This window comes from Psychrobacter sp. P2G3 (genome assembly GCF_001593285.1).
GTDB lineage: Bacteria > Pseudomonadota > Gammaproteobacteria > Pseudomonadales > Moraxellaceae > Psychrobacter.
The window spans coordinates 57,672-115,342 of the sequence record NZ_CP012529.1; the positions used below are offsets into that span (position 1 = coordinate 57,672).

Here is a 57,671-nt window from a genome sequence, read left to right on the forward strand (position 1 = left end):
TCACATCACCGTTATCAAAGTTGGCATCGTCTTCATTTAAGTCATTGGCAAAGTTAAAACCATAAGAGAAACCTGAACAGCCGCCACCAGTTACATAGACACGTAACATAAGGTCGCTATCACCTTCTTCTTCACGTAGGCGACGTACTTTTTGTGCTGCGCTATCAGTTAAACTTAATATGGTTGGGTCTACTGGTTGGCTTGAGCTTGGGCTAAATTGGTTGGCTGATTCGTTCATATCTACCTCAGTTGCTAGGATCAAATGCTGTCGTCGTCCTGTTTGGGTTTGCAGTTAAATAGTTGCAAATAAAGATACGCACGGCGTTTGATTCGATTGGGTGCTGTGATTATAGCGATGCTATCGGTGTGACTAATGGAGCATTATAAATATAGTATTTGTGCCATCATAACTATTTAGTTAAAGGCCGGTACTTATCTTATAGCAGTATATCATAATGGGGGTAACGATTAGTTTGTCAAGAGTGACTCTATATAGTCAATCCACTATAAAAGAGTGACGGTGTTAACCTCGTTTGCAGTATCACCTATACATCTGCATTCGGTTGCCTTGACCCTCTTTTAAATTGAATCAACTATAATGACATTTAACTAGTCAAAGCTAAGCATTTATTATGCCTATAATTGCTAATCAAACCTCAAGTTCCTTCTTATAATAAATGCTTGGTTTTAAAATAGTTATTTAATCGTTTGCCTATGGGGCAAGCGTTTGAAATAATAGCCGCCAGTTAACATACCAGATGTGTGTTTATTATTGCCTTATATTTTATATTACTGTTGAGATGAAGAAATTATATGATCGAATTTAAAGACGTTGGTGTTCGCCGTGATGGTCGTGAATTGTTTGCAGGGGCAAGCTTTCAGCTACATCCGGGCCACAAAGTTGGCTTGACGGGCAACAACGGCACTGGTAAATCGACCTTGTTTGCCTTATTACTGACGCGGATGGGCACTGGCGATACCGAGGTTACCCTTGATAGGGGCGAAGTGAACATTCCTGATAGCTGGCATGTGGCGCATATGGCGCAGGAAGTGGGCGCGAGTGCACAAACGGCGATTGATTATGTATTAAGTGGTGACGAGCAGTGGTATGAGATTAACGCTGCTTTAAACGATTTGAGCAGTGTCAGTGATGAGCAGATTGGAGTGTTGCATCAGCAGTTTGATGAAATTGATGGCTATCGTACGCCGACCAAAGCGGCGCAAATCATGGCGGGTCTGGGCTTTAATACGAGCCAACACGAGCTACCCGTAGAAGGGTTTTCGGGTGGTTGGCGTATGCGTTTAAACCTCGCCAAAACCTTGATGAGCCGTGCAGACTTAATGCTACTCGATGAGCCAACCAACCATTTGGACTTGGATGCCATTCTGTGGCTTGAGACTTGGATTAATGCCTTTACCGGTCTGGTCATCGTTATCTCACATGATCAAACCTTCTTGGACAATACTGTCGGTCATATCTTGCACGTTGAGCAGCAAAAAATCACCCTTTATACGGGTAACTATCAGCAGTTTATCCGTACCCGTCATGAGCGTATGGCGCAGCAGCAACAAGCGTTTGAGAAGCAAGAAGCAACCAAAGCACATTTGGATGACTTTATTCGTCGCTTCCGTGCTAAGGCCAGTAAAGCCAAGCAAGCACAGAGCCGTATCAAGCAGCTTGAGCGTATGGCAGAACTATCACCGATGATGGCGGATAATCCATTTTCGTTCCGCTTTTACGAGCCAGCGAATATGAGCTCGCCATTGATTGAGCTAACCGATGCCGATATTGGTTATAGCGATACGCCACTACTTTATAATGCCAATGTGCAAGTGACCCCTGATACGCGTATCGGACTATTAGGCATGAATGGCGCGGGTAAATCGACTTTGGTTAAAGCCTTGGTCGGTGAGCTGGGTGTATTAAAAGGCAGTTATAACGTTTCAGATACGCTGAAACTTGGCTACTTTAATCAGCATCAAATGGATATCCTTGACCCTAAGGCAACCCCAATCGAGATGTTACGTCGTTTAGCAGGTAAAACGTCCGATGCGATGCTGCGCTCGTTTTTAGGTAGCTTTGATTTCCGTGGCGACCGTATCGATACCATCAGTGAGCTATTTTCAGGTGGCGAGCGCGCCCGTCTGACACTGGCTTTGATTGTCTGGCAACGTCCGAACGTCCTGGTACTTGATGAGCCAACCAACCATTTAGACTTACAAATGCGCCAAGCATTGACCATTGCCTTGCAAGGCTTTGAAGGGGCAGTGGTACTGGTCTCGCATGATCGCGAGTTGATTGCTAACGTCTGTGATGAGTTATATCTGGTCCATGATGGTCAAATCGATGAATTCGATGGTGATATTAGTGATTATGGTAAGTGGTTAGCAGAAAAACGCAAACAAGAAAATTCGTCAGATAAAGGCAGTAGTAAGAAAAAGAACAAAAAAGCCAATAAGAAGTTTGTTTCACGTGAAACGAACGACAGTCGAGCAACGAGCCAAGTAAACAATAAAACATCTACTGCGCCAGCAAACACTAAAGCGGTTCAGCCTGCGCTTAGTAAAGATGCGCAGCGCAAGATGGCAGCTGAGCAACGCAAGCTAACGGCACCGATTCGCCGTGAGATTGAAAATACAGAAAAAGCATTAGCTAAGATTGATGGACAGCTAGTTATGCTCGAAGAAAAGCTTGCTGACACCACCCTTTATGAAGAAAGTCGCAAGTCTGATTTGCTTGTTTTACTGAATGAGCAGACTGCGCTACAGCAGCAGCATAGCGATAATGAAGAAAAGTTATTGCTGTCGATGACGACGCTAGAAGAGATGGAAGCCAGTTTTGACTAGACAGCTCTAATAAGTGCGATGCGGTTGTGCACTTAAAGCTATTATTTACTTAAAATAGCAGACATAAAAAAAGGGAGAGCATTAGCTCTCCCTTTTTATTACATTATTGTCTACGGTATTTGCCATCACCATAAGATAGTATCTTCATAGTGGTCGTACAAAGTTGACAGTTTATTTTACCAGCAGCGCCTTTAGACAAATCAAGGATTCGTCCTTTCGTAAAAGGTCCTCTATCCGTGATTTTTACTATTACGCTCTGCTTTGTCTTTTTGTTGGTCACTTCTACCTTCGTACCAAAAGGCAGCGTTTTATGCGCGGCAGTCATAGCATTCATATTAAAGATGCTTCCACTAGCGGTACGTTTACCATGAAACTTATTACCATAATAACTGGTGTTGCCAGCAAAGACTGTGGTAGTAAGTAATAGTGATAATGTGACAACTAAAGACTTGATTAAATAAGACATTTAATACCTTTATGCAGTTTATAAGATAGACAGATATTTTTGCCTACGTTATTTATACTCCCTATGAGTATGAATAATAGGGAGATTTTACAAGAGTGAGCTTGTCATATTATTACTGCTGTGTAAAAAACTCATGAGGTCAAATACCTGTTTTTTAAGAAGAAAAAGATATTTTTCAGTTAAAAAAATGATGATATAAGTATTGAAAGTAGCCTTATAAAGATTGATTCTCATAAAGAAGTCAACAAAATACTGGAAAGATAATAATACAATGTAAATAGGTAATATATAAAGACCAGAACTATCGATATAGCATAATTAACGTCATAAAAACCTAATTAGAAATAGCTAACATAATGTAAAAAAACCTTGCTATATTCTTACTTATTATTACAAACAAAGTGCTGAGTTGTCTTATATCGCTTCTAAACGAGAGGGACGTGCATCCATTGCCCTCACCAAACTGACACTACGCCAACAGTTGTCAAAGAACAATGATGCCAGAATCATAGTGACGCACGCTAATATAGTGACACACGCTAATAATGATGTTTTAAGTGATTCAGATAATACAAATGCTAGTGTCGCTTGGTATCATTACTGGTAAGACTTTGTTAGCTATGGCCGCAGGCGAAAAAATGAAATACTGACTCAGTATCCCCATATTATCTATTAACTGGATTGTTAGCAAAAAATACGATAAGGAAAAACAACATGGCAGAGAAAAACTACTATGACATTTTAGGGGTCAAAAAAGACGCCTCAGACGCTGATATCAAGAAAAAGTATCGTAAGCTCGTTCGACAATTTCATCCAGATGTCAGTGACGATCCAGATGCTGACAATAAGATTGCTGAGATTAACAATGCTTACGAGACGCTTAGGGACAAGGACAAGCGTAGCGAGTATGACGCGATGCTAAATAATCCATTCGCTGGACGAGGTAGTGCTGGCGGCTTCGGTGGTCAATCAGCTGGCGGTGGGCAGGGTGGTTTCCGCTGGGAAGATATGAAAGATCAGTTCGGAGAGGGCGAAGCCTTCGGTGGTGGCGGTTTTCGCTTCGATGATATATTTTCGGCATTTGGACGTGGGGCACGTGGCTCAGCTGGTGGACAGACAGGTAGCCGCTCTCAAAGTAGTGGCTTTGATCAATTTGGTGGTGGTTTTGGGTCGCAAGATAGCAAGGGTCAAGACCAACATGCAGAGATTACTGTGGATTTAACCTCGGTCTATAGCGGAGACGATTATAGTATTAAGTTAAATGTCCCTGTCCGTCAGCCCAATGGCAGTGTAGATTATGAGAATAAAACCCTTAAGATTAAGATTCCTAAAGGCATCACTGATGGCAAGCAAATTCGCTTAGCAGGGCAAGGTGCTGCTGGTGGCGGTAATGGCAAAAATGGTGATTTATTCTTGAAGGTCAAAATCAATCACGCAGCTAACATTCGTATCGAAGGCGCGGACGTTTATCAAACAGTCAATATAGCGCCATGGGAAGCGGCATTGGGAGACAAAATCAACGTCAGTACGCCAGCAGGTACACTTGGCGTGACGGTTCCTAAAAACAGCAAATCTGGTAGCAGTTTACGTCTAAAGGGTAAAGGAATTCCTGCTAAGCAAGCGGGTGATTTATATTTAACCTTAAATATCGTCAACCCTGATATCAGTAGCGAGGCTGCAACCCAAGCTTATGAGCAATTAAAGCAAGCGTTTGCCGGCACCTCAATCAGCCGTTGATAGAGAGATAGGATGCTCAATTGAAGACGATGAAAATAAAGAGATAACGAGGATGATAATTATGAAAAACTCGCCCGAATTAAACGATATTGTATTGAGCTTAGATGAGCTAGTGTCTGCCTGTGGTCAAGACCATCAATGGGTACTGGCGTTGATTGAAGAAAATATCATTGAATATGATGTACCAGAGCGCCAGCAATTCACAGGTTACCAGCTCACGACCGTGCGCCGCGCCTCACGTCTGAGTCGTGACTTTGAAGCCAGTGTGCCGGCGATTGGTTTGATACTTGAGCTGCTAGATGAAGTCGAACAATTACGTCAATTAAAACGTCAGTTAGAAGGGCAAGCACCAATCATTGAAGTAGATATTGAACATTTAAAATAGTTAGTTTGATAGTAAAAAGTAGACATACAAAAAGGGCCTCAATGATGAATTGGGCCCTTTTCTGTTTGTGAAGCTTAATTTATAAATCTGAATATCTATCAATTAACGTGAATATTTAGGATCAGCTGCTGCGGTAAATAGTACGTCAGTTGAAGAGTTTAGTGCTGTTTCTGCAGAGTCTTGAATGACACCAATGATAAAGCCAATCGCAACCACTTGCATTGCAATGTCATTTGGAATACTAAATAGGCTCGCAGCCAATGGAATCAATAATAAAGAACCACCAGCGACACCAGATGCACCGCAAGCACTAACGGTTGCAACTAGGCTTAGTAGCAGCGCTGACGCAAACGTTACTTCGATACCTAAAGTATGCGCAGCAGCAAGCGTTAAAACGTTAATTGTAATCGCCGCGCCTGCCATATTAATAGTCGCACCCAGTGGAATAGTTACTGAATAAGTATCTTCGTGCAGACCTAGTTTACGGGCAAGGTTCATGTTGACGGGAATGTTGGCCGCCGAACTACGCGTAAAGAATGCCGTAATCCCTGACTCGCGCAGGCAAGTAAACACTAGTGGATAAGGATTTTTGCCAGTCTTAATGAGGACGATGATAGGGTTGGCCACTAGAGCGATAAACAGCATACAACCGACCAGCACCATCAAAATACGCGCATAACCTGCTAAAGAAGCAAAACCTGTCTCGGCGACGGTATTGGCAACCAAGCCTAAGATACCAAAAGGCGCTAGGGCAATAACCCACTTCACGACTTGAGAGATGGCATCAGCAAAATCGCCGACAACGGTACGAGCAGTATCGCTGGCTTGACGCAGGGCAAAGCCAATGATAATTGCCCATGCTAAGATACCGATATAGTTGGCTTCCGCAATAGCATTAACAGGGTTTGCGACTAGATTCATAAGAAGATTGGTTAATACTTCTTTGAGGTTAGCAGGTGGGACTTGCTCGATGGTAGCATTTACTAAAACCAATTCGGTCGGGAATAAAAAGCTGGCGCCCACTGCCGTCAATGCCGCCAAAAATGTGCCAAACATATACATGATAAGTACGGGTTTAACGTAGACTTCATTACCACTGCGATGTTGACTAATCGCTGCCATGACCAAAATAAATACCAATATCGGGGCAACTGCTTTTAGCGCACCCACAAATAACGTACCTAATAATCCTAATGCAATCCCAATATTTGGTGCCAACCAACCAATTAATACTCCTAATATTAAACCAATAATAATGAGCGGCACCAGCCCTATACGCTGGTACATCGCAGTCAATGAACGCATCTATACACCCTTTAGTTAGTCAGTAAAAAGTAAGTTAATAATGGAAGTAAAAAACTAATCGACGGATGGTAGCATTTTTTCAGATATTCGCATACCAGTCATACTAGAGGTGGGTAGATATCAAAGTGATAAAGAGAGATAAGAAGAAGATGAAAAAAGAAAAAGTGTAATGAATAAAATAAAATTCGCAGGCGAGTATAGGCAATAACTAGTTTGTAAAAAACTGGCCTATCTATAAGGTCTAATAGGTGAGGAAGGTTGCATAGATAATAACAGTCGAAGCATCATAGCTTCATAAGAGAAATGAGCCAACTACACTTTAAAGTGAGTAAGCTCATAGCCTAATTGTTGGTAGATCTTGTATTTGTGACGACCTTCTTGAACGCTGATGGCGTCAGGTTTTATTAGCTCAAGGACGCGAGAAGGTTTAGCATTGCTGGTCGCTGCCATGAAATCATTGACCGGATGTATCGTAGTATTGAGTACGATACCATTAAAATCTGCTGGCATATAAGCACCAAGCAATACCGGTGCTAAAGGGTTGCTAGTAGCAACATCAGTATCAGCACCTTTAGTATCAACATTGGATAGGCGTTGATGCGGTATAAAGCTGGCAGCATCTTGTGCCCATAGCGCCTCATCAAGCGTTGATAGCAACGCGTCATCTTTAATAAGAATCAGTATCGACTGAGTACTTTTATTGAGCGCCGTTTGAGTCAACTGACAAATAAAGCCCAAGAAATCTTGGGCTTTACTCTCACTTAAAACATAAAAACTGATTTTCATAAATCGATTAGGCCATATTTGCGCTGTTTTTTAAGTATTGCATAAATAACGGCACAGGGCGACCAGTTGCCGCTTTATCTTTGCCTGAGTTCCACGCCGTGCCAGCAATGTCTAAATGCGCCCATGCTTGACCTTCTTCAACGAAGCGCGATAAGAAGCATGCGGCAGTTACTGCCCCTGCACCTTTACCACCGATATTTTGCATATCAGCGATTGGCGAATCGAGCTGCGCTTGATATTCGTCATCCATCGGCATATGCCAAATGAGATCACCCGATAAGTTACTAGCATTTTCTAAGTCGAATAATACGTCTTCATCATTACTAAAGACTGCTGAGCGCACATGACCTAAAGCAACCACGCAAGCACCAGTCAATGTTGCTACATCGATGATGGCTGTTGGCTGATAGCGTTGTACGTAGCATAAAGTATCTGCTAACACTAAACGGCCTTCAGCATCGGTATTTAAGATTTCAACTGACTTGCCATTCATGGCTTTAACGATATCGCCAGGGCGGGTTGCATCACCTGATGGCATGTTTTCTGCGCAAGCTAAAGCACCAACGACGTTAATCGGCAGACGCGCTTCACATAGAGCTTTAATCGTCCCCAGTACTGCTGCTGAGCCGCCCATGTCAAACTTCATCTCATCCATTGCCGCACCTGGCTTAATTGAGATACCACCTGAATCAAAGGTTACGCCTTTACCGACTAATACGATAGGAGCATCGTCGTTGACAGCTTGTGCATTATTATCACTACTTGTCACTGCATTTTTAGCAGATTTCTTGTTAGAAGTTTTGGTCGGTAATTTATCAGCCAATGCTTTTAGACCACCAGAAACTTTCGCACTGCTAGTCGTTTCTTTGGTAGAGCCCACATTCGCACTGAAGTTAGATTTACCGCGATACTCCATAAGCACGAGCTTGCCTTCTTTAGTAGAGCCTTGTGCTACCGCTAAGAAGCAGTTCATACCCAATGCTGACATCTCGTCTTCACCTAGTACCGTCACTTTTAACAAGTCAGGATACGTTTTTGCAAGGGCTTCGGCTTGTTCTGCCATATACGCTGGGAAACAGATATTACCTGGCTCATTAGCCACGTCACGAGTTAAGCTTTGACCAGCAAACACGGATTTTGCGAATTCTAGCGCAGGCTGTAATGACTCGTCAGCTACTAGATAGATATCGTTAAGTACTGGCGTAGTCTGCTCAGACTTATATTTATCAAAACGATAAGTCGCCGCTAACAGATTAAGAGCGAATTGACTGAATTGATTCTCATCTAAGGCATCACCCAACGCGACAGTAATAGATGCTACACGCTTTTGAGTACTGGTATAGATGGTCTTAGCGATTTTCTGTAGTACGTTTTCATTAAGTTTATCAACGTTACCTACACCGACTAATAACACTTGGACAGGATTTTGCTTGGTGGTTTTTTTGTCACCTGCTAAGGCATAATCAGCAACCGTTTCACAGGCTTTACCGTTAAAGTGTGAGACTTCAATCAACTGCTCGATACGTGCGGTATAATCAGTTAACGCTGATGCAGCAAGAATGTTTTTCTTGTCATCAACCAAGACCACTAGGCAAGCTTCGTCTTTACTCTTCGCTTCTTTTTTTAGAATCTTTTGTGTATGAGTTTTGGGCAGGTGCTGAGATAATTTAATATTCATATAGTTATCCTTATTAGAGTGGTAAAACTAGAATCGTAAACAAATGATGCAAGTAATATTGGTGATTAAGTCTACAATTAATGCAAATATTTCACATCAAATTTTTAAAATAAAAAAATGTCACGCATAGCTTATTTATCACTCATTCGAGATTGGTGAATCCTGCACCTAGAGTGATAAAAGCGTTCTTACCATGGCTGCATAGAGTTAATTTGGTTAGCATGTTTAGCTATCTTTATAGTGTAGCATATCAGCTACTCAGTGCGCAGATGGCAGGGATTAGGTAATGTTTTCATACAATTTTCTGCGCTATTTTACTTAACTTGTCATCTATGAGCGATCAACTTATTGGCGATTAAGCATTGACCAGTTCATCAGTCGAGACTAAGGCTGCAAATCTATCTTGCAAAGCTGCCATAGCAGTATCATGCATGATGTCAGCACTTATCGTCTCTCTTTTGTCACTAGGAAGGTCACGAGTGGCACAAGCATCATGGCAGACGAAATTCTGAAAGCCTAAATCAAAAGCAGCCCTTACACTTGAGCTGACACACATATGACTCATAAAACCTGCAAAAATAATCTGCTGTTTTTGAGTAGATGAGATAAGTTCTTTAAGGTCAGTGTTGTAAAAAGCATTAGGGTGCTTCTTGGTGATAGTTTTTTCGCCATCCATCGGTTTTAGATCGTCAACAATAGCGACGTTAGAGGATAATGGATCAAAGACATTGCCATTATCTGCACCATGATGAGCGATATGAAAGATAGGGATATCTTCTTTACGGGCTTTATCAAGCAGCAGGCTTGCGTTTGCAATCGCCTTGCTACCTAATTGACCTAGCGGCATAACACCGTTCACGTATTCGTTTTGATAATCAATAAAGACGACAGCGCAATTTGACCAATCGAGCTTATCAAATTCACCACCAGCTAACTCAAGTAGGGTAGAAGGATTAGACATTTTATTCTCCATTGTGCGTTATAAGTATGAATTCTGACTATTGGCAATTTCTGGGTAGTAAGTTCTGAACATTGATATTAATAAGTGCTGACAGCTAACGAGTTTAGCAATTAATACTGGCAATATTCGGTGAGTGATACGAATGACAAACAAACCTTTCTAAATTAAATAAACCAAAGACTTCATATTATTAAACTCGCTTATCCTCAGCTGTTGTTAAGCTTTATTGTTTCTTTATCATATCGTCTGTCAACTCACAAAAAAACGTACAAATACGTAACTAGCAAGGGTTAGGTAATGTTTTCAAACACATTTCACCGCTATTTTTTGCCAAAACATGCTAGCATTAGCGGTTATCTTAATCGCTAATTTTTATACGGTATAGCTAATAAGTGACTTAGTTACGTTTACAACTATTTAAGTATTCGTATGAAAAGCGCTACGCCTACAATATCTAGATACCACGCTGAAATTTGTCAATAAGCACGCGCCAAATCGCGCGAATACCAACTGTTTAAGAGTACCTATTGTGATATTACGCCGCTACATGACCCGTCAGGTTGCCTCCACTACCGCTTTAGTATTGGGGTTTTTGGTGGTGATGATGCTCGGTGGACGCCTGATTCGTTACTTTGGAATTGCCGCTGAAGGCAACTTAGATGTCAGCCTGTTATTCATCATTATTGGTTATAACTTGCCGTATTTCTTAGAGCTTATTCTACCACTGGCATTTTTTATTGCATTAATGCTGGTGTTCGGACGCTTGTATGTCGATCAAGAGATGGCGGTTATTAATGCCAGTGGGGTCTCACGTGGTAAGCTTGCCCGATTGATGACGCCATTAATCTTGGCGTTGTTTGTGGGTGAGGCGGCACTATCGATTGTCGGCAAACCGTGGGGCGTGCGCTCATCTGAGACTGTTTGGCAGCAGCAAGCATTAACCAGCGCTTTTGATTTGATTCGACCTAATGAGTTTATCAGTAGTGGTAATTATCATCTGTATGTAGGCAGTCTCAGCGACGATAAAAAGCAGCTGCAAGATGTGGTACTCATCCAGTCTGAGCCTATCAAAAAAGGCAGCTCTACTAAAAACCTATCTGCCCCAGATATAAATACGGCAAATACTGTAAACAGCCCTGAGTTACCCAAAGAGTTGATTGATACTATGAAGAATAGTAATCAGTCTATTAGCAAAGATACCATTACTTTGGCTAAGCGCGCTGAGCAAGTAGACAGTGCAAGTAACGGTGTGACGCAGCTAGATTTATTTCAAGGTCGTCGCTATGAAGTGGGCGCAGGAAGTCTTAAATATAATCAAGTAGGCTTTGATCGTTACCGTATTACTTTGACCGAATCCTCTAAAGAGATAGTGACTGAGAATAATATCGAAACCCAAAAAATTGGGCAGTTATGGCAAGCGGCAACTGGTGGTGCGCAAGTTGGTAGTGTTAACGCATTACGTGCGGCACAAGGTGAGCTTGGCTATCGCTTTGCCTTACCTTGGCTGATGATTATCGCTCCTATGTTGGCAGTGCCACTTGCGCAAGTACGTCCGCGTCAAGGTCGCTGGTTACGCCTGTTCCCCTCTATTTTATTATTTGTCAGCTGTGCACTAGGTATCATATCTTTGAAGAATGCCGTGGGTAAAGGCAGTGTGAGCGTATGGGCATATGCATGGTTGGTATTAGGGTTTATGGCATTGGCGCTTTATATGAACTGGGGTAGCCGATTCCAGCATCGATTGCGTGTGCGTTTAGAAGATAAGTCATTAGGCTCTGTCGATAATTTAAGAAAAGACTCTAATGGAGGGCAACTATAATGCGCTCCTTGTTATCTAAAGCTCAAGTCTCTCAAAGCCCGTCTTCTAACTTAAAAGTGCTGGGACGTTATGTCAAAACCAATGCACTTCTCGCGATTATTGCCGCAGTAGTTGGGCTATGGGCGTTACAAGTCCTATTTACCTACTTGTCTGAGCTTGAGGATCTGACCGATAGCTACACTATGTCTGATGCGCTCAGATATATTTTTTACCGCTCACCCTATTTCTTAGAGCAATTCATGCCGACTGGTGCGCTACTTGGTGCCGTGGTAGGTTTAGGGTTACTAGCCAGTAAGAGTGAGCTGGTGGTCATGCGCGCCGCTGGTGTCAGTATTTATCGTATCGTCGGTTGGGTACTGCAACCGGCTTTGATTTTTGTCATACTCGCACTGGCTATCAATCAGTTCGTACTGCCGCATTCGAATCAATTGGCAAAAGAGATTAATAACGAAGACAGTAGTTCGCTGGTCACTTCTGTACGCGGCTATTGGACGATGCAGCCACGCTTTGCCAGTAATAATGATGGTGACGCACAGCCTGATGGTAGTGATATTTTGTATATTGATTATGCGGATGTACAAGGCAACATCGGAGAGGTCAAGCGTTGGCATTTGGATAATGATGGCAATTTGCAAACAGCTACTCATGCTGAGGGCGGACGTTATAGTGGACGTATACCAGCGCCTACTGCCAGTACCGAACCGAGCGAGCAATATCGTTATGAGTGGCAGCTGAACAATATGACTGAGCTGACTATTAATCAAGGCTTCGAGAGCAGTCAGTCTAGAGCCCCATTGAATACTTTAAGTCTGCCCTTTGCACCCGAATCTGTTTATTTACTGACACGTGAAGCAGAAGACTTATCGCTCACTCAGCTCTATAAACATCGACAATTTATGCAGCAGCAAGGCAAACGTTCCTTAGATCATGAGCTATCATTTTGGCAGAAGCTGCTGTCACCTTTGTCCATCTTGTCACTGGTGATTGTCGCTTGCTCCTTTGTATTTGGCTCACTGCGCACCCATAGCTTAGGCTTGCGTATTGTGGTGGCTTTACTCTTTGGTTTGCTGTTTAGTTACGTTCAGGATTTAGTGGGCTTTGTCTCATTGGCGACTGGCTTTTCACCTTTATTAATGGTGTTGTTACCGATTATCGGTAGTGCGGCGTTGGGTTTTTATCTCATAAAACGACAGATGTAGCTAAAAGCATTCAGACACAAAAAACACGCTAAAGCCGATAACTTTAGCGTGTTTTTTAATGCTTGATAAGGGATAGTCAAATCTAGATAGCTGCGATACAAGGAAACCGACTGCAGACTATACCGTAGTATGTCAAAAGAGATTGACGCTGTAGCGCGCTTATATCGATTTGCCTATTAGTCTTTGGTTGCCATAGTAATTGTATAAGTCTTACCTTGTTTAATTTTTTCGCTATTACCGAACACTTCAGTAAATGAGCGCTTCATAAACTGGCGCAAGCCATTAATCGTCACCACATAGAAACGCCCACCTTTACGCATGCGCGCATAGGCATCGAGGAAATATAGATAATGCTGCTCTTTTCCTACCTTGGCTGGCAAGTTGGACATCACAAGGCTAAAGTCTTTGTCTTTTGCCACATGATTAAAGCCGTTTGATAAATGTACATCAACATTTTTTAGACCATTTTTCTCACAGTTCAGACGCGCATATTCCACTGCCATAAAGTCTTTATCAATTAAAGTATGCAGACCATTCGGACATTCACGCGCCGCTGTCATACCGAGCACGCCATAGCCACAGCCCAAATCTATCGAATCATCATCCGCTTGAAAATCAACGTAATCAAGCAGCATCAAACTGCCATCATCTAGCTTTTGCGGTGAAAAAATGCCCCACGTGGTCGCAAAATCAAACGGCTTGCCCAGCACATCTTGGCGAAAATTAATATCTTCACGCCAATGTTGGGCGTTTTTCAATAGGTCAGCAGGGGGTCTATGGCTCATGGGATTCTCGGATATTAGATAAGTAAAAGGGGGTGCGCGGCCCAATCAGGCAGTGTGTACATCATGACGCACTTTATTGAGGCTATTGTAACGAGAAAAGGGCAGGTTTGCAGCTAGGGATTAATTTAAAATTTATCATAGTTAAAGATAAGAGTGAGTATTCTTGCTAAACTTAAATACGATTTGGCTAACTATAAAGTATTCTATGGCAGACATTGTATTTACATCTAAAATTGATTTTTGGATTGGATTTGTGCTCTGGGGTGGTAGCTTTCTGATGATTGCCATTCCATTTTGGCAGTGGAAAAAAAGGTGAAAACGGTTCGTTAGCTAAAAGTATTTTTTTGGCATTTATTTTTCTACCTTTTATAGCATTAATGCTTATGCCATTTTTTGGTACGAAATATACATTATCAGACGGTCAACTTCTTATAAATAATGGTTTTTCTACACAGCGTATTGAGCTTATAGACATTACTTATATTGCTCCAACTCGAAATATGAGTTCCGCGCCAGCCCTATCATTAGATAGACTTGAAGTAGGCTATAAAAACAAAAAAGTATTGATATCACCAAAAGACAAACTGCTATTTTACAAAGAAATAAAAGTGCGTAACCCTAATATAGTGATAGCACAATACAGTAGGCGTATTTAGTTGAACCGTGCGGATGATAGTCAGTATGCAGCCTCTACAATCTTGCCGTCGTTAACAAATCACTATTCCTAAAAGGTGTAAGCACCACCAATACCGAAAAATACTTAATCCTATTTTTTCAAACGCTTCTTTAATAAATGATCAAATATAAACGGACCAAACGGCAAAAATGAGCCAAGCATGCCTGCAGGCATTGCCCACAGTGGCATTTTTATTTTGCTAGCTGCAAACAAAAGCATTAGGATGTAGGCAATGAATAATGCCCCATATGCTATACCGATATATCTCACAGCCTCTGGGATATCGAACATGTATTTTAGTGGCATTGCGATACCGAGTAATAATAAAAAAGAAGGGCCTTCTAAATAACCCGCGATGGTGAGGTTTTTGAGTTTAGATTTCGATTCTAACCTCTCGGATGATGCTCGGCATGCAATTTCTGCAATCTCGCTGTCGCCACATGAGTATAAATCTGTGTCGTTGATAGATCACTATGCCCCAATAACAACTGCACGCTACGCAAGTCTGCCCCATTATTAAGTAGATGGGTAGCAAAGGCGTGACGAAGGGTATGCGGTGATAACTCTTTATCAATACTGGCGACCTTGGCGTACTTCTTTAATAAATACCAAAAATTCTGCCGCGTCATATAACCACCTTGCGCGGTCAAAAACACTGCTTGGCAATTCCCCGATTTCAAATGCGCAATCAAATCACCACGAGCATGCGTTAGATAATCCTCAAGCGCATCTGCCGCGTATTCACCTAATGGCACTAGACGTGTTTTATTACCTTTCCCCGTAATTTGTAGCCAACCAGAATTGAGATTGACTTGTTCAAGCGACAGATTAATCAGCTCGCTGACACGCAGACCGCAGGCATAGAGCACTTCTAGCATGGCTTTATCACGCAGTCCAAGCGCTGTGCTAGTGTCAGGCGCAGCAAGGAGATTATCGACATCCGCTTCGGCTAAATCTTTTGGTAATGGACGTCCAAGCTTTGGGCTTTTGATACGCTCGCAAGGATTATCTTCACGCAGATTGCTGGCAATCATCCAAAGGTAGAACTGCCGCAAGCTTGAGAGCATACGTGCTTGCGTGCGTGGGGTTTTGTCATCTTGAGTAAGTGTAGATAAGCAGTGCAGCACGTCATCCGCTTGCCATTTCGTCAGGGCAATAGGATTGGTGAGCTCGCAAGAGCGCAGGTCGCGGACATAAGCATTACGCGTACGTGTTGCAAGCCCACGAGCGAGCATGGCTTGTCGAAACTCAGTGATATAAGTAGGTTCGTCATCGACGGCTAGTGCTTTTGGTTGGCGCTGTTGTACGGCACGGTCGCGGCTCATAAGACGATATTCGACGGTTGAATATTAAACACGCTGCAGGCACCATAACGAGGTGACTTCCGCACTTCGTGCTGCAAACAGTGGATCAGTATCATCTTGGCTGCGACCATGCTTAGGTTTGGTATCTAGACGGTATTTCACTGCTAATCCAGCATTGGCAAACCAGTCCAATAATTCTTCACGAGTGCGCAGCTGCAAATGTTCAGCCAAATCGGACAGTATTAACCAAATCTCTCCTTGCTCCGCTAAGTGCTGTTTTGCGCCCTGCAAAAACCCAAGCAGCATCGTGCTATTGGCATCATAGACGGCGTACTCAAGGGATGAGCTGGGCTTAGCGGGCAACCAAGGTGGATTACAAACGATCAGATTGGCGAGAGGCGCATCAGTCGGATACAGGTCTGCTTGCTGCAACTGCACGTTAGCTAATTCTAATCGTGTAAAGTTCTCGCTGGCGCAAGCCAAAGCCCGTGGATTTAAGTCCGTCGCAACCACCTGTTTCACACCGCGCTGCGCTAAAATTATGGCTAGCAACCCAGTGCCAGTACCGATATCGTAGGCGACATTATTTACAGTCGGCAGCGGCGCATCAAGTAATAGCTGTACATACTCGTGACGAGTGGGCGCAAAGACGCCATAATGCGGGTAAATCGACACACCTAAGCTTTCAATCGACACACCTTTTTCGCGCCACTGCGCTGCACCTAACGCCCCTTGCAGGTCACGAAACGACAGTACGCAGGATTCATCAGCCGCTTTATCTAACTGGCCAAAAGCTGCTGTACAAGCGGTACTGACATCAGGAGCGCGGCGTAAGTGGCTAACATAATCAGTATCCAGCTCTAATAGCAAACGGCTCAATATGCGCGAGCGCTGGGCTTGAATTTGACGCTGCTGATGAAATAGGTTAGGTATGTCTTTGGGTGTCTCTGAGGATTCAGCTGCAGTTTTATTAGACTTAGCAGGTTTATTAGCTGCTTTCTTTATTTTGCGCTGCTCAGAGCGCTCATTGGTACGCTCGATACGCCGTTTGAGGGCTTGTAGCAATTGCTTTGCATTATGAAAGTCACCGCGCCACAGCAGTGATGTGCCTTCGCATGCTAAGCGATAAGCCTCATCCGCGGTCGTCTTATCATCGACTAATACAATACGTGCAGGCGGCAGATGATTGCTTTCAGATAACCAGCGGGCATGACGTAAGGTTTCGTTCTCAAACCACTGTACATACTGCTTTTGAGTTGCTAACACGCTATCTACCTTTAATTTGTGAATGATATATTTCGTACAAAGCAAAGATATCCTTATGTTATTAATGCTCTTATGTTAGTAGTGCTATAGGTTCTATCGAACGTATTCAAGCATCCTTTTTCTTAACTAAATAACGATAAAGCGTGGCGCTTATAGGCGCGTTATCATCGCCATCGACAGTTATTTCATCAGGATCGACGTTTAAGCTCACATTTTCAGCAAGCGTCTCTTGATGCACAAGCGTATGTCCCAAATGACGGCAAAAATTAGGAATGTCGCGAGTCGTCGCTGGGTCAGTGGCGAGTATTTCAATGACTTCACCAGCATCCGCTTTACGAATGGTTCGATGTAGCATCATTACTGGCTCAGGGCAGATTAACCCTTGGGTATCCAGATGATGATTAATAGCGGTGTTAGATATTGAAGTAGTCATAGTCGTTGTATTACAAATGAGTAGTGAATTTAGGGATTGCTATCGATTGAAGATTCTTTAGGAGCTTGTTGCAATGCTTCAGCAGTGGCAGGTTCGTTAGTCAGATCCTCTTCAGCTTCTGTTTCGGCTTCTAAAAAACTAAAAAAGCGCTTAAAGTTAGCTCTGAATAAAAACGCCACGCCTAGCCATGAGGCCAGTCCCAACCATGCGGTATCGGCAAATAATAATCCACCAACCAGTATGATGGTGGATACTCCAATACTTAGCGCAATCATCGAAGGTTGGCTCAACCGATAGCGATAGATGACGAGACCATCATAAATAGTGATGGGGATGGTCAGGGCTATCAGCGCATAGGGTAGATTAAAAAACAACCGATAGAGTAGTTGATTGTCATGGAACGCTTTGATACTGGCAATAGTGCCAAAGACCATAAAAGCGATGATAGCGGCATAGATTAGATAGATCGCTATCTGGTTTGCGCGCTGTGCACCTTTAATACGTGCGATAGCGAGCGGGGCAAAGCCATGTTGCGTGGATTGGTCTGAGACAATGGGCATAATAATCAGGCATTTATCCATGTAGAGTGACGATATGTCAGAAATTAGCGGTATTTAAACAGAAAAATTGTCGCTTACTTAGTCCGCTTAATTAATCAGCTTTGATGGCGTCGATGGCGATACTGCTACTAGGATCAGCAAAATAAGTCGACATCAGGATACAGGCAGAAATATCATCGATTGGGTCGCGCTCATGCTTAATCCAACCATTCTCCCACGCAATTTCTCGCGCTGCGACTGAAGTCAGGCGCTCGTCACAAAGGGTCACTACCACTGGTAGATGCTGCTCCATAATTCTATGCGCTAGGCGACGAGAAAATTTATGCGCACGCTTTGACAGCATCGAGCTGCTCCCATCCATGTTAAGTGGTAACCCGACCACAACCTTTGCCACGCCCCACACCTTGATAATGCCTAACAAATTATCCCAATCTGGCTGACCATTATCCATCGCCAAAATATCGAACGCACGTGCAGTTTCGGTAATCGTATTGCCCAGCGCCATGCCCATCTTTTTAACCCCATAATCTAAAGCTAAGATAAGATGCGGCTTAATGGCTGGTTCGGCGACAGTAGTGTCGGTCGCTTCAAGGGTAGTATCAGGATCTACCATAATTATGCGTACTTCCTATTTCTATTAAGCTCAACTCGTTTAGTTTAACTGCTTTAACTTAGATGTTACTTTTGGCTGTCATAGCAAATATGCTATGCATGACCGATATCGCTACTGAGATAATCAAAGTTAACCCCGATTTTTTCAGCGGCAAGCTGCCAACGTTCTTCAAAAGGCGTATCAAACAATAAAGTTAAATCAGCAGGACATACTAGCCAATCGCCGCTTTCAAGCTCACGATCGAGTTGTTTTTTGCCCCAGCTGGCGTGGCCTAGGCATAGCTGGTAGTGCCCAACGCCTTGACCTGCGGCGATACGTTGCAAAATATCTTGGCTAGTAGTGATGCAGACATTTTCTGAGATAGCAAAAGAGGATGCCCATTCTGGCTGACCGGTATGCAGCACAAAGCCTACTTCAGGATACATCGGACCGCCTTCTAACGCCAAATCCTCCATAACCTGAGGATTAGTGACATCGATATCTAAATCTTCTAATAGCTTACCCACATGCGCTTGCTCGAGTGGACGATTCACCATTAAACCTAACGCACCTTGTTTATCATGGCGACAGATATAGATTAGCGCCTTCTCAAACCGTGGGTCTGATAGATCAGGCGCTGCAATTAAGAAGTGATGGGTCAAGTTAGCTTTGGACATAGAGGCAAACGCAACATAAAAAAGATTAGACACTACTATATGGCGATACTAAATAGAAAAGCAATATAGAAAATAAACAGAAGCAAAAAACAACAGACTTGAGATGAGGATTAATTTTCTATTACCAACGTATTTATCAACAACGTATTTATTAACAATGTTTTTCTATTTTACATCGGTTAATAAACTACGTGCGTGCTCACGAGTGACATCAGTGATGTTCACACCGCCTGACATACGCGCCAGCTCATTTACCTGTGCATCTTTGGTCAAGATAATCAGCTCGCTTTGTGTCTGCTCATGATGATGCTTCTGTACTAGAATATGCTGATGCGCTTGAGCGGCGACTTGTGCTTGATGCGTAATCGCTAGTAGTTGCTGCGTTTGCCCAAGTGTACGTAGTAATTCACCGACTACTTGCGCAGTACCGCCACTAATACCGACATCAACCTCATCGAAGACCAGCATAGGCTTAGCAGCATTGTTATCAGCATTGGTTACTTGCAAGACTTGCATAACCAACGCCATACGCGACAATTCACCACCCGAGGCAATTTTATGTAGCGGCTGCATCGGCATACCAACGTTGGCACTGAATAACAGGTCGATGTCATAACAGCCTTGCGCATTATAATGATTAGGATCTGCCTTTTTGGTAAAGACAAATTCACAGCGCGCATTAGGCAGGGCAAGAGGCTGTAATTGCTTGATAAGTTGTTTACTTACAACTGGCGCCGCTTTCGAGCGTTCTTTATTTAATTGCGTAGCTAGCGCTAAATAGTCTTGCCATGCTTGCTCAATTTGCGCCGCCATTGCATCACTGCTTGGCTCATTTTCTAATTGCTCTAACTGCGCTTCCCACATTTTAGCTTCAGCGATTAAGTCGCTAGCTGGCAAGCTATGTTTGCGTGATAAGCGATGCCCTAGACTGATAAGGCTATCTAACGCTTGCAAGCGCTCAGGATCAGGTAATTGCTGTTCAGCATAATCTGAAAGCATAGCAGTCACCTCAGTGATCTGCTGTTGTGCTAGATGTAGCTGCTCAGAGGCTTGCTCAAAAGTTTGGCTGACGCTCATTTGGTTATCACACAGTTTAATCGCTTGACCTAGCAAGGTCATGACGTCTGGCTCATCAGTGTCATTATCAAGCAGGTGCAGACCGTGACTTGCCTCCGTCATCAAAGCTTCTATATTAGAAAGCTCTTCGTGCTCGGCTTCGACATCCGCATAATCGACGGCTAACAATGGTGCAATATCTGCTAGTTGGCTTTGCAAGAGCTGGATACGGTCTTGGCGCTGAGCTTCACGACTAGCAATCTCGTCCGCTTGGCGTTTTAGTCGTTGATACTGTTGGTAGCTACTAGCGGTTTGTGTTGCAAGTGGTGTAATTTGCGCCATCTCATCAAGCCATTGCACCACAAACTGCGGCTTTAGCAGCGCTTGTTGGGCATGTTGGCTATGGATATTGACGAGTAGTGCACCTAAACTTTTCAATTCTGCTAAGCTCACGGGCGTACCATTCAGCCATGCTTTTGAACGCCCACTATTGCTAAGTTGGCGTCGAATCAAGATTTCCGGCTCATCCAACGAGCGCTCATTTTGAATAAACCAATCGGCTATAATAGTGTTACTTGTCACATCAAACTGAGCATATATATCGGCATGAGCAGCACCATGTCTAACCATTGCGCTATCTGCTCGCTCACCTATACAAAGTGATAATGCATCAAGGAGTAACGACTTGCCGGCCCCTGTCTCACCGGTAATGACATTAAAGCCTTCAGCAACGCTTAGCTCATGTTCAGCAATCAGCGCAAACTGATATAAGGTTAACGATAAAAGCATTAAAGTCTCTCATGGTGGACAACTAACATTGAATAAGATCTTATAGTTAGGATCTTAATTAGGGTCAAACAGTCAGATGATATATGGTGACAACATAATTTAAATACAAATTTTTGTAGCTATTATTCGTATAAAGTCACATAAATTTTTTGGAAATTATCATCAATAATCTCAGTTAGACTAACTATAAGGCTTATGAAAAGCAACTGTGTTTAGTGCGTTATTTTGAATTAATTACATGCTTGTTTTACAACACTAAAACTTATCAATTGATATCAATATCGGTATACATAGCAGTGGTTTAAGAGTAATGGTATAAAGTTAGTTTAAATCATGAACGATATTTTCAGCAATGCTGTAACAAACTTTTTAGATATAATGTGGTAGCATAAACTCACTTAATCATAAACTTCTGCCACAGTATATACACATATTATCGTTAGGGATTTTGAGTGAATAGACACGGAAACGTTGAAGGATAAGGGTTTAGGTTATTGAACCAATAACATAATATGTTTATTTAAAAAATAACTATGTTAAAAGCAGCTGTTTTAAAATAAGCTGTGTTAGAGATGAAGGTTTAAACTGTAATGTCATAAGACACTTATTTTTTAGTTTAGCAATAATTATTTGATAAGGAAGCCACTATGTCAGCGGCACAATATACTAACGTAACGGTCAATGCTCAAGCTACAGTATCATATGATGGGCGTTGTTCAAGCCATACCATTATGTTTGAAGATGGTCGCCACAAAACATTGGGTGTCATTTTACCCTGTGATAATACTGTTGAGCGATACCATTTCAGCACCAATACTTCTGAGCGTATTGAGATTACCAGCGGCGAATGTGAAGTCAAAATTAATGGTGATGAAGAATTCAGCTATTATCGTGCTGGTCAATCATTTGTGGTTGAAGGCAATAGCAGTTTTAACCTGCGTACCGAAGAAATTGTACAATACGTCTGTCATCTAGAAGGTTAGTATTAAAGAGACAGTTAATTGTAAAGTGACACATACATAAGGTTATAACCAAGGTAGCACCATCACTTTGGTTATAATCTTTTTATTTTAACAGCGACAACAATCTATATTTACCCTTATACTCATGTTTGATAAGTTATCTATAGATATCGTAATATTCCAACTCGTATCGTACTAAGCGATATTCACTTTTTATCAGTAGGCCTATTATGGCAAAACCCAGCTATTTTTATGGTATTCATGCCATTGATGCTTTGCTTGAACATCGTCCGCTTGATGCGCTCAGTTTATTTGTGCAACAAGGTCGTGAGAGCGATAGTCATGTAAAAGCCATTATTGCGCAAGCCCAAGCAAATGGCGTCAGTATGCAACCGACGCAAAAAGACAAGCTTACTCAACTATGTGGTAGCCCGCAGCACCAAGGCGTTGTAATGCATGCTCGGCCATTAGGGTTTGCAGATGAAGGTTTGTTAGATACTATTATTGGACGCGACCAATGTTTATTATTGGTCCTCGACCAAATTACCGATGCGCACAACTTTGGCGCTTGCTTGCGTACAGCAGTAGCGATGGGTGTGGATGCGGTCATTTGTCCAAAGCATCATGCAGCAAGCTTAACACCGACGGTAGCTAAGGTGTCGGTAGGGGCAGCTGAGATGATGCCTATTATTAGTGTGACCAATCTAGCGCGTACACTTACACGCATTAAAAACGCAGGTGTATTTGTGTTCGGTACGGCACTCAATGAAGATGCTAAACCAATACACGCAGCAGATTTAACTGGAAAGACCGCTATAATTATGGGATCAGAAGGTGAAGGCATGCGCCGACTGACTACTGAAAGTTGCGACGAGCTGGTATATATTCCCATGTCGGGCAACGAGCATGGCAACCTACAGAGTCTCAATGTCAGTGTTGCTACAGGTATGGCTCTTTACGAGGTCAATCGGCAGCGTACTTTAGCTGCTGGGCAAGCTTAAGATAGTTTTGGTGTAGTGGTTCTAGTTGTTGATGTAAACTTGCTAAATCTTCTTCATTAACGACTAGATCGTCAGCATGACGATTACGCTCAGTGCGGTCAAGTTGGTTAGCCATGATGGCTTTTATCTTAATCATACTTTGCTCATCACGCAAACTTGCGCGTGCAAGCTGAGTATCTTCATCTGCATCAATAACTAAGATACGTTGGCATAAATTAGCAAGCCCTGCCTCTGCTGCCTCAATTAGTAGCGGTGCTGATAATATAATATACGGTGAGGTGCTTGCTGCCAGTTGTTTCTTCGCAGTCTCACGAATAGCGGGGTGAGTAATCTCTTCGAGTTTAATAAGGGCCGCAGGATTAGCAAATACATGTGTGCGTACAGCTGCCCGATCCATGTTACCCTCTGCGTCAACCACCCAATCCCCAAGTTTTTTCTGAATTTTGTATAAAGTGGGACTGCCTTTCGCCACTACTTCATGAGCAATCACGTCAGCATCAATGATATCAATCCCTTGTGCCGCGAACCAATCGCTAGCCGCTGATTTACCACTGCCAATACCGCCTGTTAACCCAATTACTAAGGTTTTGTTTTGCATTTTTGCTTGCTGGCGTTGAGGTATTGATTTTTTAGAGTGTATTGACATAACAGTGACTTATTTGGCTAGTAGATTAATAGAGAGAATAGTTGTTCATCTAAATATTAGATGACTCAGCTCATATGACTTAGTAAATATCGCTAACTTACTAGCTTAACGTTTATAGATAACAAGGATATGAGTGTTGGTTTACTATATTGTAATCCTATCATAAGCATGTTATCACTAAGTATTTTGCCAAAAAATTGAGATAAGCCTATTAAACGTACATATTCAAGTACCAATTAACGATGTCGGAGCCATAGAGTAATGCAACTATTCCAGCGACAGCGATATAAGGTCCAAAAGCGAAGGGTTGGCTCTCACCATGTCTTTTCATCAAGATAATACCGACGATTGAGCCAAGTAAAGACGACAGGAGGATGATTAACGGTAACATCATCGGTCCAAGCCAAGCACCTAGTACGGCTAATAGTTTGAAATCACCTTGCCCCATACCGTGTTTTTTGGTTATAAGATAGAACACCTTGACCACTATCCATAATGATAAGAACCCGAGCAATAATCCCCAAATCGATTGGGTAGGGGAGACAAACCAGCTTTGAGAATTAACCGCTAAACCAAGCCCTGCTAATGGGAAAGTCAGCCGATCAGGTAATAGCTGAGTATCAAAATCGATGCCTGTTAAGGCAATAAGCGTCCATACCAGCACAAGAGCAGACAACCCAGTAGCAGTAACACCGAATTGGTAGATAACCAATGCTGATAATAGTGCAGTGACAAGCTCCACAATAGGATAACGTGCATCGATTGCAGCGTCACAAGCAGAGCAGCGTCCACGTAGTACTAGCCAGCTTATTAACGGTATATTTTCATACCATTTAATTTTGTGCGCGCAGTGAGGGCAACGTGACGCTGGTCTACTCAAAGTGATAGGCGTATCCTTTGCAGTAACGTCCATCAGAGCTTTAGTATGCTTATGCGGCATATCTATTTGCTGAGACATAAACTGGTTACATTCTTGTCGCCAGCTATAAACCATCATTAGCGGTATACGATGAATCACTACATTCAAAAAACTACCTACACAAAGGCCTAATATCGCAAATACTATTAGCGCCAAGGTCATATTACTTTGTAATAATTCTATCAATTGCATTACTTTGCTACCCTACTACTGAGCCCATTTGGAAGATTGGTAAGTACATGGCAATGACCAAGCCACCTACTAACACACCTAATACTGCCATGATTAATGGCTCCATTAAGCTGGTCAAGCCATCAACCGCATTATCAACTTCGTTTTCATAATATACGGCTACCTTATCGAGCATCTCTTCTAAGCTACCTGATTCCTCACCGATACCAACCATTTGAATCGCTAAGCTTGGGAACAGATTAGTCGTACGCATTGAAAACTGCAACTGTTGACCAGTTGATACATCATTCTTGATTTGTTGAATGGCATTGTAAAATACCACATTGTTAGCGGCACCAGCAGTAGAGTCTAAAGCATCAATTAGAGGTACACCAGCGGCGAAGGTCGTTGATAGTGTGCGAGCGAAGCGTGCGATAACGGCTTGATAAGCAATATTGCCAAATATTGGCGCTTTTAGAGCAGCACGGTCGAGAAAGTCACGAAATTTCTTAGATCGTTTCTTGGCTTCAGAAAAGCCAGCGATAGAACCACCAATTACGATAATAAGAATAAACCACCACGTTTGCATCCAGTCCGACATGGCGACAACCATCTGGGTAAAAGCAGGTAATTCTGCGCCAAAAGATTCGAATAAACCAGAGAATACAGGAACAACTTTAATAAGCAATATGATTGTGACGATCAAGGCAACGACGATTACCGCAATAGGATATTTCATAGCTTTTTTGATTTTGGCTTTGAGTAGCTCGCTTTTTTCTTTATAGGTAGCGACACGTTCAAGCATAGTTTCAAGCGCACCTGATTGCTCACCAGAATCGACAAGAGAACAGAACAGATCGTCAAAATAGCGCGGATGCCTACGTAGCGCAGAGGCAAAAGTACCACCAGCTTCAATATCAGCTTTGATTTGTAATACCAAGTCTTTCATACTTGGGTTATCTAATGAATCAGCGACAATCTCAAATGATTGGGTCAAGGGTACCCCAGCTTTCATCATAGTGGCCAACTGACGGGCAAAAATAGCGATATCAATAGGCTTAATGGCTTTCTTCATTTTAAATAAAGGTTTGGGTTTTTTCTTAATAGTTTTAACCGTGATACCTTGTTTACGCAAAGTCGCTTTTGCAATCTCTAAACTGCGACCCGTGGTCTCACCTTTGATTTTTTGTCCACGCCGATTGACCCCGTCATAGACAAAGTCTAGTAGCATATCAGTCTTAGCCTGTGCCATATCTTTACCCTCAAGTTTTTCGTAATCTGTATGCTTTAATCAGCGTTATTTGGTAAGTGTTTTTTGAATGGTCATCGAGTAGCTTATTACAGCTACTAGTTTTCACTTGATATTATTCAGAAGTTACTCGCATCATTTCTTGAATACTAGTGACACCTTGCAGTACTTTTAAAATGCCTGAGCGTCGCAAATCACGAAAGCCATTTTTGACAGCAGCATCTTTGATATCGATCGCATTACCGTCTTCCATAATAATGCGTGAAATATCTGGGCTGACTTTCATAACCTCATAAATACCCACACGACCTTTGTAGCCTTCACGGCACTCGCTACAACCGACTGGCTCATAGATGGTACTATTTGGATCGTCGAGATCATCATCGGTAAAGCCAACCTCAAGTAAGCTCTGCCTCGGTACATCAAGCACAGTTTTGCAATTTTTGCATAAACGTCGTGCTAGTCGCTGAGCAATAACTAAGTTGACTGAGGTAGCAATATTAAAAGATGCTACGCCCATATTCCGTAATCGAGTCAAAGTTTCCGGAGCAGAGTTAGTATGGAGAGTTGACAGTACCATATGGCCGGTTTGTGCTGCCTTAATGGCAATCTCAGCGGTCTCAAGATCACGAATCTCACCAACCATGACGATGTCTGGATCTTGACGCAAAAACGATTTTAAAGCATTGGAAAAGGTCAGACCTACTTTAGCGTTGACGTTGACCTGATTGATCCCCTCAAGGTTAATTTCAACAGGATCTTCTGCTGTAGATATATTGGTCGCTCCAGTGTTCAAAATGTTGATACCTGTATATAACGATACCGTTTTACCAGAGCCTGTAGGACCAGTAATTAATAACATGCCCTGCGGTTTGTGAAGCGCTTCCAAAAACATCTCTTTTTGATCAGGCTCATAACCCAAAGCGTCGATACCAAGCATCGCCGCAGAGGGATCTAAAATACGCAGCACGACCTTTTCACCGAATAGCGTTGGCAAAGAGTTCACTCGAAAGTCAATAGCCTTATTTTTAGATAACTTAAGCTTAATACGGCCATCTTGTGGTACGCGGCGCTCTGAGATATCCATTTGTGACATGACTTTAAGACGGGCTGCGATTTTCCCTGCTAATTGCACTGGCGGATTTGCCATTTTCTCCATTACCCCGTCGACCCGAAAGCGCACGCGATAAGACTTCTCGTAAGGCTCAAAATGTAAGTCAGATGCGCCCATACGAATAGCGTCAACTAGCATCTTATTAACGAACTTTACAACGGGTGCCTCATCAATACTGTCGGTAAGAGTGGTCTCGCTGTCATCCTCTTCAGTGTCTTCAAAGCCAACATTTAAGTCGCCATCAGCGAAGTTACCAAAACTCTGCATGGTATCTGCATAGACACTATCAATACGTTTTTTGAGCTTGTCTTCTTCGACCACCACCGTTTCAACAGATAGACGCGAATTAAAAGCAATCGCATCAATCGCATCAATACGGGTAGGATCACTTAAAGCAACAAATACTCGCTGGCCGCGCTTAAAGATAGGCAGGGCATTAAATTTACGGACAATCTTTTCATCAACTAAATCTTTTGGGATGACATCGTTACTAAGCACGCTCAGATCGAAAAAGGGATCGCCAAATGATTGCGACATCAACAGGGCAAGTTGATAGGCATTGGCCATATTATGGTCTACTAAATACGAAACGAGACTGATTTGCTGTTGTTGCGACTCAGTCTGTGCTGTTTTCATGTGCGCTTCGCTAACGATACCTGCATTAGTTAGCTGCTGTGCTAAACCACCGAATGTACTGGTTGTAGTAGACACTGACTTCTCTCCTTAGTACTGCATATATGACAAATCTGTATAATTTTATTTTTAGATTTAATTTGTTTTTCAATTGAGGAACAATAAATGAAAAAAACTGCATAAAAGATAATGATTCATAATGCACGTTCTAATTTAATATACTGGTATTGAACACATGCAAGAAACATGACAATTTGTATACGTGTCTTTGAGGCCTAATAAGACTTTTGTGAAAAAGACATAAAGTAGAACGAATTGAAAAAATGTAAGGATTTCGCGATACCAAAAAGCAGATTTTTAATATTGAAGGCTTTTCTGTGATGATATAAATATATATATAGAAGAATTCACATGACATAGCATGATGATGACACTTATAGCAGCAGTTGATAAATATTTGCTATACTTGGGCGCATGTATAGTAGCCGTACTGGCAATGATGAATGACAAAAGGTAGATGAGTGATGCAGGCTTGGGTAATTGGAAATTGGAAACAAAATCCGGCAACGATCAGTGACGTCAATACGTTGTTAGAAACTTTATTAGCGGTAACTAAAAATGAAGGTGCTAGTAACAAAGCCTATTACCAGCTAATGGTAGCGCCCAGTTGTATTCATTTAGCCCATGTGAGCGCACGCTTGCAAGGTACTTCTATATTAACTGCCGCTCAAGACATTAGTGCCCATAGCGATAGTAGTGGTGCGTATACTGGTGATTGTTCAGCGCAGCAAGTCGCTGATGCAGGCGCGACATGGACGATACTAGGTCACTCTGAGCGCCGTCAATACCATCAAGAGTCTCACGAAACGCTATTGAATAAGCTTGGTAATGCGCTTAAACAAGATTTGGGTGTGGTATTTTGTATTGGCGAAACTCAGGCTCAGTATGATGGCAAGCAGACTTTCAATGTACTTGATGATCAGCTAGCAGTGATAAAAGATCTGTTTATTCAGCGTGTAGAGCATGCATCAGAGCATCGGTCTGAGCTGACTAAAGTGTTAGCTGAGCGTTTGATTATTGCCTACGAACCTGTTTGGGCCATCGGCACGGGTAAAATACCGACTGTTACTGAAGTGGAAGCCACTCATCAACACATTAAAGAAACCGTGGCTAGCTTTGATAGAGCATTGCCTGCGATTACCGTTCTATATGGTGGTAGCGTCAATGCGGATAATGCCGATAGTTTTGCAGCCAGCCCTATGATAGATGGTGCATTGGTTGGCGGTGCCTCACTAAAGGCCGAAAGCTTTATAGCGATTGCTGATGCTTTTAGTCAGGCTAAAACTAATTAATCTCTGTGATATTTAAACGTCGCATCTCTTTATTACAGATAGGTGCTATATAACAAGCACTTGTTAGTTATAAAAAGTGGGTTTAACAGTGCCCTTGCAATCGTGTACAATGCGCCTTATTTATTCTTATTATAGTTTAATCTCATTGTAGTTCTATGGTTATAGGACTAAGTATAAAGATTCAACTTTCGTTATTAGTCGTTGTTACTCGGCAAAAGAGGCCACCATGTTTACGTTTATATTAGCCCTGCATATTATCGTGGCGATTGCTATGATTGGCTTGATCTTGATACAGCATGGCAAAGGGGCAGACGCAGGAGCATCTTTTGGTGCTGGTTCTTCTGGTACTGTTTTTGGTGCAGCAGGCACGGCAAACTTTTTGACCCGTGCTACTGCCGTATTGACTGTGATTTTTTTCATAACCAGTATGACCCTTGCTGTTAATGCCCGCGAGCAGGCTGAAGACCAGTTTCGTTTAGATGCGCCTGTTTCAGCGCCGCAAACACCGCGTCCTTTAACGCAGAATCCTCAGTAATGACTTTGGTTCCAATGGTTTAAGTTCTAGCTGTTTAGGTTTAGCTGTATTATCTAGCCTAATTGTTTGAAGCCTTTTTAAGATGTAGTCACGTTGTTTGAAGTGTAATAGAGTACGGTAGATAAGCTTTTTATAGTAGTCCTTGCTATTTGGTTACGTTAGTTTTACAATGCTCGTCTGTTTTTATTAAGCTAGATTGACTTGTTACTGTCATCCTCATGGCATAGAGTTAATCATTAAAAATAAGCTGATTAGAAATAGAGCAGTAAAAGAAGTTATAGTTATAAGTAGCTATAAGCGATTGTGGTGGAATTGGTAGACACGCCATCTTGAGGGGGTGGTGGCGCAAGCTGTGGGGGTTCAAGTCCCCCCAATCGCACCAACTTTTTTTACGTCGCACAGTGTAAAGTTGATTATTATAGAAATGAGATTTTTAGTTTAAAGTTTATTTTAAATAAAGATTGACAGACCTATGAAACTAACATACAATGTGCATTCTAAATTGATGCGGGGTGGAGCAGTCTGGTAGCTCGTCGGGCTCATAACCCGAAGGTCGTTGGTTCAAATCCAGCCCCCGCTACCACTTTCAATACTGATTTTTGTACACTAAATTGTCAGTTGCAATAAGCCCACCATTATGTTTGTGGGTTTTTTTGTATCTGAGAGTCAGTGTTATCGCGGTATTTATTCTACTTATGCTAAGCTCTATGTCTATAGAGTAAGGTAATATCAGTCAATTGCGCGGTGATTCGTAAGCGACAATGCCTTTTATTTCATACTCTCTCAGTGACGATTTTGCTTTATGAGTTCTATTAGAATTCATAGTCTTAATTTGATGTCCATTATTCATATCATTTCGTAAAAATAAAACGAATACGGTAGGATATTTGGATTTACTTATAATATAGCCATATTGTTTAGATAGTAAAATATACGACGGTTATAGTGCTATTTCTAAGTGTTCCTCATAATATATATAATAAGGTTCTCTAAGCACTGTGTACAAGCAAACAGGAAAATATAAATAAATTATGAAACTTTCTACCAAAGTTGAAGAACTGACCAATATTATCGCTCCTGCGGTAGCGGCATGTGATGTGGCTTTGTGGGGCGTAGAATTTGTCCCACAAGGGCGTCGCTCTTTACTGCGCATTTATATTGAGTCATTACCTGAAGAACAAGCGCAAGATAAGCAAGTGACTATCGAAAACTGTGCAGCAGTCAATCATCAAGTGAGTGGTATTCTTGAAGTACATGATCCTATTGCTGGTGAGTATATTTTAGAGGTGTCATCGCCTGGATTTGATCGTGCATTCTTCTCAGAAGAGCAAATGCGTGATTATATCGGTCAAACGGTTAGCCTGCGCTTGATACAAGCAATAGGACAAGGCGATAAAAAACGTCGAAAGGTAACAGGCGTACTAGATAGTATGGGTACTGATTCATTAAATCTTACGGCTACTGATAATGAGCAGTTTGAGATTGCTTTTAGCAATATTGATAAAGCTAACCTAATTTTTGAAGATGCTTAATGTTGCTGCAGGTTTCTAATACGGTTATTAATAAATAAGCGTGATAGTCATAAATCGTTTAAAGCATAAATAACGTATGGTTTACTTTAGCAACATAACGTCAATACACAAATTATAAAATTTAAGTAAGTATAGGACTGGTATAGCATGAGTCGAGAAATCTTAACGGTAGTTGAAACCGTCAGTAATGAGAAAGGCCTAAATCCTGAAGATATATTTGAAGCTATAGAAGACGCTTTAGTAGTATCGACTAAGAAAAAAGTATATACCGAACAGCCTGAAGTGGCAGTACGAGTAGCTATTGACCGTACGACTGGTGATTATGATACTTATCGTTACTGGACAGTAGTTGCAGATGAAGATCATGAGATGCCAGCTTGTCAGCTTGCTATCACTGACCTTGACCAAGAAGAATGGTCAATTGGTGATGTAAAAGAAGAGCAGATTGAATCGATCGAATTTGGTCGTATCGCAGCGACTCAAGCCAAGCAAGTTATCATCCAAAAAATTCGTGAAGCTGAGCGCGCTTTAGTAGCAGACGCTTTTGAGCCGCGTATTGGTGAGATGATGTATGGCGAAGTCAAAAAGCAGACGCGTGATGGCTATATCATCGATTTAGGTGATAATGCAGAAGGTTACTTGTCACGTGATCATATGTTGCCGCGTGAGCAGCTACGTGTTAAGTCTCGTATTAATGCAATTTTATACCATGTGAACCGTGAAAATCGCGGTGCACAGTTATTATTGTCGCGTACGCATCCTGAAATGCTTTCAGCGTTAATGCAAAAAGAAGTGCCTGAGATTGCTGAGCAAATTATCGAGATTCGTAATGTTGCTCGCTTGCCGGGTACTCGTGCTAAAATATCGGTTAAGACTAACGATCATCGTATTGATCCGGTCGGTGCTTGTATTGGTATGCGTGGTACACGTATCCAAGCAGTACAACAAGAGCTTGATGGTGAACGTATTGATGTCGTTGTGTGGTCCGATGATCCAGCACAATATATTATTAGTGCGCTTGAGCCTGCGGACGTTAGTAGCATCATCTTAGATGAAGATACTCAAACAGCAGACATTATATTTAGTACCAATGATCAGCTCGCACGGGCAATTGGCTCACAAGGTCAAAACGTACGTTTAGCCTCAGAGTTAACTGGCTATAAGCTGAACATGATGCTTGAAGAAGAGTATCAGAAGCGTCAAGAAAGTGAAAGCAAAGCGTTTATTGAATTATTCTATGAGCGTTTAGAAGTAGATCAAGACTTAGCACATGCTTTAGTTGATATCGGTTTTACCAGTATCGAAGAAGTGGCTTATGTGCCGGTTGAAACTTTCTATGACATCGAAGGTCTAGACGACGAAGCGATTGATATGATTCAAGAGCGTGCTAAAGAAGTAGTCATCGCAGACGAATTAGTTAAACAACAAAACATGAAAGAGCCAAGTCAAGAATTGCAAGATCTTGAGGGTATGACAGTCAGTTGGGCCTATAAAATGGCACAAAAAGATATCATTACCGTTGATGATTTAGCTGAACAAGCAATCTTTGATTTAGAAGATATTGAAGGCTTAGATGCTGAAACAGCAGGAAAGCTCATCATGAAGGCTCGGGAATCTTGGTTCAATGAATAGGCGTTAACTGCATATCGCTGTCTTTTGGTGGTATGCTATTAATAATAAAGGGCTGATAAAAGATCATTATTTAGTGTGCTTATATAATAATTAGTTATGATAAATAACACTAGCATCAGCCTAAACGCAATCATTTGTAGCCAACAACTGAATTGAACATATAGCAAATAATAGACAGTAGGTGATAATAAATGGCAGATAAGACCGTCAAAGAACTGGCAGAAATGGTAGGCAAAACCGCTAGTGCTGTACAACAGCAACTACAGGATGCTGGGCTACCTGCTCGCGGGGAGGATGACTCAGTCACCGAACTTGAGCAAGAGAAGTTGGTGACGTATTTAAAACAAAGTCATGGTCAGCAAGAGAAGCGCCGTATTAGCCTTAAATCTAAGACGACCAGTACCGCGCGTGTGACTGGCTCTTCAGGTAAATCCAAGAGCGTCAATGTTGAAGTACGTAAAAAGAAAGTATTTGATAAGCCGGATCCGGAAAAGATAGCGGAAGAATTAGCTGCGCGTGAACAAGCGATGATTGAATCGCAAGCGCGTGCTGCTAAAGAAGCTGAAGAACGTTCTGCAACTAAGAAAAAGTCAGAAGAGCGTCAAGCAGCAACCTTAGCTGCTATGCGTGCAAGTCTTGGCTCAAGCAAAAGCTCAAGTGGTAAAAACGAAGAGATTTCTACCTCTTCAGTCGTAGTTAAGAAAGGCGGCAAAACTACCGTTGAAGTTAAGCCTAAAGAAAAAGAGAAAGAAAAGAAAAAAATTGCTGCTACTAAGCCAAAAGTTGAAACCGCAGCTGAGCGCAAGGTTCGTGAAGTACGTGAGAAAGAAGAAGAACGTCTACGTCAAATTGAGACTGAAACTCGTCGCGTACAAGCTGAAGAGGCTCAAAAACGTACACTTGAGCAAATGCGCAAAATGGCTGGTAAATACACGGATCAGCCTGCTGCCGAAGTTCGTAAGGACGAGCCATTGGCTGAAGGTTTGGTAGGCGATGCATTAGAAGAGTCGTTTGAAAAAGAGCGTCGTGAAATCAAGCGTGGTGCAAGCAGCACTGGCGCTCGTGGCCGTCGTCGCAAAAACCAAGATGAACGTGAGTTTAAGAACCGTAAGAACGGTTTGAGATCAACGCAAGCTGCACAACATAAATTCGAGAAACCTCTCGACAAAATTATTTACGATGTTGAGATTAGTGAGCAGATTTCTGTAGCAGATCTCGCCCAGCGTATGGCTGTTAAAGCTCGTGAAGTTACTAAATTGCTGATGAAAATGGGCGAAATGGCTCGTGAAACAGATACTATTGATCAAGCGACCGCTAGTTTAATTGTTGAGGAAATGGGTCACAACCCAGTACCAGTCAGTGATACCAAAGTTGAAGACGATCTTCATCATGCGGTTGATGAGCGCAGCAGTAACGTACAAACGCGTCCACCAGTCGTTACTATTATGGGTCACGTTGATCATGGTAAAACTTCATTACTTGATAAGATTCGTGAAACGAAAGTTGCAACGGGCGAGGCAGGTGGTATCACCCAGCATATCGGTGCTTATCATGTAAAAACTGAGCGCGGTGTTATTACTTTCCTTGATACTCCAGGTCACGCAGCCTTTAGTGCGATGCGTTCACGTGGTGCTCAAGCGACTGATATCGTAGTATTGGTTGTCGCAGCCGATGATGGCATGATGCCACAAACTGAAGAGGCGATTGATCATGCTCGTGCAGCGGGTACTCCTCTAATCGTTGCTATTAATAAAATGGATAAGCCAGGCGCTGATCCTGATCGTGTATTAAACGAATTAACTGCAAAAGAAGTAGTCTCAGAAGAGTGGGGCGGCGATACGCCAATGGCGCGTATCTCAGCTAAAACTGGTGAAGGCATTGACGAGCTTTTAGAATATATCAGTTTACAAGCTGAATTAATGGAGTTAGAAGCCCCATTAGACGGTGCTGCACAAGGTGTGGTAATTGAGTCAAGACTTGATAAAGGTCGTGGCCCTGTTGTAAGTGTCCTAGTTAAGAAAGGTATGCTTAAACAAGGTGACTTAGTTCTAGCTGGTGAGTACTATGGTAAAGTTCGTGCAATGACTGATGAGCATGGTCAACGCGTTCAGTCAGCTGGTCCTTCTATTCCTGTTGAAATCTTGGGATTACCTGAGACACCAGCAGCTGGTAGCGAATTCCTAGTCGTGACAGATGAGAAAAAAGCACGTGAAGTTGCTGATTTTAGAACCAATCGTGAGCGTGAGCGTCAACTGGAACGTCAGAATGCCATGCGCTTAGAAAGCATGTTCGATCAGATGGAACAAGGCGATGTGTCATTCTTGAATATCGTATTAAAAACAGATGTTCGTGGTTCGCTTGAAGCGTTACTTTCTGCACTGAATGAATTATCAACTGACGAAGTTAAAGTCAGAGTGATTAGTTCAGGTGTTGGTCCAATTTCTGAGTCTGATGTTACTCTTGCAGAGTCTAGTGAAGCCGTACTATTAGGTTTCAACGTCCGTGCTGATGCAACCGCACGCCGTAAAGCAGACGCTGCCAACATGGATATTCGTTATTACAGTGTCATCTATGGTTTGATTGATGATGTAAAAGCGGCGATGAGTGGTCTACTTGCTCCTGAACATCGTGAGAAAATCCTTGGTATCGCTGACGTTCGTGAAGTGTTCCGCTCTAGTAAGTTTGGTGCAGCTGCCGGTTGTATGGTCGTTGAAGGGACTATCTATCGTAATAAGCCTATCCGCGTATTACGTGATGATAAGGTTATCTTTACTGGACAATTGCAATCATTACGTCGTTATAAAGAAGACGTTAATGAAGTGCGTACCGGAATGGAATGTGGTCTAGCGGTTCGCGGCTATGATGTTGAAGCTGGCGATAAGATCGAAGTTTTCGAAATCCAACAGTTTGAACGTACGATTTAAGCATATTGTGCTTTTATCTAGCAAAGCTTAGATTATCGAGATAATGATGTACTTAGGCCTAACAGGTCCAACCTGGTAGGCCTTTTTTATCGTATATTTCTGCTATTGAACACTATTACTAAATTATTATTAAAAAACAGGGTAATAATATGAACCAACGTTTACAACGCTTAGCAGACCAAATTCAACGCGAGATTGCAGTACTTATTCGTGATGAGGTCAATGATCCGCGTCTTACTGGTTTTGTGACTATCTCTAGCGTCAAGGTAAGTCCAGATCTAGGTTATGCCGATGTCTATGTTACCATCATGGAGCCTGAGCTAAATGATGCTATGAACAAGACTAACCACGAGCAAAGCATACAAGTTTTGAATAAAGCAGCTGGCTTTTTGCGTACTGAGCTTAGTCATAGTTTAAAAACGCGCACTACACCGCGCTTACGCTTTCACTATGATGAAGTGACTGCTCGTGGTAACTATATGATGGATCTAATCAATCAGGCCGTCACCAAAACAGAGCAAAATGAAGCAGACGAGTAATTTTCTATTATGTCCAAACGAGCTGATAAGCAACTTAATAAGATAAGAATATCAGGAGTTATCTTAATTGATAAGCCCACTGGTATGACCTCACAGCAAGTAGTGTCAAAGGTGAAATATCTATTTAAGTCACCTGTGTATGACAGCAAAAAAGCAGGTCATACAGGTACACTTGATCCGATGGCGACTGGTTTATTACCTATTTGTTTAGGCGAAGCAACTAAATTTAGCCATTATCAATTGGATGCTGATAAGTCTTATCAAGCGACTATTTTTCTTGGTAGCCAGACAGATACTGGTGATGCAGATGGACAAATAATTGCCCAAGCTGCTATACCAAAATTTAGTGAGAGTTTATTAAAAGAGCTTGGACAGCAATTTTTGGGTGCACAGCAACAAATTCCACCAATGTATTCCGCTCTGAAAAAAGATGGTAAAAAGCTTTATGAGTATGCGCGTGCTGGTATAGAAATCGAGCGTGCGCCTAGAGATATAGTCATTAAGGCTATTGATTTATTAAGATTAGATGAACAGCAGGTTCAACTAACGATTACATGTTCTAAAGGCACTTATGTACGTGTTCTAGGCGAAGATATCGCTAAAGCATTAGGTACGTTAGGTCATTTAACCGCATTACGTCGCTTACAAGTAGGCGATTTTTTGATCGATAATGCAATGACCTTGTCACAGTTAGAAGAGCTCGAATTACCTCAAAGATTGTCACAACTGTTATCTGTAGATGCCTGTGTAAAGATTGAGCCTGAATTAATACTAACAACTGAACAGTGCGAACGTGTGAGGTTAGGTCAGCGACTCAACGTATTTGACCAACTGGTAGGTACATTGAATGATTATATTACTGAGGCCGTCGAACAAAACTTAGCTAGTAGCAAGCTAGCTAATGATAAAGATGATAATGTCCTAAAAGATAATCATACTGACAATACCGTGAATCAAAGTGCTGAAGAATCAGTACTGATGCACGAAATACCTGTAGATGTACGTCTTGTTGACGAACAAGGACAGTTTATTGGGTTAGGTGCCGTAAGTCTGAACGGTCGACTACAACCTAAAAAGATTGTTCATTTATAAGATATTTTTATTATAAGTAACCTATTATACTGTTGTTCACCAATCCCTCTTACTAATTACTAGCGCATTACATTAATCACATATCGTCACATTTTATTGCAGGCTTCACCTATGGTGAAGCCTGTTTTTTTTATACACTGTTTAAGTCAGCTAGGAAAAGCAGAATAAACAGATCTAATTAGAATACTTAATAATAAAAAGATTAATAACAAAAACACCGAATTATAAGTACTAATACTTAATAGTGAATCATACGAATAATAAGTTAATAAAAACTAATAAGTTAATAAAAACTCTAGAAAATTACATTTCGAACATATAAGGTAGATTATGAAAACGATTGCTTTCTTACTACATAATAATTTTGAACAAGCAGAGTACGAAGACGTAAATAACCAATTAAAAGAAAAAGGTTATAAGACAGTCCTTATTACTACTAACAAAGAGAAAGAAGTTCAAGGGATGAATGAGGATGTAAATAAAGGCGATACGTTTACCGCTGATATTTTCGCAAAAGATGCCAAAGTTGCTGATTATGATGCTTTAGTATTGCCAGGTGGTACTGTGAATGCAGATACCATACGTGGCAACAAAGAAGCACACGATATAGTCAATGCGGTTAATGATGCAGACAAACCATTAGCAGTTATTTGTCATGCTCCTTGGGTTCTTATTAATACCGGTATCGCTAAAGGTAAAACTCTTACCGCTTATCATTCGCTACAAACCGATTTAGAAAACGCTGGGGCGACCTTTGTAGACAAAATAGTCCAAGTAGATGGTAATTTGATTACTTCACGTAATCCAGATGATATCAACAATTTCGTTGAAGCTATTGACAAAGCATTATCTTAATAAATTTCATCATTCTATGAATAATGAGATAGCAACTTTCATTTAACTTACTTATAACCACAACAACACTAACCGAGGAAAATATTATGGCAAACCCTAATCCAAACGACACCAAACTTGAGCAAGAACGTTCTGAGTCAGCAACTGCAGCACTTAAGAGCCAAACTGAAAATAATCATACAGAAGATTCTGAAGCCGCAGCAGATCGTATTGCTGACAACTTAGAAAATGCTAAGAAAGATAAGTAAAGTTTATTGAGTAGAATTCAGTAGATTATTTACATAGAGTATCTCTAAGACGGATATTAGCTAGATACTAGCTAATATCCGTTGTTACCTAGAGAATAAAAGGAGATTTTATGGATAAGTCAAAAAAAGATATGGATAAGCAAGAACTAGAAATAGAAAAACTAGTAGAAGATATCAATCCTAATCAAGATGTAACTCCAGACAGCTTAGCTGAAGCAACAACGGTACCACTTGATGACGATGCCCTTGGTGGCAATGCTACTGAAGACGATATTAAGAAAAACACAAATAAGTAAGTACCTTATTTATTATATGAATTTTATTATATGAATCGTTTATCTATGCAGTATTAATCTAATATTGTTTACCTAAAACTGTTGAAACTAACACGGAAAATTGCTGTTAGTTCAGCAGTTTTTTGTTATAATTGCTGTCACATTTAAATTAGGCCTTAAATAAGGCAATATGCTTAATTTACTGCTGTATGCAGGTGATTGAATTAAGTGTTATTTTGCATTAATTTGACCTAGTTTTTAAGTAATCGTTACAACAGACTGAGCTTATCGTACACTAGGTCAACTCTAGTAATGCAGGGTTGTCCTGAATGACGTATAAGCTACCTTATTTACTATTCTATTGTTCTTAAGAATACTTAAACCTGAGTATATCTTGGAACTTTTAGCATTGCCGGAGATATTTATGCTAACTAATACCGATCGTGAACAAATCATTGCTCAATACCAACGTGGCGAAAACGATACTGGCTCCCCAGAAGTTCAAGTAGCTTTGTTAAGTGCTCGTATCAATGATTTACAGAACCATTTTAAAGAGCACAAAGGTGATCATCATAGCCGTCGCGGTCTTATCCGTATGGTTAATACGCGTCGTAAATTGCTTGATTACTTAAAAGGCAAAGATCTTGGTCGCTATACCACAGTTATCAAACAGTTAGGTTTACGTCGTTAATTCAACGACTATTGTATAGATAGTAGCCAAGTGAGAAGATATTGCCAATTTGCAATATAACTTTGAGAACTACTTTAGAAGTCTTGAGAAAAATGACTTGCTGTTATCAATATAATATATAGGTAAAACAAAAACGGTGTGGAATAGCTTCACGCCGTTTTTTTATGGGTATTGAATAAAGGCTGGACGGTATAAATGCTAGTTAGCTTAACTTTTAACCAGAAAAACACTCAGTTTTGTATTTAATTGGTCAATGCCTATAAATCACTGTAAAATAGTGCACTGTGCATTTCCATAGCTATATCAAAACTTATAGCATTTATTCTGTAGCTGCCCTATGACTAGAGTTAGGTTATATCAGGTACCTTGTATAAATTGACGAGCACAAAATTGGTGCAAGACTTTATTACAACTCGTAAAGATAAGCGGCTATAGAAACCAAATTTGAATAATTAAAAAGATGCAGCAGTACTCTTGATAAATGTATGACCAATAGCAAGGTTTGCAAATAATATTTATCAGTATCTGTAATTACACAATAGAACTCTTAACGACCGATGTTAGATTGCTCAAGCAATTGATATCGTTTTCGTCATTCAACATTAGGAAAAATATATGACAAATCCGACAATGTTTAATACTATTAAACGTGAATTCCAATATGGCGACCAAAAAGTCGTCCTTGAAACTGGCCGTGTTGCTCGCCAAGCTAATTCTATTATGGTCCATATGGGCGGCGTTTCAGTGTTGGTGGCAGCAGTAGTAAAATCTGATGCCAAAGAAGGCCAAAACTTCTTTCCATTGACTGTAAACTATCAAGAAAAAATGTATGCTGCGGGTAAAATCCCAGGTGCATATGGCAAACGTGAAGGACGCGCCAGTGAGTTTGAAACGTTAACGTCGCGTTTAATTGACCGTCCGATTCGTCCGCTATTCCCTGAAGGCTACGTTAACGAAATTCAAATCACTGCTACTGTTGTTTCATCAGATAAGACTCAGTCTGCAGATATCGCAGCACTAATCGGTGCCTCAGCAGCACTGGCTATCTCTGACGCGCCATTCAATGGCCCTGTTGCTGCCGCACGTGTTGGCTTTATCAATGGTGAATACGTACTAAACCCAACGCTTGAACAACTTAAAGAAAGTGACCTTGATTTAGTTGTAGCTGGTACAAAGTCTGCCGTATTGATGGTTGAATCTGAAGCGGCAGAGCTTTCAGAAGATCAGATGCTAGGCGCGGTACTATACGGTCATCAGCAACAGCAAATTGTTATTGATAACATTGCTTCAATGGCAGAAGAAGTTGGTACTGCTAAGCAGCAATATGCTGCCCCTAAACGTGATCAAGCGCTTGAAAGCAGCATGAAAGAGCAGTTCGGCGAGCAAGTTGCTGATGCTTATACCATTACTGATAAGCAAGAGCGTTACACTAAGCTTGATGAGATTAAGCAATCAATTATCGATGCGCTTGCTGGTGATGCTGAGTCAGAAAATTATGCTGATACGGTATCTGAGCTAAAAGAAATCTATAACGACCTTAAATATCGTACTGTTCGTGACAATATCTTGTCAGGCAAGCCGCGTATTGATGGTCGTGATCTTGAGACTGTTCGTGCTCTTGATGTACAAGTGGGCGTGTTGCCATTTACTCATGGTTCAGCACTATTTACTCGCGGTGAAACTCAAGCATTAGTAACGACAACGCTTGGTAACAGCCGTGACGTCAATATGATTGACTCATTAGCGGGTACTATCCGTGATCATTTCATGCTGCATTACAACTTTCCGCATTTCTCAGTAGGTGAGACTGGCCGTGAAGGGATTCCTAAACGTCGTGAAATCGGTCATGGTCGTCTAGCACGTCGCGGTGTACAAGCGATGCTACCAGACAGCGAACGCTTCCCGTATGTTATCCGCGTAGTATCGGAAATCACTGAGTCAAATGGTTCATCTTCTATGGCCTCTGTTTGCGGTGCAAGCTTGGCATTGATGGATGCAGGCGTACCAATCAAAGCACCAGTTGCTGGTATTGCGATGGGTCTGGTTAAAGAAGGCGAGCGCTTTGCTGTACTCTCGGATATCCTAGGTGATGAAGATCATCTTGGCGATATGGACTTTAAAGTCGCTGGTTCTAAAGACGGTATCACAGCCTTACAGATGGATATCAAAATCGAAGGTATTACTCCAGATATCATGGAGCAGGCGTTAAAACAAGCTCATGCAGGTCGTATTCATATCCTAGACGCGATGAATAAAGTATTGCCAGAGAGCCGTACTGAGATCAACGCTCACGCACCTAACTATGCGGTTATCGAAATCAATCCTGATAAGATTCGTGACGTAATTGGTAAAGGCGGCGCGATGATTCGTCAGCTAACCGAAGAGACTGGCGCGGTTATCGATATTGATGATGGTGGCACGATTCGTATCTTTGGCGAAAACAAAGCCGCAACCAAAGCTGCTATCGGTAAAATCGAAGCATTAACGGCTGAAGTTGAAGTGGGTAAAACTTACGAAGGTACAGTCGCTCGTATCGTTGACTTTGGCGCATTCGTCAACGTCTTGCCAAATACTGATGGCCTAGTACATATCTCACAAATCGCAGAAGAGCGCGTAGAGAATGTATCAGACTATCTAAAAGAAGGTCAGATTGTTAAAGTATTCGTTCAAGATGTCGATAACCGTGGTCGCATTAAGTTGACTATGAAAGGTATTGAGCAGGGTACAACGACAACTGCTGAATAAGTAGTTTAGTTTGATGTAAAAGAACCGCTCTGAACTGTTAGTAATAGCAGTCAGGGCGGTTTTTTTTATCTCTTTAATGTTACTAAATGGTTAATCATTAATTTTATCAAATGCATTTGGTTACCTGATTAGGATATTAACCTTTGGCTGTGCGCTATATATAGCAATAGATCTAGCTATTGAAATAATGACAATGTACTTTGAAGTCCACCTGTAGTAATATTTTCGAGGGTAGATTGAGTCTTCTTTAATTTGCCATCAGCATCGTTATAAGAGTAATTAGGGGTTTTTTTTGGTTGAATCATAAGTTTTGATTCCAAAATTGTATTATTTTTTATCTAAGTAATAAATAAGTGTTTTTTTAACTTTTAGTCTTATATTCGGATTACAACATACTGTTTGATTCTATCTATATAGTGTTTTATAGTTAGATAGATTATTCGTAATATTAGGATGTGTGTTGATTATCAATTTTTTTGTAGTATCTTCCGCTATTCCTTTAAAATATTTTTAATAACATCAAGGTGTTACTGTTTCTATTTTTGAGTATGGACTTCATAATGGCCGTTAAACCGTTAAACCGTTAAACCGTTAAACCGTTAAACCGTTAAACCGTTAAACCGTTAAACCGTTAAACCGTTAAACCGTTAAACCGTTAAACCGTTAAACCGTTAAACCGTTAAACCGTTAAACCGTTAGCTAAAGCTATCAAGCTTCAGTATTCAAAATGTACCGCATTATGTAAAAGCAATTTACCTTTTGGTGTCTATTTAAGATGTACTTAATTTTACGATATACAATTAATTCGGATATTACATCAATCATGTCACACCTATAATTTTGCTCCATTGGTGTGGTATTAATTGTGCTATTAATTTAATTTTGTGTTTTAATGACTTCTCTTTTAAGAAAAGCAGAATCTATTAACTCCGTTTTTTTGAAATATTCAATGATTTTTTTTAAGGAAAATATAAATGAAAGTAGCTATTCATCATAGACCAGGGAGTTTTTCCGATCGTTGGATTAAATATTGCGAAAATGAAAATATTGATTATAAGCTAGTTAATGCTTTTGATACTGATATTATAGAACAACTAAAAGGTTATGATGTTTTCATGTGGCATCATCATCATTCACAAATCAAAGATGTTCTCGCTGCTAAAAATATCCTTTTTGCTATAGAACATTCAGGATTAAGGGTTTTTCCTGATTTTAAAACAAGTTGGCATTTTGATAATAAGGTCGCTCAAAAGTATCTTCTTGAAGCTGCTGGTATACCAATAGTTCCTAGCTATATTTTTTATGATAAAAAACAAGCGAAGAAATGGGCAAAGAATACTAGCTATCCCAAAGTTTTCAAACTAACTCGAGGTGCAGGATCTAGTAATGTTAAGTTGGCTAGAACAAAATCGGACGCAGTTAAGTTTATAAACAAGTCTTTTGGAAAGGGATTCCCTCAGCTAGATAGGGTTGGGTATTTAAAAGAAGCGCTTAGAAAGAGTGGAAAAGATACAGTAAGTATAGATTCGTTAACAAATGTTTTAAAAGGTGTTACAAGACTTGTTTTTAATAGTGAGTTTGCTAAAAAACAAAGTCCTGAACGTGATTATGCTTATTTCCAAGACTTTATAGAGAATAAAGGGTTTGATGTTAGAGTTGTCGTTATTGATAATAAAGCAGTAGCTTTAAAGAGAATGGTTAGAGAGAATGATTTTAGAGCATCAGGAAGCGGAAATTTGGTTTTTGATAACGACAAAATTGATAAAAGGTATATAGAGTTAGCTTTTAACGTTTCTGATAAACTTAAAACTCAGTCATTAGCCATTGACCTTATTCACGGTATAGACGATGAAATTAGAGTTGTAGAAATAAGTTATGGCTTTCCTATGTTGAATTTTCTTGAACGCTCTACAGGGTATTGGGATAAAGATATAAATTGGCATGAGAGCGATTTAAACCTCCAAAATTGGATAATTGAAGGGCTTTTAAGAGATAAATAAACGTATTTTTACTCATATATTAATTCAGGTGAGTCTCTCATAGTGGGGTCAGCATAGATTAATTTGTAATTGGCTCCTGTGTTAAGCGTTAATTATTAAGTTATAGCCCAAGTACTTTATAGGTTCGCTTGTCTAAAAGTATATCAGTATGATTAGGATGTACATAAATGAAATCAGTAATCCATATCGCTTAATACTATTTGTAGACCATTAATGAAAAGACAGGAAGGAGATAGTTGAGCCTAACTTATCAGGTGATGGTCTACGAGTAGTATTTATTGGATTCAAAAATTTATTTATTGAAGTGATGGAATAGCCACAACTCAACTTTGTAGAGCACAATAAGCTATATTTGAATTTGATTTGAGCTTAATGGGTCTGGTTAAAGAAGACAAGCACTGAAGCAAGCTGATGCCGGTCGTATCAATATCTTAGATGCAATGAATAAAGTATTGCCTGAGAGCCATACTGAAATCAATGCGCATGCACTTAACTATGCTCTCATTGAGATCAACCCTGACAAAATCCGTGACGTCATCAGTAAAATCTATGAAGGTACAGTCGCTCGTATCTTTGATTTTGGTGCATTCGTCAACGTCTTGCCAAATATGGATGGTCTTGTGCATATCTCACAAATCGCAGAAGAGCGCGTAGAGAATGTATGAGACTATCTAAAAGAAGGTCAGATTGTTAAGGTATTCGTTCAAGACGTTGATAACCGTGGTCGCATTAAGTTGACTATGAAAGGCATTGAGCAGGGTACAACGACAACTGCTGAATAAATAGTTTATTGCTCGATATAAAAAACCGCTTTGATTTAGGTCAGGGCGGTTTTTTTTGTACTTATTTTTGGATAATGATTGGAAGGTCATTGTGGTTTATAGTGTTGGGTGTCGCAATTTTTACCCAAAAATAAATATGAATTTGAGTATTTTCATATCAAATTAAAGGCAAATCTAAGGTCTTTAGGCTCTCTATCAATAAAGTAGTTACATAAATCTGAGTATCGTCTCACTGTGTTCTATGATATACAGGTTTATGAACAGCGTTGAGGAAACCCCGAATCCAGAATAAAGATTTGCAAAAGTGGTAATGTTTAGAGCAAACGACGTAAACTATATTATTTAACTTGGAGTGATATTAATGGCTACTGCTATTTATGAAGATCTTTCAGCAGCCTATAATCTAGAAAATATGAAAGCGTTAATGGGTACGAAAGATTTATTAGGGGCAATTTTAAGAATACATTTTATTCTTGAAGCATTCTTAGATATATGGTGCAATAAGATTACAAACTGCGAAGATTTTTTTGATTTGAAGAGATTTACATCGTTTGATACTAAGCTTGAAATCTCTAAAAAACTGGGGCTGCCATCTGAATTAGCGATAGTTTTTAAGCTGTTTAATAAAATAAGGAATAAGTTCGCTTATAGACCAAATTATGTTATTTGCAGTAATGATTTAGATAGTATTTATCAAGCTATAAATCAAATAAATACCAATGATGATAAGAATTCAAAATTTTCAATGATAGCTTTTAATGGTCGCGAGATTCGTTGGGATACGCCTGACGCCCCCATTATTGATAGCTTACTACTCAACTACTTTGCACTTAGCCAGAAGGTTAATGATGTATTTGCCAATGAATTTTTAAAGAGAAATATTTCATTTTCTGTTCAAGTTCAGTAACTACTTAATACAATCAAGATAGATATATTTAACATTACTCTGAAAACTTTTTCAATTCAATCAAATTAGAGGTGCAAAAGCTCTTAGGTTGGGTGAATCTAGCGACACCCAACCCATTCACTGGTTTTTTATCCACATAAGACCTGTTTTGTTGACTCTGATAGAATAATAGATAAACGCCGGACAACAAAAAATCCAATGCCAAACGCTTACTTTAAACGTTTAACATTGGATTGATGACACTATAAACTAACGAGATAAAGTGCTTACTCTTGATCTAACTTATCAATCATACCTTGGTACTTGTCTTTTCTACTCACAATCTTAGCACGTTCTTCTTCTACATTTGCTATGAGCTTTTTAGCGACTTCTACGCTTTTATCAAAGGCTGCCAGTTCCATATCTACCACAGCTATTAATCTTTGAAGAGTCATGGCAGCCGCTTTTTCGGTGACGCCATTAGTAATGCCCGTAGCTTCGGACATGAAGTCCTCTCTAAGCTTAGATGCCCACTGAAATATACCAGCCATCGTCATATTAGATGTGTCGTCTTGCTCAGACTCATCCTTCTTATCGGCTTCATCTTTTTGATCAGATTTACTATCTTCAGTATCAGTGTCATCTTTACTAGATTTATCGTCTTTTTTGGATTTACTATCCTTTTCAGACGAATCTTCTTTACTAGATTTCTGGTCTTTATCAGTGTCTTTACTTTTGCTAGACTTATCCGACTTATCTTGTTTATCTGACTTATCATCGTCTGATTTATCATTTTTAGTAGAGCTATCGGCTTTCTTTTCTTGATCTTTCTTTTTTTGATCTTTGTCTTCTTGATAGTCATGCTCAGCGTTATAGTCTTCAAAGTCACCGTTTTCAAATACTACGGTATCGTCTTTGACCACTTCTACGCCAGTGACCGCTTTATTGTCAGTAGATTTCTTTTCGTTTCCAGTCTTGCTGTTTTTTGAGTTGTTGTTTGACATAACTGATTGTCCTGTTTGGAGTTATAGGTAAAAGATATCTACGCTCGATAATTCTTATAACTTGATATTAGGCTGGAGTAATTTTTTAGTCAATATCTCGACATAAATATACCTATTAAGGCCTACAGGAAAAAACATTTTGATAGAAAGTTGGGCAAATCTAAATGACGATACTTTTGGGCAGATGAATATCAACTCGAACTTTTGGTAGATCTTGTAAATATTGGTTGAGAAGAGGTAGGGTATCAGTATTCCAATCTAAGGGAATCAAATTTGAGGTATTAGCTATATTGCTTTTAGGATTGTCAAAGACAAGCGGGCGTGTGAGTAGAGCAGCCCTACGGATACCTTGATAGCGTATCAACGGAATAAGCTGCTCGCATAAATCAGTCAATGCAGCCGTTAACCAACGCGACCGTGCTGGATGATAAGGGTGGTCGGATATGACAAGGTTAGCAACATAACTTGGCTAATTGCCATTACTACTGATCCCAAGACCAGCATGTTCACGCAACCGTTTATGAAGTAAGCAGCTACCAGCTTCAAAGCTACCATCACGGCAAGCGCGATAATAGCGTTGATAATTGTCAGGATACAAGGTTTTAGTTCGCATCAGCACAGGATCTAGAAATATCCCAGCATTATTAACTGGTAAGATAAGTATCTGCGCGCTACTATTTAGAATAGGGGCATGGGTGAGTTGCAGAGTAGTCATAACAGATGCCCCATGAGTAGATGCTTTTATAAGTTATATAGACTCAGTCTATAGTTGAATAAAAGCTATTGCCTACTGACATACTGTTATCCAACTCAATGTTTTTAAGATGATAGCTTATTGAGGAGTTTGTGCTGCTTCTAACTGTGCGATTTGCTGCTCAAGCAATTTTATTTGTTCAGCTTTCATATCTGTCAGTTTTTTATTCATTTGCACTTGCTCAACTGCTAGTTTCTCTTGTTCTACTAGTCGTTGACGCTCGTCTTCTAAGCGATCGACTTCTTCCTTGGCTAAACTGTCAGTTTCCGGTAATGACGCATTTAAAATTGCCTCAGAGTCAGGTGTTTGTATCTCAGTTGTCTCAGCGCCTTCATTAATCGAAAGGTCGCTATCAGTATCATCAATACTCGTTGAATCCATAGTCGTTGGTATCGTATCAACTTGAGATTGCTCAGGTTCTGTCGGTATCTCTTTTACAAGCGTTGAGGTGCTCGGAAGCGGGCGTGGCCAAACGAAATAAGCGATTACGATAAGTAGCAGCAACAAGGCTATGGTTATGAGTCTTTTTAGACGGATACCCGTTGGCTTAGTTGTTACTGTTTTGGTCAGAAGAGACGAAGGTTTCTTAGAAGTCATACTGTAGCCAGTTTATATCGAAAACAAAGTTTCCATACTATAGCAAACTAAAAAACAAAAGCCTATCAATTGATAGGCTAGTAGTGAGTGCATTATTGACGACTTAGTTCAAAGCTTTTATCATTTTATAAGTATATTTACTATGAAAATTTGAAGTTAAGGTTTGAATTTTACTGTGCCACTAGTACCGGTTACCATTGCATCGCGATTAATCTGATCCTCAAGATGATTCTTGGCGCTAATCTCATCAGGGTCGGGACGGTGTTCACTATGGCCACACAGGGTACATTCAATATATTCATCAGGTGCTGGCGTCACGACATTTATTTGCACTACTGCATCTAACACCTGACACTTAGGGCAGCGTACTCCCGCTAAGAATTGCCTTTTTGGACGACTAGATTGATAACGCATTAGCTGACCTCACGCTTAGTTTGAGCATTTGCCGCAGTATTGATATCCGTATTATTAAAGCCACTATGACGTAACAACGCGTCAATACTGGCACTACGCCCACGGAAATTCTCGAAGTTGGTTTTTGCCGGCAAGCTACCGCCCACAGATAAGATAGTCTCGCGGAAGGCTTTACCAGTGATTGGGTTAAAAATGCCGTCTTCTTCAAACTTACTAAACGCATCCGCAGATAGCAGCTCAGCCCATTTATAAGAGTAATAACCTGCTGCATAGCCACCCGCAAAGATATGACTAAAACCATTAGCAAAGCGGTTGTAATCAGGTGTTTCCATAATGGCAATATCACTGCGAACGTCATTAAGTGTTGCAAGGATACCGGCATAATCAAGCGCTGGCGTATGCGAGTGAATAAGTAAATCGAACAGTGCAAACTCAATTTGACGCAATGTTTGCATGCCACTTTGGAAGTTCTTGGCAGCTAATAAGGCATCAAGCTTATCTTTTGGTAATTGCTCACCCGTCTCGACATGACTGCTAATAAGCGCAATGCCTTCAGCATCCCATGCCCAGTTTTCCATAAACTGACTGGGTAGCTCGACCGCATCCCACTCAACCCCGTTTACGCCCGCGACATCACCGACCGTTACTTGGGTCAATAGGTGATGTAAACCATGACCAAACTCATGAAATAAAGTTAATACTTCATCATGGGTGAGCAAACTTGGCTTACCGTCTAGCGCTGGGGTAAAGTTGCCGACCATAAAGCAAACTGGTAGCTGCTGATATGCTTGCTCATCATTGCTATAGCGCGATTGAAAGCCACTCATCCACGCACCACTGCGCTTGCCACTACGCGCAAATAAGTCAAAGTAAAAGCCACCGAGCAATGTATCGTTTGCATCAAATAATTGATAAAAGCGCACGTCATCATGCCAGCGCGAAACTGCGTTGGCTTCATCTTTAGTAGCTTCATTAGAACTATTTTGTTCTTGCACTTTGATACCGTATAGACGCTCAACGATAGCAAAGAGACCGTCAATAACTTTCGGTAAGGGGAAGTACGGACGAATCTCTTCTTGCGATAAACTAAATTTGTTTTGTTTTACCTTTTCGGCAATATAAGCACTGTCCCATGGTTGTAGCTCAGTGATGTCATAATCACGCGCACATTCTTGCAACTGGGCTAAATCTTGCTCAGCGGTAGGCTTAGCCTTAGTAGCCAAATTGCGTAAAAAGGTCTCAACTTCGGCTACGTTGTCTGCCATCTTGGTCGAAAGTGATACTTCAGTATAATTAGCAAAGCCTAATAGCTGGGCTTTTTGTTCACGTAATTGCAGGATTTGGCCCATGATATCAGCGTTGTTTAGCGATTCACCTTTAGCATTGGTATGAGTATCAAATTCAGAAGCACGGGTGACATAGGCGCGGTATAAGGTCTCACGCAGTTCGCGATTGTCCGCATGGGTCATGACCGCAAGATATACAGGGATATTCAAAGTCGCCACATAGTAAGGCGTTGGTAATGCATCAATCTCAGCTTGTGTGAGCACGCCGCTGGCAAGTTCACGCACTTTATATTGCTCACCCGCATCAGCTAGTAGTGCCAAGCCACTTTCCGTTAGGCCTGCTAATTGCTCTTTCTGTAATGGCAATGCAAAGGCTTGGGTAGCATCCAAAATATGATCGGAGAAAGTTGCAGATAAGGTAGATAATTTACTTTGAATGTCAGCAAATTCGTCCTGCTTATCTTTGGGTAGCGCTACACCAGACAGCTCAAAGCTTTGTAATGCAAGCTCAATGGCACGCGCACGTGCTGGCTCAAGCTCTGCAAAAAATTCTTTATCATTGACGATAGCTTGGTAACGGCTAAATAGTGGCTGGTGCTGACCGACTCGAGTACCGTAAGCGGATAGTTTAGGTAACAACTCATGATGTACATGACGAATCTTGTCATTACTCATCACACTATTAAGATGCGATAAGACTCCCCAACTCCGATCCAATGCCAAATTAATATGATCAAAAGCAATCACATCAGTCAATGCCTGCTTAGGACTTATATTACTAGTGTTGTCTGTAGACGTTGTTAGCTCGTCTAGAAAGTTATTACCTTGCTCAATCGCATCATCTACTTTTACCTGTAATTCGTTAGGCTTCGCTGCGGTAAAGTCGATAAGATGTAGGTTTGGGTCAATCGTAGTCATAGAGGTATCCAATGGTAATAAATGGCTAATTGTTATTTGGTTAATTATTGTTGAATAGTTTAATTTCTTTTTAGCATATACAAGTTAGCAAATTCAAAGAAAGCTATCTAAATGATGGGTATGCTTTGGTAAGAATGCAAGCCAGCAGCCGTAGACTAAAAGTAAATCGTCTATATTGTTTATAGGATATATTGTTTGTCAGATAAGTATTATGATTATTAGATGTCTCGAAATATGGTTTTCATTAGTGATACTTACAAAGCGTCATCATTTGCTTGCAAACTAACCCTATAGCTAGCAACATTAACTTGATAGCATCATAGTTGTTCTGCATAAAGTTGTCCTACATAACAATCAGAATATACTTGTATATAAGTATAAAAAATAACGGACGTATAGTGTGCATAACAATACATTAAACAAAGCAGTTGAATAGATAAAAGCTGTCCGATGATTAACTATGTCATAGCATTGACATAACTTGGTTAGGATAGCCCTATAGATAAAGCCAGTCTTTATCATTTAGCTACTCAAAACCGACAACAATAACATAAGGAAAAATGTTTATGAAAGCGACCCTCAAGAGTTTACGTGAAACCAAAGCCAATCCAGCAGTAAGTATATTTGTTAAGACCCATCGCGCGCATCCAGCGAATGAACAAGATCCTATCGCTCTAAAAAACCAGTTGAAAGTGATGGAAGATCGTTTAACCAGCGAGTATGATAAGCGTACCGCAACGACTATTCTAGAAAATATTCATGCCAAAACTAATGATTTAAATCATAACTATAATCTTGATACATTAGCGATATTTGCTAGCACTGATGATGTGCAAGTCATCCGTATGCCAATCGATACTACAGAACGGGTCATTATTTCAGATCGATTTGCGACCCGTGACTTAGTTCGCGATATGGCGAGTGCGGTACATTATTATACGGTAGTTCTGACCCGTGATAAGGCGCGACTCATCGAAGCTTCTAACGATCGTGTAGTCATGGAGTTCGACAAGGATGATGATAGTCAAAATCATATGGAAAGCATCCCATTCCCTATTGATAATAATGGACTATATACTACAGGCGATGGTGGCTCTGATCGTTCATCTAACAATGAAAGCAGTTATCTAAAAGAGTTCTTTAACCAAGTTGACAAAAGCGTGCAAGAACTATGGGGTGAGCACAAAATGCCACTCGTCATTGTTGGTGATGCAAAAAATATTGGCTACTACAAAGAAGTTTGTGATCGTCCAGACAATATTATTGCAATGGTCTCAAACGCTACCAATCTAGATGATGGTAGTGCACAGCATATCGTTAACTCAGTACAAGAGGCGGTAGAAGAATATCGTACGTCATTACATAAAGCAGCACTGGGTGAGATTGACAAAGCACGCGGGGCTGATATGCTTCGGACTGATTTGCAGGATGTATATCGTGCTGCTTATCAAGGCGCTGGTGAAACCTTATATGTACGTCGCGGTTATATGCAGGCTGCGATGATTGACGAAAAAGCGCAGACATTAACTGCTGCTAATGATGCATCTGAAAAAGGTGTGACTGATGACGCTGTTGGCGAAATCATTGAGCATGTCATTCATAATGGTGGTGAGGCTGTGTTTATGCCACAAGATATTATGAGTGATGATCAGCCAATTGCTTTGGTTACGCGCTACTAATCGTTATCTAGCTAGCCAGTTAGCTTAGCAATAATGATTTAGCATCAATAAAAAAAGCATTGGTTCAATATGAGCCAATGCTTTTTTGCATTTCATATAATTAATATAGTTGCGATAAAGCTAAGACAAAATTACCATTCCTGTTGTTATAGCGCGAATAACGCCTATAATCGCTTATAACACTTATTTTATGAATACTGAATTTATGATTAATAAAAACTCTTTTGTTGTGACCAGCTATAACATCCATAAAGGCATGTCGCCACTTAATCGCCGAGTAAAAATGCAAGGGATTGCTCAAGCCCTTGAAGAAGTAGGCTCTGATGTCCTATGTTTACAAGAGGTGCAAGGTCAGCATTTGAGGCGCAATATGCACTATAACGAATACCCTGATCAATCTCAGCATGAATGGTTTGGTGAGTATCTGCAGCTAGAAAATAGCTATGGTAAAAATTCAGAATATGAAAATGGTCATCATGGTAATGCGGTACTGAGCCGATTTCCACTAGATCCAAAGCATAACGTTAACATTACTGTGAATAAACTTGAGCAACGCGGTGTCTTGCATTGTGAGGTGCAGCCAGCTGGTTGGGATGTGCCAGTGGTGGTATTGTGCGCTCACTTGAACCTATTTGAGCGTGATCGTATTAAGCAATATCAAGCCATTAGTGATTACATGCGCAACGAGATAGCTCCGAATCAACCTCTGATTTTAGCGGGTGATTTTAACGACTGGAAAAAGCTATCTTGTGACACCTTAGCAAGTGATCTTGGGATGACTGAGGCTTTTAAACAATGTCATGGTAAATTGTTACCGACCTTTCCTGCAAAGCTGCCTGTGCTAAGTTTAGATCGTATCTATGTACGTAATCTTACTGTGAAAAACGCTTGGGTACATACTGGTAAACCTTGGTCAAAATTGTCCGATCACTTGCCTATTAGTGCTGAGTTGGCTTTGTTATAGTATAGGTTCGCTACCTATAAATTGAATAATACCTGTTTCTTTTTTAATAAAATTAAAACTCAAAAAATTCCAAATTAATAAGATAATTAACTACTAGCACATAAAATATAAGGATATATACCTATGTCTAACCTTTCTAATAAACCATTGCCAACGACTCAACACGCTGTACTTATTCGTGAGTTTGGTGAACCCGATGTCATGAACTATCAAGACGATGTCGCTATCCCTGAGTTAAGTGATGACCAAGTGTTAGTGAAAGTCGCGTATGCAGGCATTAATCCCGTTGATTATAAGACTCGCCAAGGTAAGGGCTGGGGTGCCGAGAATATCCGTAAAAATAAATTTGACCATGACAAACCTGCTATTTTAGGTTTTGATATGGCTGGTGTTGTGGTCAAAAGTAATAACGATCAGTTTACTGTTGATGAGAAAGTCGCAGCGCTTACTTTTGATGGTGGCTGTTATGCTGAGTATGTGGCAGTCGATGCTACATTGCTGGCTAAAGTACCAGAATCGGTAACGCTAGAGCAGGCAGGTGCACTGCCTTGTATAGGACAAACGGCACTACAATTTGTAGAATTTGCTGATATCAAAACAGGCGAGCATGTCGTAATGAATGCCCCGGCAGGTGGTGTTGGTCATCTACTCATTCAGTTATTAATGGACAAGGTGAATCAGAACGATATCAAAGTCACTGTTATTTGCTCACCAGAAAAGTATGCCAAGCTTGATGACCTTATAGATAAGAGCAAGCTAGCAGGCTGGATTGATTATACTAAAGAGGATGCATTCCCTGATTTGCAAGCGGATGTGCTACTGGACTTGGTCGGTGGTGATGCAGGTGTACGTGCGCTTGATGTGCTCAAGTCTGGTGGACGCGTCAATGTGCTACCAACGATTTGGGTCGATAAGCTCAAGGAGGCTGGCAGCCAAAAAGATCTAAATGTCGCTGGTTATAAAGCTCAACGTAGTGGGCAAGATATGGCAAGAGTATTACAACAAGTGGCAACTGGTAAGCTCAAATTACATATTCAGCAGACTTATCCGCTATCTGAGATCGTTGCCGCTCACACTGAGCTACAAAAAGGCGATACCTTTGGCAAAATTGTCTTAAAAGCCAGCTAATCTGAAAGCACGTGCCGAAACGTTAGACTAATTCGTCCATCGGCTACTGTTTTAGTCTTAGTGACGGTGTGCTTCCAAAATGCTTGGGTATCACCATGCATAACGATAAGCTGACCAGACTCAAGATGAAGCTCGACTTTATCTTGAGTTTTTTTATGCTTAAAAACAAATTTTCGTGTAGCGCCAACGGACAAGGAAGCAATAATTGGCTGATAGCCTAGCTCCTTTTCATCATCCGCATGATAGCCCATACCGTCAGATCCTGAAGGGTAATAATTTAGCAAACAAGTATTAAAGTCAGCAGCGATTCCAATATTTGCCAGCTGTCGCTCGACAACTTGTTTCACATGAAACACTGCATCTGACCATGGAATGCTTTGGCGCGCATGACCGGAGTATTGGTAACTGGTATCTTCTTCACCCATCCAAACAATCTGACGAGTGGTGACATGAGTTTTACCAAATAAAGTTACGATATCAGAGCGCCAAGGAAGCTCAGTTAAAAGTTTGTCGTAGAGGTCATTAGGATTATTAATAATAACTCCTAAATTATTGACCTTACCATCATAGGGTAACAAGTTATCAGTGGGTGCTGGGGCAAAAAGATCAGTCATGGTTTGGCTTATTTACGGCTTTGATAGTGTTCACTTATGATTTGCGCACATAATTCAGGCGCTTCCATCGGTAACAAGTGACCGTAATCTGTTAGTGATATGATGCTGTTGTCAGGTACAAAATTTTGCCATTGCTTGCGAACTTTATGGTTAATAAACAAAGTTGGTTTACCGGTAATAAGCGTATAGGGGCAGCGCAATTTTTTAAGAGATTTATCAATATGTGGCGTGCCAAAGTAATTGGCGAGCTCTTGCTCTGGATCAAATATTAGAGAGTAGCTGCCATTAGTATTTGCAGCAAGGCTTTGTTCAGCGAACACCAACAAGTGCTCATCACTGATACGTCTGTAAGCACGTTGTTCGCGCAGGTGCTCATAGTAACCTTCGATACTTGACCAAGTCGTTCGCTTGGTTAGTGTGCTTTTAAAAGGCTCGCGGCTGAGCATAAAAGCCCGTGGGAGTAAATTATACAGTGCTGTTTGTTTCTTGGTAAAAGTGACTGGCTCGATAAGGTATAGTTGTGAGAATAGATCGGGACGCTTGGCCGCCGCCATTGCGGTAGCGGTTGCCCCTTGTGAATGTCCAATACCGATAATAGGTGCATCTTGAGTTTTGTCCAAAAACTTAATGAGCATATCGGCATCTTGTTCACGAGTCAGGCGACGAGCTTTGGGCTTGTCGTACCAATAGCCACGCATTGCTAGCGAGGTTATATCAAAATTATCCGCAAGATTATGCATTAGAGGCTGATAGGTACCGACAGTGAAGCTATTGCCACCATAAAAATGCGCAGCTGGACGTTTATGGGCATTTTTTCTCACCGCCGCATTGAGCTGGCTTAGGTCGTAATAGCGGGCTTGTTGTCCACTGATATCAATACTGTTTGTAAATGCTTCCATGAGAATAACACTTCCTTGTGACTCATTATGTTTAACGATAATTAACTGTTTTCACCTAAGAAACCACCACTTTGGCGCTGCCATAATCCAGCATAGACGCCATTTAATGCTAATAATTCATCATGGCTGCCTTGTTCGATGATTTGACCTTTATCCATGACCACCAATCTATCAAGCGCTGCAATCGTTGACAGACGATGGGCAATAGCAATGACGGTCTTGCCAGTCATGATGTCATTTAGACTTTCAGTGATGGCATACTCAATCTCAGAGTCGAGCGCACTTGTCGCTTCGTCCAATAATAAAATTGGCGCATTTTTTAGCATAACGCGTGAGATGGCAATACGTTGACGCTGACCGCCAGAGAGTTTGACCCCGCGTTCTCCAACCTGCGTATCAAGACCAGTATTGCCTTTATCATCATATAAGTCTTTGATAAATTCCCAAGCTTGTGCTTGTTTAGTGGCAAGAATGATTTCTTCATCGCTGGCATCAGGACGTCCATAGGCGATGTTTTCACGTACGGTACGGTGGAGCAGTGAGGTATCTTGCGTTACCATACCGATTTGCTGGCGTAAAGACTCTTGAGTGACTTCATCAATCGCTTGTCCATCGATATAAATTTTACCTTTATCAACATCAAAGAAGCGCAGTAATAAGTTCACCAAGGTCGATTTACCGGCACCTGAACGTCCAACCAAACCGATTTTTTCACCGGGTTTGATATCTAAATAAAAGTTATCCAGTAGTTTTACTTGTGAGGGGATAAGCGCTGTTCCGGCAGTATCAACCCCATCAATGCGCTCGCCTTCGATATCATCTTCACCCTCATAACTAAAATCAACATGGTCAAAGACGATATGACCATCGGTAACTTTTAGATTAGAAGCGTTAGGCGCATCAACGATAGTCTGCGGTGCAGATAAGGTACGCATACCGTCTTGGGCGGTACCAATGCTCTCAAACAAGCTTGCTGTTTGCCACATAATCCACTGCGTTAAACCGTTTAATCGTAATGCCATTGCGGTTGCTGCGGCAATAGCCCCAACGCCAATATCGCCTTGTTGCCATAAATAGATACCAATCCCAGCCGTACTACTCACTAAAATGACGCTGATCAGATGGGTTGAGATCTCTAAATAGCTGACCCAGCGCATTTGCGCATGAACCGTTCCTAAAAACTGACCCATAGCGTTCTTAGCATAACCCAGCTCACGGCGCGAATGACTGAACAATTTAACGGTCATAATATTGGCGTAAGCGTCAGTGATACGGCCAACCATCAACGCGCGGGCATCAGCCTGTACGAT

53 protein-coding genes, 2 tRNA genes and 1 pseudogene (2 of these 56 cut by a window edge) are annotated in these 57,671 nt (G+C 41.1%); 28 read left to right on the forward strand and 28 right to left on the reverse strand.

Going from position 1 to position 57,671, the window contains the following annotated elements; translation table 11 throughout:
* A protein-coding gene (gene erpA, locus AK823_RS00245; RefSeq protein WP_021813277.1) for an iron-sulfur cluster insertion protein ErpA crosses the window boundary here: on the reverse strand, positions 1–238 show its 5' portion. Its footprint begins 143 nt before the window's first position; 238 of the gene's 381 nt are visible here — the first part of the coding sequence; the start codon lies at positions 236–238; the stop codon falls past the left edge of the window.
* A 575-nt stretch (positions 239–813) separates the two neighbouring features.
* On the opposite strand from erpA, the gene AK823_RS00250 reads away from it, so the two are divergent.
* Entirely contained in the window at positions 814–2,847 is a 2,034-nt protein-coding gene (locus AK823_RS00250; protein ID WP_068325336.1) for an ATP-binding cassette domain-containing protein, read from the forward strand.
* A 103-nt stretch (positions 2,848–2,950) separates the two neighbouring features.
* Here the strand turns inward: AK823_RS00250 and AK823_RS00255 are convergent, their stop codons facing one another.
* Positions 2,951–3,313 carry a septal ring lytic transglycosylase RlpA family protein gene (locus AK823_RS00255; RefSeq protein WP_068033623.1) on the reverse strand — a complete coding sequence of 121 codons (363 nt, stop codon included), beginning with the start codon at positions 3,311–3,313 and terminating at the stop codon, positions 2,951–2,953.
* A gap of 714 nt (positions 3,314–4,027) precedes the next feature.
* Here AK823_RS00255 and AK823_RS00260 point away from each other — a divergent pair.
* On the forward strand, positions 4,028–5,050 hold the full coding sequence (locus AK823_RS00260; protein WP_068325338.1) for a DnaJ C-terminal domain-containing protein: 1,023 nt from the start codon (positions 4,028–4,030) through the stop codon (positions 5,048–5,050).
* A 61-nt stretch (positions 5,051–5,111) separates the two neighbouring features.
* Complete coding sequence (locus AK823_RS00265; RefSeq protein WP_068325340.1) at positions 5,112–5,435, forward strand: chaperone modulator CbpM; 324 nt, start codon at positions 5,112–5,114, stop codon at positions 5,433–5,435.
* Positions 5,436–5,537: 102 nt separating this feature from the next.
* Here the strand turns inward: AK823_RS00265 and sstT are convergent, their stop codons facing one another.
* The 4 genes from sstT to AK823_RS00285 form a co-directional block, all read right to left on the reverse strand.
* The gene (sstT, locus tag AK823_RS00270; protein WP_068033629.1) at positions 5,538–6,740 is read right to left on the reverse strand and encodes a serine/threonine transporter SstT; all 1,203 of its coding nucleotides are present in this window, start codon (positions 6,738–6,740) and stop codon (positions 5,538–5,540) included.
* Positions 6,741–7,052: 312 nt separating this feature from the next.
* The gene (locus AK823_RS00275; protein WP_068325342.1) at positions 7,053–7,526 is read right to left on the reverse strand and encodes a DNA polymerase III subunit chi; all 474 of its coding nucleotides are present in this window, start codon (positions 7,524–7,526) and stop codon (positions 7,053–7,055) included.
* Between the two features lie 7 nt (positions 7,527–7,533).
* Positions 7,534–9,204 (reverse strand): leucyl aminopeptidase, encoded by a 1,671-nt coding sequence (locus AK823_RS00280; protein ID WP_068325344.1) that lies wholly within the window; start codon positions 9,202–9,204, stop codon positions 7,534–7,536.
* A 355-nt stretch (positions 9,205–9,559) separates the two neighbouring features.
* Positions 9,560–10,165, reverse strand: coding sequence for a cysteine hydrolase family protein (locus AK823_RS00285; RefSeq protein WP_068325346.1), 606 nt, complete (start codon positions 10,163–10,165; stop codon positions 9,560–9,562).
* Between the two features lie 547 nt (positions 10,166–10,712).
* Between AK823_RS00285 and lptF the strand changes: the two genes are divergently transcribed.
* Together lptF and lptG are read left to right on the forward strand one after the other, a co-directional pair.
* A complete protein-coding gene (lptF, locus tag AK823_RS00290; protein ID WP_068329999.1) occupies positions 10,713–11,984 on the forward strand; it encodes an LPS export ABC transporter permease LptF in 1,272 nt (423 codons plus the stop codon).
* Positions 11,984–13,183, forward strand: coding sequence for an LPS export ABC transporter permease LptG (lptG, locus tag AK823_RS00295; RefSeq protein WP_068325348.1), 1,200 nt, complete (start codon positions 11,984–11,986; stop codon positions 13,181–13,183). Before lptF ends, lptG begins: the two co-directional genes overlap by 1 nt.
* Before the next feature lie 176 nt (positions 13,184–13,359).
* On the opposite strand, the gene AK823_RS00300 is transcribed toward lptG, so the two are convergent.
* Complete coding sequence (locus AK823_RS00300) at positions 13,360–13,968, reverse strand: methyltransferase (RefSeq protein WP_068325351.1); 609 nt, start codon at positions 13,966–13,968, stop codon at positions 13,360–13,362.
* A 281-nt stretch (positions 13,969–14,249) separates the two neighbouring features.
* Here AK823_RS00300 and AK823_RS00305 point away from each other — a divergent pair, with 281 nt between their 5' ends.
* Complete coding sequence (locus AK823_RS00305; protein WP_068325352.1) at positions 14,250–14,624, forward strand: PH domain-containing protein; 375 nt, start codon at positions 14,250–14,252, stop codon at positions 14,622–14,624.
* A 110-nt stretch (positions 14,625–14,734) separates the two neighbouring features.
* On the opposite strand, the gene AK823_RS00310 is transcribed toward AK823_RS00305, so the two are convergent.
* From AK823_RS00310 to recN, 8 genes are all read right to left on the reverse strand, one after another.
* The gene (locus tag AK823_RS00310; protein WP_203226584.1) at positions 14,735–15,061 is read right to left on the reverse strand and encodes a DUF3817 domain-containing protein; all 327 of its coding nucleotides are present in this window, start codon (positions 15,059–15,061) and stop codon (positions 14,735–14,737) included.
* Positions 15,031–15,969, reverse strand: a complete 939-nt coding sequence (gene xerD, locus AK823_RS00315) for a site-specific tyrosine recombinase XerD (protein ID WP_068325354.1) — start codon at positions 15,967–15,969, stop codon at positions 15,031–15,033. Before xerD ends, AK823_RS00310 begins: the two co-directional genes overlap by 31 nt.
* A 24-nt stretch (positions 15,970–15,993) precedes the next feature.
* A complete protein-coding gene (locus tag AK823_RS00320) occupies positions 15,994–17,214 on the reverse strand; it encodes a class I SAM-dependent methyltransferase (protein ID WP_068325355.1) in 1,221 nt (406 codons plus the stop codon).
* Positions 17,215–17,320: 106 nt separating this feature from the next.
* Positions 17,321–17,647, reverse strand: coding sequence for a sulfurtransferase TusA (tusA, locus tag AK823_RS00325; RefSeq protein WP_068325356.1), 327 nt, complete (start codon positions 17,645–17,647; stop codon positions 17,321–17,323).
* 29 nt (positions 17,648–17,676) lie between these two features.
* A complete protein-coding gene (locus AK823_RS00330; RefSeq protein WP_228138881.1) occupies positions 17,677–18,207 on the reverse strand; it encodes a hypothetical protein in 531 nt (176 codons plus the stop codon).
* Between the two features lie 91 nt (positions 18,208–18,298).
* Positions 18,299–18,820 carry a Holliday junction resolvase RuvX gene (gene ruvX / locus AK823_RS00335; protein WP_068033660.1) on the reverse strand — a complete coding sequence of 174 codons (522 nt, stop codon included), beginning with the start codon at positions 18,818–18,820 and terminating at the stop codon, positions 18,299–18,301.
* A 92-nt stretch (positions 18,821–18,912) separates the two neighbouring features.
* The gene (locus AK823_RS00340; RefSeq protein WP_068033662.1) at positions 18,913–19,476 is read right to left on the reverse strand and encodes a YqgE/AlgH family protein; all 564 of its coding nucleotides are present in this window, start codon (positions 19,474–19,476) and stop codon (positions 18,913–18,915) included.
* A 165-nt stretch (positions 19,477–19,641) separates the two neighbouring features.
* Positions 19,642–21,321, reverse strand: a complete 1,680-nt coding sequence (gene recN, locus AK823_RS00345; protein ID WP_068325357.1) for a DNA repair protein RecN — start codon at positions 21,319–21,321, stop codon at positions 19,642–19,644.
* 647 nt (positions 21,322–21,968) lie between these two features.
* On the opposite strand from recN, the gene AK823_RS00350 reads away from it, so the two are divergent.
* Together AK823_RS00350 and rlmB are read left to right on the forward strand one after the other, a co-directional pair.
* Positions 21,969–22,304 carry a pyrimidine/purine nucleoside phosphorylase gene (locus AK823_RS00350; RefSeq protein ID WP_068033666.1) on the forward strand — a complete coding sequence of 112 codons (336 nt, stop codon included), beginning with the start codon at positions 21,969–21,971 and terminating at the stop codon, positions 22,302–22,304.
* A 209-nt stretch (positions 22,305–22,513) separates the two neighbouring features.
* Positions 22,514–23,284 carry a 23S rRNA (guanosine(2251)-2'-O)-methyltransferase RlmB gene (gene rlmB / locus AK823_RS00355; protein WP_068033668.1) on the forward strand — a complete coding sequence of 257 codons (771 nt, stop codon included), beginning with the start codon at positions 22,514–22,516 and terminating at the stop codon, positions 23,282–23,284.
* Here the strand turns inward: rlmB and coaE are convergent.
* The 4 genes from coaE to pilB all read right to left on the reverse strand — a co-directional run bounded on the left by coaE (position 23,247) and on the right by pilB (position 28,094).
* Positions 23,247–23,930: a dephospho-CoA kinase gene (gene coaE / locus AK823_RS00360; RefSeq protein ID WP_068033670.1), complete on the reverse strand. Its 684-nt coding sequence runs from the start codon at positions 23,928–23,930 to the stop codon at positions 23,247–23,249. The two genes, rlmB and coaE, sit on opposite strands and share 38 nt — an antisense overlap.
* A gap of 211 nt (positions 23,931–24,141) precedes the next feature.
* Positions 24,142–25,041 (reverse strand): A24 family peptidase, encoded by a 900-nt coding sequence (locus AK823_RS00365; RefSeq protein WP_068325360.1) that lies wholly within the window; start codon positions 25,039–25,041, stop codon positions 24,142–24,144.
* A gap of 7 nt (positions 25,042–25,048) precedes the next feature.
* Complete coding sequence (locus AK823_RS00370; protein WP_068033674.1) at positions 25,049–26,272, reverse strand: type II secretion system F family protein; 1,224 nt, start codon at positions 26,270–26,272, stop codon at positions 25,049–25,051.
* Between the two features lie 112 nt (positions 26,273–26,384).
* A complete protein-coding gene (gene pilB, locus AK823_RS00375) occupies positions 26,385–28,094 on the reverse strand; it encodes a type IV-A pilus assembly ATPase PilB (protein ID WP_068325362.1) in 1,710 nt (569 codons plus the stop codon).
* 446 nt (positions 28,095–28,540) lie between these two features.
* On the opposite strand from pilB, the gene tpiA reads away from it, so the two are divergent.
* From tpiA to AK823_RS00455, 17 genes and pseudogenes are all read left to right on the forward strand, one after another.
* Positions 28,541–29,368: a triose-phosphate isomerase gene (gene tpiA, locus AK823_RS00380; RefSeq protein WP_068325365.1), complete on the forward strand. Its 828-nt coding sequence runs from the start codon at positions 28,541–28,543 to the stop codon at positions 29,366–29,368.
* A gap of 226 nt (positions 29,369–29,594) precedes the next feature.
* A complete protein-coding gene (gene secG / locus AK823_RS00385; RefSeq protein WP_068033680.1) occupies positions 29,595–29,903 on the forward strand; it encodes a preprotein translocase subunit SecG in 309 nt (102 codons plus the stop codon).
* Positions 29,904–30,200: 297 nt separating this feature from the next.
* Positions 30,201–30,285, forward strand: a tRNA-Leu gene (locus AK823_RS00390).
* Positions 30,286–30,409: 124 nt separating this feature from the next.
* A tRNA-Met gene (locus tag AK823_RS00395) sits at positions 30,410–30,486 on the forward strand.
* 448 nt (positions 30,487–30,934) lie between these two features.
* Positions 30,935–31,435 (forward strand): ribosome maturation factor RimP, encoded by a 501-nt coding sequence (gene rimP, locus AK823_RS00400; protein ID WP_068033682.1) that lies wholly within the window; start codon positions 30,935–30,937, stop codon positions 31,433–31,435.
* Positions 31,436–31,582: 147 nt separating this feature from the next.
* Positions 31,583–33,067 (forward strand): transcription termination factor NusA, encoded by a 1,485-nt coding sequence (gene nusA, locus AK823_RS00405; RefSeq protein WP_068033684.1) that lies wholly within the window; start codon positions 31,583–31,585, stop codon positions 33,065–33,067.
* Between the two features lie 191 nt (positions 33,068–33,258).
* Positions 33,259–35,991 carry a translation initiation factor IF-2 gene (gene infB / locus AK823_RS00410; protein ID WP_068325367.1) on the forward strand — a complete coding sequence of 911 codons (2,733 nt, stop codon included), beginning with the start codon at positions 33,259–33,261 and terminating at the stop codon, positions 35,989–35,991.
* A gap of 149 nt (positions 35,992–36,140) precedes the next feature.
* On the forward strand, positions 36,141–36,530 hold the full coding sequence (locus AK823_RS00415) for a ribosome-binding factor A (RefSeq protein WP_068033687.1): 390 nt from the start codon (positions 36,141–36,143) through the stop codon (positions 36,528–36,530).
* 9 nt (positions 36,531–36,539) lie between these two features.
* On the forward strand, positions 36,540–37,622 hold the full coding sequence (truB, locus tag AK823_RS00420) for a tRNA pseudouridine(55) synthase TruB (RefSeq protein WP_068325368.1): 1,083 nt from the start codon (positions 36,540–36,542) through the stop codon (positions 37,620–37,622).
* 330 nt (positions 37,623–37,952) lie between these two features.
* On the forward strand, positions 37,953–38,477 hold the full coding sequence (locus AK823_RS00425; RefSeq protein ID WP_068325370.1) for a type 1 glutamine amidotransferase domain-containing protein: 525 nt from the start codon (positions 37,953–37,955) through the stop codon (positions 38,475–38,477).
* An 86-nt stretch (positions 38,478–38,563) separates the two neighbouring features.
* Positions 38,564–38,725 (forward strand): hypothetical protein, encoded by a 162-nt coding sequence (locus AK823_RS14110; protein WP_158510464.1) that lies wholly within the window; start codon positions 38,564–38,566, stop codon positions 38,723–38,725.
* Positions 38,726–38,835: 110 nt separating this feature from the next.
* Positions 38,836–39,021: a hypothetical protein gene (locus AK823_RS00430; protein ID WP_068325374.1), complete on the forward strand. Its 186-nt coding sequence runs from the start codon at positions 38,836–38,838 to the stop codon at positions 39,019–39,021.
* A 403-nt stretch (positions 39,022–39,424) separates the two neighbouring features.
* Positions 39,425–39,691: a 30S ribosomal protein S15 gene (rpsO, locus tag AK823_RS00435; protein WP_068033696.1), complete on the forward strand. Its 267-nt coding sequence runs from the start codon at positions 39,425–39,427 to the stop codon at positions 39,689–39,691.
* A gap of 630 nt (positions 39,692–40,321) precedes the next feature.
* The gene (gene pnp, locus AK823_RS00440; protein ID WP_068330002.1) at positions 40,322–42,436 is read left to right on the forward strand and encodes a polyribonucleotide nucleotidyltransferase; all 2,115 of its coding nucleotides are present in this window, start codon (positions 40,322–40,324) and stop codon (positions 42,434–42,436) included.
* A 974-nt stretch (positions 42,437–43,410) separates the two neighbouring features.
* Complete coding sequence (locus tag AK823_RS00445; RefSeq protein WP_068325375.1) at positions 43,411–44,436, forward strand: hypothetical protein; 1,026 nt, start codon at positions 43,411–43,413, stop codon at positions 44,434–44,436.
* A gap of 392 nt (positions 44,437–44,828) precedes the next feature.
* Positions 44,829–45,218 (forward strand): annotated as a pseudogene (locus AK823_RS14005) (S1 RNA-binding domain-containing protein); the annotation flags it as partial.
* A 361-nt stretch (positions 45,219–45,579) separates the two neighbouring features.
* Positions 45,580–46,125 (forward strand): hypothetical protein, encoded by a 546-nt coding sequence (locus AK823_RS00455; protein WP_068325379.1) that lies wholly within the window; start codon positions 45,580–45,582, stop codon positions 46,123–46,125.
* 266 nt (positions 46,126–46,391) lie between these two features.
* Here AK823_RS00455 and AK823_RS00460 read toward each other — a convergent pair whose 3' ends face one another.
* From AK823_RS00460 to AK823_RS00480, 6 genes are all read right to left on the reverse strand, one after another.
* Entirely contained in the window at positions 46,392–47,108 is a 717-nt protein-coding gene (locus AK823_RS00460) for a hypothetical protein (protein WP_068325381.1), read from the reverse strand.
* A 160-nt stretch (positions 47,109–47,268) separates the two neighbouring features.
* Positions 47,269–47,502 (reverse strand): hypothetical protein, encoded by a 234-nt coding sequence (locus tag AK823_RS14185; protein ID WP_228138882.1) that lies wholly within the window; start codon positions 47,500–47,502, stop codon positions 47,269–47,271.
* Positions 47,503–47,577: 75 nt separating this feature from the next.
* Entirely contained in the window at positions 47,578–47,823 is a 246-nt protein-coding gene (locus AK823_RS14190; RefSeq protein ID WP_228138883.1) for a hypothetical protein, read from the reverse strand.
* Positions 47,824–47,940: 117 nt separating this feature from the next.
* On the reverse strand, positions 47,941–48,459 hold the full coding sequence (locus AK823_RS00470) for a hypothetical protein (protein ID WP_068325383.1): 519 nt from the start codon (positions 48,457–48,459) through the stop codon (positions 47,941–47,943).
* Positions 48,460–48,615: 156 nt separating this feature from the next.
* Complete coding sequence (locus tag AK823_RS00475) at positions 48,616–48,873, reverse strand: YheV family putative metal-binding protein (RefSeq protein ID WP_068325385.1); 258 nt, start codon at positions 48,871–48,873, stop codon at positions 48,616–48,618.
* Positions 48,873–51,077, reverse strand: coding sequence for a M3 family metallopeptidase (locus tag AK823_RS00480; RefSeq protein WP_068325387.1), 2,205 nt, complete (start codon positions 51,075–51,077; stop codon positions 48,873–48,875). The genes AK823_RS00475 and AK823_RS00480 overlap by 1 nt, the downstream gene beginning before the upstream one ends.
* 566 nt (positions 51,078–51,643) lie before the next feature.
* Between AK823_RS00480 and AK823_RS00485 the strand changes: the two genes are divergently transcribed.
* From AK823_RS00485 to AK823_RS00495, 3 genes are all read left to right on the forward strand, one after another.
* Positions 51,644–52,756, forward strand: coding sequence for a hypothetical protein (locus tag AK823_RS00485; RefSeq protein ID WP_068325390.1), 1,113 nt, complete (start codon positions 51,644–51,646; stop codon positions 52,754–52,756).
* A gap of 205 nt (positions 52,757–52,961) precedes the next feature.
* Positions 52,962–53,720, forward strand: a complete 759-nt coding sequence (locus AK823_RS00490; RefSeq protein WP_068038832.1) for an endonuclease/exonuclease/phosphatase family protein — start codon at positions 52,962–52,964, stop codon at positions 53,718–53,720.
* Between the two features lie 123 nt (positions 53,721–53,843).
* Positions 53,844–54,848, forward strand: coding sequence for an NADP-dependent oxidoreductase (locus AK823_RS00495; RefSeq protein WP_068325392.1), 1,005 nt, complete (start codon positions 53,844–53,846; stop codon positions 54,846–54,848).
* On the opposite strand, the gene AK823_RS00500 is transcribed toward AK823_RS00495, so the two are convergent.
* The 3 genes in view from AK823_RS00500 to AK823_RS00510 are tightly spaced (at most 41 nt apart) and all read right to left on the reverse strand, a layout consistent with a single transcriptional unit that may run on beyond the window.
* Complete coding sequence (locus tag AK823_RS00500; protein ID WP_068325393.1) at positions 54,845–55,462, reverse strand: alpha-ketoglutarate-dependent dioxygenase AlkB; 618 nt, start codon at positions 55,460–55,462, stop codon at positions 54,845–54,847. The two genes, AK823_RS00495 and AK823_RS00500, sit on opposite strands and share 4 nt — an antisense overlap.
* An 8-nt stretch (positions 55,463–55,470) precedes the next feature.
* Entirely contained in the window at positions 55,471–56,361 is an 891-nt protein-coding gene (locus AK823_RS00505; protein WP_068325395.1) for an alpha/beta hydrolase, read from the reverse strand.
* Between the two features lie 41 nt (positions 56,362–56,402).
* A protein-coding gene (locus tag AK823_RS00510) for an ABC transporter ATP-binding protein (RefSeq protein ID WP_068330005.1) crosses the window boundary here: on the reverse strand, positions 56,403–57,671 show its 3' portion. It continues 642 nt past the right edge of the window; 1,269 of the gene's 1,911 nt are visible here — the last part of the coding sequence; its start codon lies off the right edge, out of view; it ends in the stop codon at positions 56,403–56,405.

What these genes read in the sequence shown, in the direction of transcription:
- AK823_RS00475 (WP_068325385.1), bottom strand. Translation starts at nt 48,873, where the DNA reads ATGCGTTATCAATCTAGTCGTCCAAAAAGGCAATTCTTAGCGGGAGTA.
- AK823_RS00340 (WP_068033662.1), bottom strand. Translation starts at nt 19,476, where the DNA reads ATGTCCAAAGCTAACTTGACCCATCACTTCTTAATTGCAGCGCCTGAT.
- nusA (WP_068033684.1), top strand. Translation starts at nt 31,583, where the DNA reads ATGAGTCGAGAAATCTTAACGGTAGTTGAAACCGTCAGTAATGAGAAA.
- AK823_RS00430 (WP_068325374.1), top strand. Translation starts at nt 38,836, where the DNA reads ATGGATAAGTCAAAAAAAGATATGGATAAGCAAGAACTAGAAATAGAA.
- tusA (WP_068325356.1), bottom strand. Translation starts at nt 17,647, where the DNA reads ATGACTACTTCAATATCTAACACCGCTATTAATCATCATCTGGATACC.
- AK823_RS00260 (WP_068325338.1), top strand. Translation starts at nt 4,028, where the DNA reads ATGGCAGAGAAAAACTACTATGACATTTTAGGGGTCAAAAAAGACGCC.
- AK823_RS00330 (WP_228138881.1), bottom strand. Translation starts at nt 18,207, where the DNA reads ATGCCCATTGTCTCAGACCAATCCACGCAACATGGCTTTGCCCCGCTC.
- sstT (WP_068033629.1), bottom strand. Translation starts at nt 6,740, where the DNA reads ATGCGTTCATTGACTGCGATGTACCAGCGTATAGGGCTGGTGCCGCTC.
- AK823_RS14110 (WP_158510464.1), top strand. Translation starts at nt 38,564, where the DNA reads ATGGCAAACCCTAATCCAAACGACACCAAACTTGAGCAAGAACGTTCT.
- AK823_RS00250 (WP_068325336.1), top strand. Translation starts at nt 814, where the DNA reads ATGATCGAATTTAAAGACGTTGGTGTTCGCCGTGATGGTCGTGAATTG.
- rimP (WP_068033682.1), top strand. Translation starts at nt 30,935, where the DNA reads ATGAAACTTTCTACCAAAGTTGAAGAACTGACCAATATTATCGCTCCT.
- AK823_RS00480 (WP_068325387.1), bottom strand. Translation starts at nt 51,077, where the DNA reads ATGACTACGATTGACCCAAACCTACATCTTATCGACTTTACCGCAGCG.
- AK823_RS00365 (WP_068325360.1), bottom strand. Translation starts at nt 25,041, where the DNA reads ATGCAATTGATAGAATTATTACAAAGTAATATGACCTTGGCGCTAATA.
- AK823_RS00285 (WP_068325346.1), bottom strand. Translation starts at nt 10,165, where the DNA reads ATGTCTAATCCTTCTACCCTACTTGAGTTAGCTGGTGGTGAATTTGAT.
- recN (WP_068325357.1), bottom strand. Translation starts at nt 21,321, where the DNA reads ATGCTTTTATCGTTAACCTTATATCAGTTTGCGCTGATTGCTGAACAT.
- coaE (WP_068033670.1), bottom strand. Translation starts at nt 23,930, where the DNA reads ATGTCAATACACTCTAAAAAATCAATACCTCAACGCCAGCAAGCAAAA.
- pnp (WP_068330002.1), top strand. Translation starts at nt 40,322, where the DNA reads ATGTTTAATACTATTAAACGTGAATTCCAATATGGCGACCAAAAAGTC.
- AK823_RS00275 (WP_068325342.1), bottom strand. Translation starts at nt 7,526, where the DNA reads ATGAAAATCAGTTTTTATGTTTTAAGTGAGAGTAAAGCCCAAGATTTC.
- AK823_RS14190 (WP_228138883.1), bottom strand. Translation starts at nt 47,823, where the DNA reads ATGACTACTCTGCAACTCACCCATGCCCCTATTCTAAATAGTAGCGCG.
- lptG (WP_068325348.1), top strand. Translation starts at nt 11,984, where the DNA reads ATGCGCTCCTTGTTATCTAAAGCTCAAGTCTCTCAAAGCCCGTCTTCT.
- rpsO (WP_068033696.1), top strand. Translation starts at nt 39,425, where the DNA reads ATGCTAACTAATACCGATCGTGAACAAATCATTGCTCAATACCAACGT.
- AK823_RS00300 (WP_068325351.1), bottom strand. Translation starts at nt 13,968, where the DNA reads ATGAGCCATAGACCCCCTGCTGACCTATTGAAAAACGCCCAACATTGG.
- AK823_RS00350 (WP_068033666.1), top strand. Translation starts at nt 21,969, where the DNA reads ATGTCAGCGGCACAATATACTAACGTAACGGTCAATGCTCAAGCTACA.
- AK823_RS00490 (WP_068038832.1), top strand. Translation starts at nt 52,962, where the DNA reads ATGATTAATAAAAACTCTTTTGTTGTGACCAGCTATAACATCCATAAA.
- AK823_RS00495 (WP_068325392.1), top strand. Translation starts at nt 53,844, where the DNA reads ATGTCTAACCTTTCTAATAAACCATTGCCAACGACTCAACACGCTGTA.
- AK823_RS00470 (WP_068325383.1), bottom strand. Translation starts at nt 48,459, where the DNA reads ATGACTTCTAAGAAACCTTCGTCTCTTCTGACCAAAACAGTAACAACT.
- AK823_RS00485 (WP_068325390.1), top strand. Translation starts at nt 51,644, where the DNA reads ATGAAAGCGACCCTCAAGAGTTTACGTGAAACCAAAGCCAATCCAGCA.
- AK823_RS00455 (WP_068325379.1), top strand. Translation starts at nt 45,580, where the DNA reads ATGGCTACTGCTATTTATGAAGATCTTTCAGCAGCCTATAATCTAGAA.
- AK823_RS00460 (WP_068325381.1), bottom strand. Translation starts at nt 47,108, where the DNA reads ATGTCAAACAACAACTCAAAAAACAGCAAGACTGGAAACGAAAAGAAA.
- AK823_RS00265 (WP_068325340.1), top strand. Translation starts at nt 5,112, where the DNA reads ATGAAAAACTCGCCCGAATTAAACGATATTGTATTGAGCTTAGATGAG.
- rlmB (WP_068033668.1), top strand. Translation starts at nt 22,514, where the DNA reads ATGGCAAAACCCAGCTATTTTTATGGTATTCATGCCATTGATGCTTTG.
- lptF (WP_068329999.1), top strand. Translation starts at nt 10,713, where the DNA reads ATGACCCGTCAGGTTGCCTCCACTACCGCTTTAGTATTGGGGTTTTTG.
- AK823_RS00445 (WP_068325375.1), top strand. Translation starts at nt 43,411, where the DNA reads ATGAAAGTAGCTATTCATCATAGACCAGGGAGTTTTTCCGATCGTTGG.
- AK823_RS00280 (WP_068325344.1), bottom strand. Translation starts at nt 9,204, where the DNA reads ATGAATATTAAATTATCTCAGCACCTGCCCAAAACTCATACACAAAAG.
- ruvX (WP_068033660.1), bottom strand. Translation starts at nt 18,820, where the DNA reads ATGGTAGATCCTGATACTACCCTTGAAGCGACCGACACTACTGTCGCC.
- xerD (WP_068325354.1), bottom strand. Translation starts at nt 15,969, where the DNA reads ATGAGCCGCGACCGTGCCGTACAACAGCGCCAACCAAAAGCACTAGCC.
- AK823_RS00500 (WP_068325393.1), bottom strand. Translation starts at nt 55,462, where the DNA reads ATGACTGATCTTTTTGCCCCAGCACCCACTGATAACTTGTTACCCTAT.
- AK823_RS00505 (WP_068325395.1), bottom strand. Translation starts at nt 56,361, where the DNA reads ATGGAAGCATTTACAAACAGTATTGATATCAGTGGACAACAAGCCCGC.
- secG (WP_068033680.1), top strand. Translation starts at nt 29,595, where the DNA reads ATGTTTACGTTTATATTAGCCCTGCATATTATCGTGGCGATTGCTATG.
- AK823_RS00415 (WP_068033687.1), top strand. Translation starts at nt 36,141, where the DNA reads ATGAACCAACGTTTACAACGCTTAGCAGACCAAATTCAACGCGAGATT.
- tpiA (WP_068325365.1), top strand. Translation starts at nt 28,541, where the DNA reads ATGCAGGCTTGGGTAATTGGAAATTGGAAACAAAATCCGGCAACGATC.
- AK823_RS00370 (WP_068033674.1), bottom strand. Translation starts at nt 26,272, where the DNA reads ATGGCACAGGCTAAGACTGATATGCTACTAGACTTTGTCTATGACGGG.
- AK823_RS00255 (WP_068033623.1), bottom strand. Translation starts at nt 3,313, where the DNA reads ATGTCTTATTTAATCAAGTCTTTAGTTGTCACATTATCACTATTACTT.
- AK823_RS00425 (WP_068325370.1), top strand. Translation starts at nt 37,953, where the DNA reads ATGAAAACGATTGCTTTCTTACTACATAATAATTTTGAACAAGCAGAG.
- infB (WP_068325367.1), top strand. Translation starts at nt 33,259, where the DNA reads ATGGCAGATAAGACCGTCAAAGAACTGGCAGAAATGGTAGGCAAAACC.
- truB (WP_068325368.1), top strand. Translation starts at nt 36,540, where the DNA reads ATGTCCAAACGAGCTGATAAGCAACTTAATAAGATAAGAATATCAGGA.